Origin of the sequence: Tenacibaculum crassostreae, assembly GCF_964512405.1 — a bacterium.
Lineage (GTDB): Bacteria > Bacteroidota > Bacteroidia > Flavobacteriales > Flavobacteriaceae > Polaribacter > Polaribacter crassostreae.
This window is the reverse complement of the sequence record NZ_CAZELE010000007.1, coordinates 230,686-288,356: the sequence shown is the minus strand read 5'-3', so window position 1 is coordinate 288,356 and position 57,671 is coordinate 230,686. Positions and strand designations below refer to the sequence as shown.

General features: G+C 31.8%; 60 protein-coding genes (2 of these 60 only partly in view). 21 read left to right on the top strand and 39 right to left on the bottom strand.

Going from position 1 to position 57,671, the window contains the following annotated elements:
* The 3 genes from ACKTST_RS11595 to ACKTST_RS11585 all read right to left on the bottom strand — a co-directional run.
* Positions 1-57, bottom strand: partial view of a mechanosensitive ion channel family protein gene (locus ACKTST_RS11595; protein ID WP_408047910.1) — the 5' end (the start) only. 750 nt of this gene lie to the left of the window's left edge; the window shows 57 of its 807 coding nt (coding positions 1-57); it begins with the start codon at positions 55-57; its stop codon lies beyond the left edge, outside the window.
* Positions 58-108: 51 nt separating this feature from the next.
* The gene (locus ACKTST_RS11590) at positions 109-462 is read right to left on the bottom strand and encodes a DUF1304 domain-containing protein (protein ID WP_408047909.1); all 354 of its coding nucleotides are present in this window, start codon (positions 460-462) and stop codon (positions 109-111) included.
* 70 nt (positions 463-532) lie between these two features.
* Positions 533-733, bottom strand: coding sequence for a dodecin family protein (locus ACKTST_RS11585; protein ID WP_408047908.1), 201 nt, complete (start codon positions 731-733; stop codon positions 533-535).
* A gap of 172 nt (positions 734-905) precedes the next feature.
* Here ACKTST_RS11585 and ACKTST_RS11580 point away from each other — a divergent pair, with 172 nt between their 5' ends.
* Positions 906-1,253, top strand: coding sequence for a toxin-antitoxin system YwqK family antitoxin (locus ACKTST_RS11580; protein ID WP_408047907.1), 348 nt, complete (start codon positions 906-908; stop codon positions 1,251-1,253).
* Between the two features lie 55 nt (positions 1,254-1,308).
* Here ACKTST_RS11580 and ACKTST_RS11575 read toward each other — a convergent pair whose 3' ends face one another.
* Together ACKTST_RS11575 and purN are read right to left on the bottom strand one after the other, a co-directional pair.
* Positions 1,309-1,947 carry a ribonuclease H1 domain-containing protein gene (locus ACKTST_RS11575; protein WP_408047906.1) on the bottom strand — a complete coding sequence of 213 codons (639 nt, stop codon included), beginning with the start codon at positions 1,945-1,947 and terminating at the stop codon, positions 1,309-1,311.
* A complete protein-coding gene (gene purN, locus ACKTST_RS11570) occupies positions 1,940-2,509 on the bottom strand; it encodes a phosphoribosylglycinamide formyltransferase (protein ID WP_408047905.1) in 570 nt (189 codons plus the stop codon). Before purN ends, ACKTST_RS11575 begins: the two co-directional genes overlap by 8 nt.
* A 180-nt stretch (positions 2,510-2,689) precedes the next feature.
* Between purN and ACKTST_RS11565 the strand changes: the two genes are divergently transcribed.
* The 5 genes from ACKTST_RS11565 to pyk all read left to right on the top strand — a co-directional run bounded on the left by ACKTST_RS11565 (position 2,690) and on the right by pyk (position 6,914).
* On the top strand, positions 2,690-2,926 hold the full coding sequence (locus tag ACKTST_RS11565) for an acyl carrier protein (RefSeq protein ID WP_028891431.1): 237 nt from the start codon (positions 2,690-2,692) through the stop codon (positions 2,924-2,926).
* Positions 2,927-2,932: 6 nt separating this feature from the next.
* Positions 2,933-4,183, top strand: coding sequence for a beta-ketoacyl-ACP synthase II (gene fabF / locus ACKTST_RS11560; RefSeq protein WP_408047904.1), 1,251 nt, complete (start codon positions 2,933-2,935; stop codon positions 4,181-4,183).
* A 6-nt stretch (positions 4,184-4,189) separates the two neighbouring features.
* A complete protein-coding gene (gene rnc, locus ACKTST_RS11555; protein WP_408047903.1) occupies positions 4,190-4,927 on the top strand; it encodes a ribonuclease III in 738 nt (245 codons plus the stop codon).
* 84 nt (positions 4,928-5,011) lie between these two features.
* The gene (locus ACKTST_RS11550) at positions 5,012-5,482 is read left to right on the top strand and encodes an IPExxxVDY family protein (protein WP_408047902.1); all 471 of its coding nucleotides are present in this window, start codon (positions 5,012-5,014) and stop codon (positions 5,480-5,482) included.
* A gap of 4 nt (positions 5,483-5,486) precedes the next feature.
* The gene (gene pyk / locus ACKTST_RS11545; protein WP_408047901.1) at positions 5,487-6,914 is read left to right on the top strand and encodes a pyruvate kinase; all 1,428 of its coding nucleotides are present in this window, start codon (positions 5,487-5,489) and stop codon (positions 6,912-6,914) included.
* A gap of 50 nt (positions 6,915-6,964) precedes the next feature.
* On the opposite strand, the gene ACKTST_RS11540 is transcribed toward pyk, so the two are convergent.
* Positions 6,965-9,265 carry a M28 family peptidase gene (locus ACKTST_RS11540; protein ID WP_408047900.1) on the bottom strand — a complete coding sequence of 767 codons (2,301 nt, stop codon included), beginning with the start codon at positions 9,263-9,265 and terminating at the stop codon, positions 6,965-6,967.
* Between the two features lie 103 nt (positions 9,266-9,368).
* Here ACKTST_RS11540 and ACKTST_RS11535 point away from each other — a divergent pair, with 103 nt between their 5' ends.
* Positions 9,369-9,836, top strand: coding sequence for a CBS domain-containing protein (locus tag ACKTST_RS11535; protein WP_408047899.1), 468 nt, complete (start codon positions 9,369-9,371; stop codon positions 9,834-9,836).
* Here ACKTST_RS11535 and ACKTST_RS11530 read toward each other — a convergent pair whose 3' ends face one another.
* A complete protein-coding gene (locus tag ACKTST_RS11530) occupies positions 9,837-10,187 on the bottom strand; it encodes a hypothetical protein (RefSeq protein WP_408047898.1) in 351 nt (116 codons plus the stop codon).
* Positions 10,188-10,352: 165 nt separating this feature from the next.
* On the opposite strand from ACKTST_RS11530, the gene ACKTST_RS11525 reads away from it, so the two are divergent.
* On the top strand, positions 10,353-10,688 hold the full coding sequence (locus ACKTST_RS11525) for a single-stranded DNA-binding protein (protein ID WP_408047897.1): 336 nt from the start codon (positions 10,353-10,355) through the stop codon (positions 10,686-10,688).
* A gap of 76 nt (positions 10,689-10,764) precedes the next feature.
* Here ACKTST_RS11525 and ACKTST_RS11520 read toward each other — a convergent pair whose 3' ends face one another.
* From ACKTST_RS11520 to ACKTST_RS11510, 3 genes are read right to left on the bottom strand one after another with little or no spacing between them, the layout of a single operon-like run.
* A complete protein-coding gene (locus ACKTST_RS11520) occupies positions 10,765-13,260 on the bottom strand; it encodes a TonB-dependent receptor (RefSeq protein WP_408047896.1) in 2,496 nt (831 codons plus the stop codon).
* A complete protein-coding gene (locus ACKTST_RS11515; protein WP_408047895.1) occupies positions 13,247-14,149 on the bottom strand; it encodes a FecR family protein in 903 nt (300 codons plus the stop codon). Before ACKTST_RS11515 ends, ACKTST_RS11520 begins: the two co-directional genes overlap by 14 nt.
* A gap of 43 nt (positions 14,150-14,192) precedes the next feature.
* Positions 14,193-14,717: an RNA polymerase sigma factor gene (locus ACKTST_RS11510; RefSeq protein WP_408047894.1), complete on the bottom strand. Its 525-nt coding sequence runs from the start codon at positions 14,715-14,717 to the stop codon at positions 14,193-14,195.
* A gap of 110 nt (positions 14,718-14,827) precedes the next feature.
* Between ACKTST_RS11510 and ACKTST_RS11505 the strand changes: the two genes are divergently transcribed.
* Entirely contained in the window at positions 14,828-16,255 is a 1,428-nt protein-coding gene (locus ACKTST_RS11505) for a hypothetical protein (RefSeq protein ID WP_408047893.1), read from the top strand.
* Positions 16,256-16,324: 69 nt separating this feature from the next.
* Here the strand turns inward: ACKTST_RS11505 and ACKTST_RS11500 are convergent, their stop codons facing one another.
* Positions 16,325-18,439 (bottom strand): Tex family protein, encoded by a 2,115-nt coding sequence (locus ACKTST_RS11500; RefSeq protein WP_408047892.1) that lies wholly within the window; start codon positions 18,437-18,439, stop codon positions 16,325-16,327.
* A 71-nt stretch (positions 18,440-18,510) separates the two neighbouring features.
* On the bottom strand, positions 18,511-20,565 hold the full coding sequence (gene metG / locus ACKTST_RS11495) for a methionine--tRNA ligase (RefSeq protein ID WP_408047891.1): 2,055 nt from the start codon (positions 20,563-20,565) through the stop codon (positions 18,511-18,513).
* Positions 20,566-20,755: 190 nt separating this feature from the next.
* Between metG and ACKTST_RS11490 the strand changes: the two genes are divergently transcribed.
* Complete coding sequence (locus tag ACKTST_RS11490) at positions 20,756-21,673, top strand: S66 peptidase family protein (protein ID WP_408047890.1); 918 nt, start codon at positions 20,756-20,758, stop codon at positions 21,671-21,673.
* Between the two features lies 1 nt (position 21,674).
* Here ACKTST_RS11490 and ACKTST_RS11485 read toward each other — a convergent pair whose 3' ends face one another.
* A complete protein-coding gene (locus tag ACKTST_RS11485) occupies positions 21,675-21,881 on the bottom strand; it encodes a YgaP family membrane protein (RefSeq protein ID WP_408047889.1) in 207 nt (68 codons plus the stop codon).
* A 52-nt stretch (positions 21,882-21,933) separates the two neighbouring features.
* Between ACKTST_RS11485 and ACKTST_RS11480 the strand changes: the two genes are divergently transcribed.
* Together ACKTST_RS11480 and ACKTST_RS11475 are read left to right on the top strand one after the other, a co-directional pair.
* Positions 21,934-22,578, top strand: coding sequence for a HEAT repeat domain-containing protein (locus ACKTST_RS11480; RefSeq protein WP_408047888.1), 645 nt, complete (start codon positions 21,934-21,936; stop codon positions 22,576-22,578).
* Positions 22,579-22,695: 117 nt separating this feature from the next.
* Positions 22,696-23,055: a YraN family protein gene (locus ACKTST_RS11475; protein WP_408047887.1), complete on the top strand. Its 360-nt coding sequence runs from the start codon at positions 22,696-22,698 to the stop codon at positions 23,053-23,055.
* Between the two features lie 54 nt (positions 23,056-23,109).
* Here the strand turns inward: ACKTST_RS11475 and ACKTST_RS11470 are convergent, their stop codons facing one another.
* A complete protein-coding gene (locus ACKTST_RS11470) occupies positions 23,110-24,501 on the bottom strand; it encodes a redoxin family protein (protein ID WP_408047886.1) in 1,392 nt (463 codons plus the stop codon).
* Positions 24,502-24,626: 125 nt separating this feature from the next.
* Here ACKTST_RS11470 and ACKTST_RS11465 point away from each other — a divergent pair, with 125 nt between their 5' ends.
* A complete protein-coding gene (locus tag ACKTST_RS11465) occupies positions 24,627-25,421 on the top strand; it encodes an SDR family oxidoreductase (RefSeq protein WP_408047885.1) in 795 nt (264 codons plus the stop codon).
* Here the strand turns inward: ACKTST_RS11465 and ACKTST_RS11460 are convergent.
* The gene (locus tag ACKTST_RS11460) at positions 25,418-25,774 is read right to left on the bottom strand and encodes a hypothetical protein (protein WP_408047884.1); all 357 of its coding nucleotides are present in this window, start codon (positions 25,772-25,774) and stop codon (positions 25,418-25,420) included. The genes ACKTST_RS11465 and ACKTST_RS11460 overlap by 4 nt on opposite strands.
* Before the next feature lie 69 nt (positions 25,775-25,843).
* On the opposite strand from ACKTST_RS11460, the gene ACKTST_RS11455 reads away from it, so the two are divergent.
* Positions 25,844-26,365, top strand: a complete 522-nt coding sequence (locus ACKTST_RS11455; RefSeq protein ID WP_408047883.1) for a CvpA family protein — start codon at positions 25,844-25,846, stop codon at positions 26,363-26,365.
* Positions 26,366-26,417: 52 nt separating this feature from the next.
* Here ACKTST_RS11455 and ACKTST_RS11450 read toward each other — a convergent pair whose 3' ends face one another.
* From ACKTST_RS11450 to ACKTST_RS11390, 13 genes are all read right to left on the bottom strand, one after another.
* The gene (locus ACKTST_RS11450) at positions 26,418-27,047 is read right to left on the bottom strand and encodes a carbonic anhydrase family protein (RefSeq protein ID WP_408047882.1); all 630 of its coding nucleotides are present in this window, start codon (positions 27,045-27,047) and stop codon (positions 26,418-26,420) included.
* Positions 27,048-27,071: 24 nt separating this feature from the next.
* Entirely contained in the window at positions 27,072-28,940 is a 1,869-nt protein-coding gene (locus tag ACKTST_RS11445; RefSeq protein ID WP_408047881.1) for a SulP family inorganic anion transporter, read from the bottom strand.
* Between the two features lie 104 nt (positions 28,941-29,044).
* Positions 29,045-29,734, bottom strand: a complete 690-nt coding sequence (locus tag ACKTST_RS11440) for a universal stress protein (protein ID WP_408047880.1) — start codon at positions 29,732-29,734, stop codon at positions 29,045-29,047.
* 2 nt (positions 29,735-29,736) lie between these two features.
* Positions 29,737-31,317, bottom strand: coding sequence for a SulP family inorganic anion transporter (locus ACKTST_RS11435; protein ID WP_408047879.1), 1,581 nt, complete (start codon positions 31,315-31,317; stop codon positions 29,737-29,739).
* Between the two features lie 124 nt (positions 31,318-31,441).
* On the bottom strand, positions 31,442-31,675 hold the full coding sequence (locus tag ACKTST_RS11430) for a hypothetical protein (protein WP_408047878.1): 234 nt from the start codon (positions 31,673-31,675) through the stop codon (positions 31,442-31,444).
* A 134-nt stretch (positions 31,676-31,809) separates the two neighbouring features.
* Complete coding sequence (locus ACKTST_RS11425; RefSeq protein ID WP_408047877.1) at positions 31,810-32,562, bottom strand: SH3 domain-containing protein; 753 nt, start codon at positions 32,560-32,562, stop codon at positions 31,810-31,812.
* Positions 32,562-34,325: a BatD family protein gene (locus ACKTST_RS11420; RefSeq protein ID WP_408047876.1), complete on the bottom strand. Its 1,764-nt coding sequence runs from the start codon at positions 34,323-34,325 to the stop codon at positions 32,562-32,564. Before ACKTST_RS11420 ends, ACKTST_RS11425 begins: the two co-directional genes overlap by 1 nt.
* A gap of 52 nt (positions 34,326-34,377) precedes the next feature.
* Positions 34,378-35,202 (bottom strand): tetratricopeptide repeat protein, encoded by an 825-nt coding sequence (locus tag ACKTST_RS11415; RefSeq protein ID WP_408047875.1) that lies wholly within the window; start codon positions 35,200-35,202, stop codon positions 34,378-34,380.
* Between the two features lie 23 nt (positions 35,203-35,225).
* On the bottom strand, positions 35,226-36,263 hold the full coding sequence (locus ACKTST_RS11410) for a VWA domain-containing protein (RefSeq protein ID WP_408047874.1): 1,038 nt from the start codon (positions 36,261-36,263) through the stop codon (positions 35,226-35,228).
* Between the two features lie 5 nt (positions 36,264-36,268).
* A complete protein-coding gene (locus ACKTST_RS11405) occupies positions 36,269-37,273 on the bottom strand; it encodes a vWA domain-containing protein (protein WP_408047873.1) in 1,005 nt (334 codons plus the stop codon).
* Complete coding sequence (locus ACKTST_RS11400) at positions 37,263-38,879, bottom strand: hypothetical protein (protein WP_408047872.1); 1,617 nt, start codon at positions 38,877-38,879, stop codon at positions 37,263-37,265. Before ACKTST_RS11400 ends, ACKTST_RS11405 begins: the two co-directional genes overlap by 11 nt.
* A gap of 2 nt (positions 38,880-38,881) precedes the next feature.
* Positions 38,882-39,748, bottom strand: coding sequence for a DUF58 domain-containing protein (locus tag ACKTST_RS11395; protein WP_408047871.1), 867 nt, complete (start codon positions 39,746-39,748; stop codon positions 38,882-38,884).
* Between the two features lie 68 nt (positions 39,749-39,816).
* Entirely contained in the window at positions 39,817-40,806 is a 990-nt protein-coding gene (locus tag ACKTST_RS11390) for an AAA family ATPase (protein ID WP_408047870.1), read from the bottom strand.
* A 226-nt stretch (positions 40,807-41,032) separates the two neighbouring features.
* Between ACKTST_RS11390 and ACKTST_RS11385 the strand changes: the two genes are divergently transcribed.
* Complete coding sequence (locus ACKTST_RS11385; protein ID WP_408047869.1) at positions 41,033-43,810, top strand: TonB-dependent receptor; 2,778 nt, start codon at positions 41,033-41,035, stop codon at positions 43,808-43,810.
* A gap of 54 nt (positions 43,811-43,864) precedes the next feature.
* Here ACKTST_RS11385 and ACKTST_RS11380 read toward each other — a convergent pair whose 3' ends face one another.
* A complete protein-coding gene (locus ACKTST_RS11380; RefSeq protein ID WP_408048090.1) occupies positions 43,865-44,626 on the bottom strand; it encodes a UDP-2,3-diacylglucosamine diphosphatase in 762 nt (253 codons plus the stop codon).
* A 61-nt stretch (positions 44,627-44,687) separates the two neighbouring features.
* On the opposite strand from ACKTST_RS11380, the gene ACKTST_RS11375 reads away from it, so the two are divergent.
* Positions 44,688-45,242, top strand: coding sequence for an MOSC domain-containing protein (locus ACKTST_RS11375; RefSeq protein WP_408047868.1), 555 nt, complete (start codon positions 44,688-44,690; stop codon positions 45,240-45,242).
* A complete protein-coding gene (locus ACKTST_RS11370) occupies positions 45,239-45,688 on the top strand; it encodes a nucleoside deaminase (protein WP_408047867.1) in 450 nt (149 codons plus the stop codon). The genes ACKTST_RS11375 and ACKTST_RS11370 overlap by 4 nt, the downstream gene beginning before the upstream one ends.
* A 52-nt stretch (positions 45,689-45,740) precedes the next feature.
* On the opposite strand, the gene ACKTST_RS11365 is transcribed toward ACKTST_RS11370, so the two are convergent.
* Both ACKTST_RS11365 and ACKTST_RS11360 read right to left on the bottom strand, forming a co-directional pair.
* The gene (locus ACKTST_RS11365; RefSeq protein ID WP_408047866.1) at positions 45,741-46,226 is read right to left on the bottom strand and encodes a methylated-DNA--[protein]-cysteine S-methyltransferase; all 486 of its coding nucleotides are present in this window, start codon (positions 46,224-46,226) and stop codon (positions 45,741-45,743) included.
* Between the two features lies 1 nt (position 46,227).
* Positions 46,228-46,992: a TatD family hydrolase gene (locus ACKTST_RS11360; RefSeq protein ID WP_408047865.1), complete on the bottom strand. Its 765-nt coding sequence runs from the start codon at positions 46,990-46,992 to the stop codon at positions 46,228-46,230.
* A 105-nt stretch (positions 46,993-47,097) separates the two neighbouring features.
* On the opposite strand from ACKTST_RS11360, the gene ACKTST_RS11355 reads away from it, so the two are divergent.
* The gene (locus ACKTST_RS11355) at positions 47,098-47,577 is read left to right on the top strand and encodes a retropepsin-like aspartic protease (protein ID WP_408047864.1); all 480 of its coding nucleotides are present in this window, start codon (positions 47,098-47,100) and stop codon (positions 47,575-47,577) included.
* 118 nt (positions 47,578-47,695) lie between these two features.
* On the opposite strand, the gene ACKTST_RS11350 is transcribed toward ACKTST_RS11355, so the two are convergent.
* Entirely contained in the window at positions 47,696-48,883 is a 1,188-nt protein-coding gene (locus ACKTST_RS11350; protein ID WP_408047863.1) for a pyridoxal phosphate-dependent aminotransferase, read from the bottom strand.
* Positions 48,884-48,908: 25 nt separating this feature from the next.
* The gene (locus tag ACKTST_RS11345; protein ID WP_408047862.1) at positions 48,909-50,000 is read right to left on the bottom strand and encodes a fatty acid desaturase family protein; all 1,092 of its coding nucleotides are present in this window, start codon (positions 49,998-50,000) and stop codon (positions 48,909-48,911) included.
* A gap of 145 nt (positions 50,001-50,145) precedes the next feature.
* On the opposite strand from ACKTST_RS11345, the gene rsmG reads away from it, so the two are divergent.
* A complete protein-coding gene (gene rsmG, locus ACKTST_RS11340; protein WP_408047861.1) occupies positions 50,146-50,775 on the top strand; it encodes a 16S rRNA (guanine(527)-N(7))-methyltransferase RsmG in 630 nt (209 codons plus the stop codon).
* Position 50,776: 1 nt separating this feature from the next.
* Here rsmG and ACKTST_RS11335 read toward each other — a convergent pair whose 3' ends face one another.
* The 4 genes from ACKTST_RS11335 to ACKTST_RS11320 all read right to left on the bottom strand — a co-directional run bounded on the left by ACKTST_RS11335 (position 50,777) and on the right by ACKTST_RS11320 (position 53,425).
* Positions 50,777-51,253, bottom strand: coding sequence for a DUF6428 family protein (locus tag ACKTST_RS11335; RefSeq protein ID WP_408047860.1), 477 nt, complete (start codon positions 51,251-51,253; stop codon positions 50,777-50,779).
* A 46-nt stretch (positions 51,254-51,299) separates the two neighbouring features.
* Positions 51,300-51,629 (bottom strand): ArsR/SmtB family transcription factor, encoded by a 330-nt coding sequence (locus ACKTST_RS11330; protein ID WP_408047859.1) that lies wholly within the window; start codon positions 51,627-51,629, stop codon positions 51,300-51,302.
* Between the two features lie 73 nt (positions 51,630-51,702).
* Positions 51,703-52,935, bottom strand: a complete 1,233-nt coding sequence (locus ACKTST_RS11325; RefSeq protein WP_408047858.1) for a DEAD/DEAH box helicase — start codon at positions 52,933-52,935, stop codon at positions 51,703-51,705.
* Positions 52,936-52,975: 40 nt separating this feature from the next.
* Positions 52,976-53,425 (bottom strand): YybH family protein, encoded by a 450-nt coding sequence (locus tag ACKTST_RS11320; RefSeq protein ID WP_408047857.1) that lies wholly within the window; start codon positions 53,423-53,425, stop codon positions 52,976-52,978.
* Positions 53,426-53,550: 125 nt separating this feature from the next.
* Between ACKTST_RS11320 and ACKTST_RS11315 the strand changes: the two genes are divergently transcribed.
* The gene (locus tag ACKTST_RS11315; protein ID WP_408047856.1) at positions 53,551-54,183 is read left to right on the top strand and encodes a YceI family protein; all 633 of its coding nucleotides are present in this window, start codon (positions 53,551-53,553) and stop codon (positions 54,181-54,183) included.
* 72 nt (positions 54,184-54,255) lie between these two features.
* Here ACKTST_RS11315 and ACKTST_RS11310 read toward each other — a convergent pair whose 3' ends face one another.
* Both ACKTST_RS11310 and pruA read right to left on the bottom strand, forming a co-directional pair.
* Positions 54,256-55,086, bottom strand: a complete 831-nt coding sequence (locus tag ACKTST_RS11310; RefSeq protein WP_408047855.1) for an alpha/beta hydrolase — start codon at positions 55,084-55,086, stop codon at positions 54,256-54,258.
* 204 nt (positions 55,087-55,290) lie between these two features.
* Complete coding sequence (pruA, locus tag ACKTST_RS11305; protein ID WP_408047854.1) at positions 55,291-56,916, bottom strand: L-glutamate gamma-semialdehyde dehydrogenase; 1,626 nt, start codon at positions 56,914-56,916, stop codon at positions 55,291-55,293.
* Between the two features lie 139 nt (positions 56,917-57,055).
* Between pruA and ACKTST_RS11300 the strand changes: the two genes are divergently transcribed.
* On the top strand, positions 57,056-57,671 hold the 5' portion of the coding sequence (locus ACKTST_RS11300) for an NRDE family protein (RefSeq protein WP_408047853.1). The gene runs 62 nt beyond the window's last position; the window shows 616 of its 678 coding nt (coding positions 1-616); it begins with the start codon at positions 57,056-57,058; its stop codon lies beyond the right edge, outside the window.

Genomic DNA, 57,671 nt, shown 5'->3' with positions numbered 1-57,671 from the left:
AGCCTTTGGAGCATAAGTTACAAGTAAGTCTTGAAATTTCTCTAAGTACTTTTCCATGTGTAATGGTAAATTTTTAAGTATTAATAAATGGTATGTTAGTAGTAGTTCTTAGAATAGTAAATTTATTAATCCTAATAAAGCCGGTATAGACTGGATGACAAAAATACGAGGTTTTTTTGTAGAATACGAACCGTAAACTCCAGCAATAAATACACAAGCTAAAAAAAAGATAGCAACATCAGTTTTTTGAGTTATAATCGACCAGATTAAACCTGCGGCAAGAAAACCATTGTATAAACCTTGGTTAGCTGCTAGTACTTTAGTTTCTTCAGCAAATTCTTTAGATTTTAAACCGAATGTTTTTATTCCTTTAGGTTTTGTCCATAAAACCATTTCTAATAGTAGAATGTAAATGTGAATAAAAGCAACAATCCCGATGATGGCATATTGAAGATTAGTCATAAAATAAAATTTTAAAAAATATGCGGTTTTGATTCATCAAAACCGCATATAGTAGTTAGTTTATATAAGTTTACTTAACTTCAAAAGTTACTTTTAAGTTTACTCTAAACTCAGTAACCTCGTCATCATTTACAACCACACTTTGTGATTGTACGAATGCTGATTTAATTCCTTTTACAGACTTTGAAGCTTGTTTCACAGCTTTTTTTGTCGCATCCTCCCAGCTACTTTCAGAATTAGCTAAGATTTCAATAACTTTCATTACCGCCATAATAATTTTTTTTAAGGTTAATACAACGTAAATATACGATTTTTAAAAGTTTAATCGAAAATTGATTGCTAGTTGAATTTTTTTAATGTTAAATTAATGTTATGTAAATGTTTCAAATATGTAAAATATTTGTATATTTGTGTAGAACCTAGTTAATTAAATAATAAAAATCATGAAAAAATTTGTAATAGCTGCTTGTATTTTATCAGTATCTTTTTTACAAGCTCAAGATATAGAACCAAAGTTTGAAAAAGCTGGTGATTTAGTTAAAGCCACTTATTTTTATGAAGATGGTACTATTAAAGAGCAAGGTTTTTTCAAAGATAAAAAGTTAACTGGTACGTGGACGTCTTTTGATATGAAAGGAAATAAAACTACAATCGCTCATTATGAAGCAGGAAAGAAAGTTGGTAAATGGTTTATGTGGAAAGAAGACGGTTTAAAAGAAATCGATTATAAAGATAACACCATTGCTAGTGTACAAACTTGGAAAGAAGAAACAAAATTGGCTGTGAAATAAGTCAGTTGTGTAAAAATTAAAAAATAAAAAACCGAGCAATTTTTTGCTCGGTTTTTTATTTTCTTCCAAAATCAGCAGGAATTTCACCCCACGCTTTGGTTTCCCATTTTAATATGGGGTTTTTGTACGAGTTTTCTTGTAGCCATTTTTCTGCACGTCGTATTAAATCTAAAACTTCTTTGTTAGAGCTGTCAAAGGCAATATTTGTTCTACATTGTTTTTTTTGTACCCAACCCATTGCAATTTTAGAATCTGAATAAATAGGGTAAGAGTCCATTTTTTTACTCTTTAGTAAAGCAATTCCGTGAACCAAGGCTAAAAATTCTCCAATATTGTTAGTCCCGTTTTTAAACGGACCCATCTTAAAAATTTCTTTTTTTGTATGTGTAAGTACACCTCTATACTCCATTAATCCAGGGTTACCAGCACAAGCGGCATCAACTGAAATGCTTTCTAAAATAGGAGTTCCGTATTTGGCTTTTTCTGTAGCAGTTAAAGTAGTTTTTTTGGTGTCTTTACCCTTATATTCATTGTAGCTTTTACTAAGAGCAAGTTCAGCTTCTTTTTTATCTGCGAAAGCTTTGTATTGAGCGCCAGTAAAACCATCAATCTGTTTCTTACAAGCATCCCACGATGAAAAAACACCTGTTTTTTTACCTTTCCAAACGACGTAATATTTTTTCTTTTTACTCATTTTGTAAAATAACTTCTTCAATTACTTTTGGAAAATGTTCATATTCTAATTCATGAACTTTTTGCGCAATAGTCTCAGGCGTATCATCAGAAGAAATAGGTGTTTTTGCTTGAAAAATAATAGCGCCTTCATCATAATTTTCATTCACATAATGAATGGTAATTCCTGTTTCTGACTCATTGTTTTCTTTTACAGCTTTGTGTACATGCATTCCGTACATACCTTTCCCTCCAAATTTCGGGAGCAAAGCAGGATGAATATTGATGATTTTATTTGGGAATGCTTCTACAATTTTGGATGGAATACGCCATAAGAAACCTGCAAGTACGATAATGTCAGCTTCAACTTGTAAAAAATTAAGCACTGTGTCATCTTTTGTAAAGCTCTCTTTATCAAAGAGTGAGGTGTCAATATTGAGTCTTTCGCAACGATCAAAAACTTTGGCATGCTCGTTGTTAGAGAGGACATGAGTAACAATCGCAGTTTTATTTGACTGGAAATATTTAATGATGTTTTCGGCATTGGTACCAGAACCCGAAGCAAAAATAACGATGCGTTTCATGTTAAAATTCAGTTGTTTTGTTACTACAAAAAAAAGAATAAATATTAACAATGGTGGTGTTTGTAGTAAAATATTCAGGTATTTTTTTTATTTTAGACATCACATTTTTCGGCAAAAGTTAGAATTAATAACTAAGATTTGTATTTTTGCCACGATTTTAAATTTTAAAACAAACAAATTATGTCAGACATTGCATCAAGAGTAAAAGCAATTATCGTAGACAAATTAGGAGTAGACGATAACGAAGTAACTAACGAAGCAAGCTTCACAAACGATTTAGGAGCAGATTCTTTAGATACAGTTGAGTTAATCATGGAATTCGAAAAAGAATTCGATATTCAAATTCCAGATGATCAAGCAGAAAACATTGGTACTGTAGGTCAAGCGATTAGCTATATTGAAGACGCAAAAAAATAAGATTATATGCAATTAAAACGAGTTGTAGTAACTGGACTTGGCGCATTAACGCCGATAGGAAACAATAAAGAAGAATATTGGAATAGCTTGGTTAACGGAGTTAGCGGAGCGGCACCTATAACGTATTTTGATGCTGCCAAGTTCAAAACTCGTTTCGCATGTGAACTTAAAAACTTTGACGCGACCGAATTTATTAATAGAAAAGAGGCGCGTAAAATGGATAGATTTACGCAGTATGCAATGGTTGCTTCTGATGAGGCAATTGCTGACGCTAAATTAAATCTAGATGAAGTCAACAAATTAAGAGTTGGCGTTATTTGGGGAGCAGGTATTGGAGGATTAGAAACTTTTCAGAATGAAGTGTTAAGCTACGCTGAAGGAGATGGTTCGCCTCGTTTTAACCCGTTCTTCATTCCAAAAATGATTGCAGATATTGCTCCTGGAAACATTTCGATTAAAAATGGATTTATGGGACCAAATTATACTACAGTATCTGCTTGTGCATCATCTGCAAATGCAATGATTGATGCTTTAAATTACATTAGACTTGGTCATTGTGATGTGGTTGTAACGGGTGGTAGTGAAGCTGCTGTTACAATTGCAGGTATGGGCGGTTTTAATGCAATGCACGCTTTATCAACAAGAAATGAAAGCCCAGAAACAGCTTCAAGACCTTTTGATGCTGAACGTGATGGATTTGTTTTAGGTGAAGGAGCAGGAGCAATTGTATTAGAAGAATACGAACATGCTAAAGCTCGTGGAGCTAAAATTTATGCAGAAGTTATTGGTGGAGGTTTATCTTCGGATGCTTACCATATGACTGCACCACATCCTGATGGAATTGGTGTAATCGCTGTAATGAAAAACTGTCTTGAAAATGCTGGAATAAAACCAGAAGACGTAGATCATATCAACACTCACGGTACTTCAACCCCGCTGGGAGATGTTGCAGAGTTAAAAGCAATCTCTGAAGTTTTTGGAGATCACGCTAAAAACATTAATATCAACTCAACAAAGTCTATGACAGGGCATTTGTTAGGTGCTGCAGGTGCGGTAGAAGCGATTGCTGCTTTACTAGCGATGGAGCATGGTGTTGTTCCCCCAACAATTAATCATGAAAATGTTGATGAAAACATCAACTCAGAGTTAAATTTAACATTAAACAAAGCTCAAAAAAGAGAGATTAAAGTTGCAATGAGCAATACATTTGGTTTTGGTGGTCATAATGCATGTGTAGCCTTTAGAAAACTAGATTAATCTTTTATGAATTTTCTTCGTAGAATTGTCAAACCCCAAAACAAGGAAGACGAAAACTTCTACTACGAATTAAAAGAACTGCTTAATTTTAAACCAATTAAGTTATCTTTCTATAAGAAAGCGTTTACCCATAGATCTTTAAAGTTGGTAGATAGTAGTGGTAACCCTATTAATTACGAACGCTTAGAGTTTTTAGGTGATGCTATTTTAGGTACGGTAATAGCTTCCTATTTATTTAAAAAGGTACCTGAAGGTGATGAGGGCTACCTTACTCAAATGCGTTCTAAAGTTGTAAGTAGAGAGCATTTAAACGATTTAGGTAAGGATCTCGAATTAATCAAGTTTGTAAAAAGTAATATTTCTAAAGAACATATTAGCAATAATATACACGGAAATATTTTTGAAGCTTTAATCGGTGCTATTTATTTAGATAGAGGATACAATTATTGTCATCAATTTATCTATGAGCAAGTCATAATGCCATATGTAGATATTGAAAGATTAGAAGGAAAAATTTCAAGCTATAAAGGTTTTGTAATTGAGTGGTGCCAGAAGAAAAAAAAGAAGTACAAATTTGAATCTTATGAAGATTCTGGAAATCAGAATAAGAAACATTTTAGTGTACGAGTTAGTATAGACGGTAATATTATTGCGAAGGGTAGAGCAACTTCAAAGAAGAAAGCAGAAGAAATAGCAGCAAAAAGAGTGTATTATGCGATGCAAAATCAAATGCTAACTTCTTAACGTGTAAACACAAAACGTTTTCATAAAATTTACATAGTATTTTAGATACATTCATTAATTTAGCAAAACCAAATAGTTGTTTATATGCCAACATATGAGGTAAGTATTAATGAATTTTCTGGCGATGATTATATCCTAATAGGTGTTCATACTACTTTGAATGACTATAGGTTAGCGTATCTGTTAAATCAGCACTTACAAGTTAAATTTAGTAGAGCTAATTACGATTTAGATTTTCTTCAAAAAAATAGAGAATCTTCTTACACAGTATACGAATATGCCAACAAGAAATTATATCAAGAATGGTTTTTAATAGCTAACGTATTTAAATCCACACTTGAGTCAGAATCAATAAGTCTTTTTAATCAAAGTGAGTCAAATTCATATTTGATTCCAGAGAAAAAGAAAGTTGATTTTTTTTTAAAGATAGAAGGAGAGTTTGATTATGAGTTTATCGTAAAACTGATAGAAAGAATAAATCAAATTCCACAAATAATAACCTCGTATCATATAGAGGTTAACTCATTAAAGTCGAAAGACTTTTTAATTTTTTAAATATATGCCACACAACAAGAAAACAAAAATTGTAGCAACATTAGGTCCTGCAACCGGTACTAAAGAAATTTTAGCTGATATGGCTGCAGCAGGTGTTAATGTTTTTAGAATTAATTTTTCACATGCCGATTATGAAGTAGTAAAAGAGCGTATCCGTCAAATACGTGAAATTAATGAAGAAAGAGGTTATAATGTAGCAATTTTAGCCGATTTACAAGGACCAAAGCTAAGAGTTGGTGTGATGCAAGAAGGAGTAGAATTAAAAGCTGGAGATACTTTTATATTTACTACCGAAAAATGTGAGGGAACACAAGAAAAGGCTTTTATGACTTATCAAAACTTCCCTAAAGATGTAAAAGCTGGTGAGAAAATTTTAGTTGATGATGGTAAACTACTTTTTGAAGTTATTTCTACCGATAGAAATACTGAAGTAGTAACTAAAGTTATTATAGGAGGCGCATTAAAATCCAAGAAAGGAGTAAACTTACCTAATACAAAAATCTCGTTACCTGCATTAACAGAAAAAGATAAAAAAGATGTTGTTTTTGCTTTAGAGCAAGAAGTAGACTGGGTTGCTTTATCGTTTGTTAGAACACCAGAAGACCTTCGTATTTTACGTGATTTGATAAAGCAAAAATCACGTTACAGAGTGCCTGTAATAGCAAAAATTGAAAAACCAGAAGCTGTTGAAAATATTGACGCGTTAATTCCGTATTGTGATGGATTAATGGTTGCTCGTGGTGATTTAGGAGTTGAAGTACCAATGCAAGATGTACCTTTAATTCAAAAAAGTTTAGTTCTTAGAGCTAAACAAGCTAGAATTCCTGTAATTATTGCTACTCAAATGATGGAAACAATGATTGAGAATTCAGTGCCTACTAGAGCAGAGGTAAACGATGTTGCTAACTCAATTATGGATGGTGCTGATGCGGTAATGTTATCAGGAGAAACTTCTGTAGGAAAACACCCAGTTAGAGTCATTCAAAAAATGACTGAAATTATTGGAAGTGTTGAGTTTTCAGATTTAATTAAAGTTCCGCAAGAGCCACCTCACATTCGTACGAATAGATTTGTTACAAAAGCAGTTTGTCATCACGCAGCTCAAATGGCAGATGATATTAATGCAGCAGCAATATCAACATTAACCAATAGTGGTTATACGGCTTTTCAAATCTCAGCGTGGAGACCAAAATCACACGTTTTAGCGTTTTCTTCAGAAAAAAGAATCTTAGGGAAATTGAACCTATTATGGGGTGTTAGAGCTTATTTTTATGATAGAGAATTAAGTACTGATGATACCATTGAAGATATTAACGAAATAGCTAAAGAAAAAGGCTTTGTTAAAAATGGAGATTTTATTATCAACCTTTCATCAATGCCTGTAGAAGCAAAAGGTATGGTAAACACTTTACGTGTTTCACACATAGATTAAGATATGTTTATATAAAGAAAAGCTCAACTTTTAGTTGAGCTTTTTTTGTTTTATAACTCAATTTTTCGAGTACAAATAATAGCATCATTTACCACAAAAGGTAACGGCATCATTATTTCACTTCTTGGTTTTATAGTAAATTTTTCATGCGATAATAAATCGTAAGAAATCTCATTTACACTAATGTTTGGTTGTGAGTTTACATCAACAGAAAAAGAAATAGTTAAGTTTTTATCAGTATTTGACATTTGATAAATAAGTAAGGTTCCTTCATCAGCAATAAATTCTTTACCAGAATCAAATAAAACTCCATTTACTGTTAAATTACTCATTTTTATTGAAGTGTTATTGAAAAATTCATACTTGCTTATGTTCCGATTCGGAGTAATTGTGAAAGAAATATGTCGCTTTTGATTTGTAATAGTATCTTGATTGATTACAATTTTTGATAGAGGAATATCTTTATTATCAGCTTTTTCGTAATAATTAAAAGAAGTTCCATATTTACTTTTTCCAGCTAATAAATCGTTATTTCTATGTTGAGAATCTTGGTTAATAAGCTGTTTGGTATAGCCGTCTAAAGTTTTATTGTGGCTAGCCCAATACGAAGTATTTGTGATTGAGTTTTGAATAAAAACCAAGCTATTAGGTTTCTTTTTTTCTGTTGAAAACCCGCTATTAAAAGTAGCGATGGCAAAAAACACAAGAGACGTAAATCCAACTAAAGTTTGCCAACCAATTTTCTTTTTTTCTTTATGAAAAACAGGAAGCATGAATCCGAAAAGTAAGATTAAAAGAATACCAGATATAAATAGCACTTTTAACCCTAAAGCAACCGGAAATAACTTTAGCATTGGTGCAACCATATATATTGATGGTATTGAAAGTATGGTATATAAAGTGCTTTTAGAAGTTGATTTTATATTCATAAACAATTGGATTGCTAAAATTAGCAAAGCAATAATAACAGGAATTATAAAGAATCCAGCACTAGGTAAATTGGCATAGATAAGGTAATTTATAAGTAAACCGAAAGTAATTGGAGCAATAAAAGCATCCGTAGTTTTTAAGCTTTTAAAGGAATTATATACTTTGAAAATCATCCACAGATTTAAAAATACAAATGCAACGATATATTGATATCCGTTGTAGGTAAATCCGTGTAAAATATCTGTGTATTGAGGGTGGATGATTAATAATAATTGCCATAAACCATAGGATATTCCTATACAAAGCACTAAAGAAATTATATAAGGAATGAATCCTTTTAAGACTTCTCTAATAGTTAATTTATTTTTTAAAAACCCAAAGACTAGTAATGTGATAAATAAAATTAAAGAAGCTATCAACATTGGTAAAAACCAAGAAGATGGATAAGTTAATAATTTTGTAAAAGGAAAGTTTACATAGATATAATCAGTGTCACTATTAAGGTTTGTTAAGTCAGCATCAGCAAAATAATTTAATGACGAAGTAAAATAATCTGCTTGATGAAGTAGTGTTTCTCTGTCTAATCTTTCGTAAGAATCTTGTTCGGTATGATAATCAAAATGATCACCAATAAATGCAAAATTGAATCCGTTAATATCTCCTTTTTCTCTAAAAACAGTTAAATCAGTGTCATTCGGTAATTTTTTATACACTCCATACATCAATGAATTTGCTGCTGGATATTTAGGGTTTGCCTTTAAAAACTCGGTTAATAATGTTTTGTTTTTACCGTTAGTTTCCATCAGCATATAACTTGGTCCGCCGCTACCTCTTGCTTCAAAATTTAAAACCAATCCTACGTTTTTTGCCCATGGATGATGTTCAACAAAAGCTTGAGCACCTAATAACCCTAACTCTTCAGCATCAGAAAACAATATGATAATATCGTTTTTAGGTGTTTTGTTTGAAGCTAAATATGCGCGGGCTCCTTCTAAAATAGTTATAACTCCTGACCCTGCATCACTAGCCCCTAAAGAAGAATGAGGGTTTGAATCGTAATGTGTAAGTAAAAGTAGGGCTTTACCATTGCCAGATCCTTTAATTTTAGCAACAATGTTTTCTGTAGTAGTAGCAGCTCTCCATTTTTTATTGATAGCTGTTTGATATTGAATTTCTGGTTCTAAGTTTAGTTTTTTTAATTCTTGAACAAGATATTCTTGTACTTTTTTATGTTCGTTTGAACCAGAATGATGCGGTTTTTTTGAAATGTTCTTTAAATGATACAGTGCATTATCGATAGAAAAATCAGTTGATTTCGTTGCTGTTTTAGTAGAAGTAATACTTGGCTTCATATCACTAAAACTCCAATAAACTGCTGCAATAATGATAATTATTGAAAGGTAATTTCTTGATGATTTCATAGTTGGACTTTAACAATTATAAATGTAAGTATTTTATTTTTAGTTTGTTAAATTGTAATTAGCTAAAAATCAGTATATTTAACTCTAACTAAAACTAAAAGTCATGGCAATAAAAAGTTTTCAAGGTAAAAGAACCACAGAACCAGAAAAAAAGAATGAACCAATTTTAGTGTCAGATCATATGACTAAAAACTTAATTACATTTAGAGAAGAACAACCTATTGAAGATGCGATAGATATGTTGATAAAAAATAAAATTTCTGGAGGCCCTGTAGTAAATGATAAAAATGAACTTGTTGGAATTATTTCTGAAGGAGATTGTATGAAGCAAATTTCTGAAAGTAGGTACTATAATTTACCTATTGATAAAAATAATACAGTAGGTAAAGCCATGATAAAAGAAGTTGAAACAATTGATGGCAACATGAATATTTTTGATGCAGCCAATAAGTTTCTAGACTCTAAGAGAAGACGTTTTCCTATTGTTGAAAACGGTAAATTGGTTGGGCAAATAAGCCAAAAAGATGTGTTAAAGGCAGCTATAAAGTTAAATGGAAATACGTGGAAGTAGTTAATCTTGCTTAACCAATAAATATAGTTCATTTTCCAACTCTAAATACCCTTGATCATAAACATAAAAATAGATGTTTCCTGTTTTTGTGGTATAAATAGAGGTGATGAATTTAAAATCAAAGCCTTTATCAAATAATTTTCGTCTGCTTACTTTTGTTTTACCTGATGCGTTTAAATCTGAAAGAATCTTGTAGTTTTTTCTTAAACGATTATTGGTATTACGTATCAGGTTTTTACTTTCTTTATTAACTTTATTATTGAAAGCATTTCTACAATAATCAGAACAAAACTTTTTGTCAATTCTTCCTATAACTTTATCACCACATTCTAAACATTTTTTTGATTCCATTTTTTTTGTTTTGAGCTAAATATGCAAAAATATAAACGATTACATTCAATTACAAACGAAAACAAATGTTTTACAACCGATTTTAATTTGCGAGTTGATTCATCTTTACAGTGTCAATTCATTTGAATGACAATGTTTTAACTGTTTAACAAAAAAAATAATATTATGAATGCACTAAAAAACAGAGTACAGTTAATTGGAAACTTAGGTAATAATCCAGAAATTATCACTTTAGAAAGTGGAAAGAAATTAGCAAAATTTGCTCTTGCAACAAACGAAAAGTATAAAAATGCTCATGGAGAAAAAATTACGGATACACAATGGCACAGTATAGTTGCTTGGAATAAAACGGCTGATATCATTGAAAAATATTTAGAAAAAGGCAAAGAAGTTATGATAGAAGGTAAATTAGCCTCTCGTTCTTTTGAAGATAAAGAAGGGAACAAGCGTTACGTAACTGAAGTAGTTTGTAATGAATTATTAATGTTAGGTAATAAGTAAGTGGGAAATTTGCTATAAAATCTTAGAAAAAGAAAATAAAAGAATCTAGAAGTAACTTTCTAGGTTCTTTTGTTTTTTAAAAATTTAGCTTTAATAAAAAGTTTGGAGTCGTGCCTAAAGAATAGCGCGAATATTTATTTACATTATCATTCGATATTCTGTAGTAATTATTAATTGTGTTTTTATTATTAAAAATATTCCAAACCGAAATTCCAATATCTACACTAGTTCTGTCAGTTATTTGTTTTTTATACATGGCAGAAGCATCTGCTCTTAAGTAGTCTTTTTGCCTGATGTTATTAGCTGTGTCAAAATTTACTTTATTGTCGTTAATTTCATTACCTATAACTGGTTGAGATGTTGGTTTACCAGTAGCATAATTCAATCCTAAAGAAAAAATAACAAACTTACTTGTATAAGTACTTCCGAAGGTAAAAGAATGAGTAATATCAAAATTACTTGGGAATTGTTTTTCAACTAAATCATCAAACGAGTAGGTGTTATTAATAAAGGAATAACTTAACCAAGTATTTAAATTTTTAAAGTTTTTACGTACTAAAAAATCAACACCCAAAGCATCGTAGCTTCCTTTGTTTTTATTGAATTCGTACTTGGTTGTAAAACCCTGACTTTGTGTAGTAATACCATCAACTAATTTATAATATCCAACAGCGTCAATTAACCATTGCTTCTTTTTATAAGTAAAACCAATTGAGGCCTGTTTACTTTTTAGAATAGGAATACTATCATTGCTAGAAAGCTGCCATCTACGTTTTTCAATTCCTAAAAAATCATTTTGAAAATTGATTATTTGTGAAGTGCTTTGATGCTTAAATTCTCCTAAAATTTCCACAGAAAATTCTTCATTTATTTTTTTATGAATGCTGAGACGTGGTTCGATAATTGTTTTGTTAAATTTCTCAATATAGTTTATACGAACACCAGGTTTTATGGTTAAATTTTCATCAATATTGTGATATTCAACTTGACTAAAAATAGCATGTTCTCGAATTACATTTGAAAAAAGACGTAAAAATCTCGGATTATCAACATCGTTAAGATTGGTGATTTTTGTTTCAACAAAATTATATCCGTTACTATATTTCCAGTTGTTTTTAGAGTAAATTCCTTCTAGCTTAAATCCAGTTTCAGAAATGACATTCTCTTGTAAAAACCGTTGATTGTTTAGAATGTTAGCGTTAAAAGCCTTCAAAGTATAATCGGTTTCGTACATATTTAATGATGTGCTAAATTTAGCATTCCATTTTCTAAGGTAATTAATTCCACCAGCAATGCTATGTTGTGACAAGCTACTTTGTTTGGTTTCGGTAGCGTTATTTACAATTGCTGTTTCGTCAAAGGTTAGATTGTTATCAATTAAAATAAAATTTATACGGATAAAATCTTTGTCGGTAGGATTGTATAACCAACGTACTGAAGTATCGTAAAAATTAAATTCTTGATTAGAGTTGGTAACGTCTTTATCGTTGTTTTCAATTTCGGTACTTTGGGTAACACGTTTAAAATAATTGTGATAGGTTGGAGTTTTAATCCAATCGTCAATAGATCTTCTGGCCGCTAGTTGAAGTGATGATTTTTTTCCTAAAGGAACATCAATAAAAGCATTCACGTTGATAAAATTCAAACTTAAACTTCCTTTAAATTCAGTTTGTATCTTATTATCAGTTTTCATGTGAATGGTTCCTGAAACTCCATCTGAAAAAGAAGCATTGGTTCCGTTATTTATAACTTGAGCAGTTTGTGTAATTTCTGGATTAAAGCTAGAAATAAGTCCGAAAAAATGACCAGTTTGATACATCTTAATATCGTCCCAAAGAATTAAATTTTGATCGTTTGAACCACCTCTAATGCTAATGTTCGATACAGTTTCATCTACACTTCGAATACCAGGTAAAGCTTGAACTGTTTGTAGTACATCACTTTCAATTAAACCAGGAAGTAAGGTGAATTTTGAAAAATCGATATCAGTGCTTCCACTAATTGTTTTATCAATTCCTTTTACTAAATACCCGTTAATAGTAATGTTAGAAATTGTTTCTGATTTTTCACGTAAAAAAATCGTTTTACAATTTTCAGAAGTTAAATCAAAAGCTTGTTCTTGAATTGTTTGGTAGCCGATAAATTGAATAATCACTTTTTCAGAAGTGTTTTTTACTCTCAGCTCAAAAAATCCTTCATCATTGCTAACAGTATAATCTGTATTTGTTTTTACAGTTGCTCCTGATAAAGGTGCTTTTGTTGAAAAATCGTTTACATATCCACAAATGATTGTAGAGGATGAAATCCCAATTATTTGGGTATCTATATGGGTAAAAATAAAGTCGGTTTGTTTTTCAATAGCAATAAGTTTCTCTTTAAAAGAAAGTTCTTTCTGTATAGGATATACTTCTACATTTTCAACTAAATCACTATTGTAATTAAATTGAATTTTATGCTGAGTAGTAATTTCATTGAGTACATTTTTTAATGGAATTTTACTTTGAGCATTAACAACAAAAATTCCTAAAAAAGATATCAAAAAAATGAGATAATTGGTTTTAGTTTGGTTCATCAGAAATTATAATTTCTGTATTATTCTTTATTTCGTATGATAAATTAAGAGGTTGAGTAATTGCTTTTAAAGCACTTTCTATATTGTTGTTGGTAAAAGCACCTGTAAAATTTGTTTGTTTATTTTTAATACTAAGTTCTACTGTAACGTTGTATTGTGATTCCAGTTCTTTAATAACATCAACTAAAGGAATATTATCAAAAACACTCATGTTTTTTAACCATTTAGGTTCAGCTAAAGCAGTATTTGTATTTTGTTCAATACCATTAACAAGTGTGAATTCTTTTCCTGCTGGTAGTTTTATCATTTTATTTTGATAACTAACTTGTACCAAACCTTCATAACACGAAACTTTAAAAATACTATCTCTATCCAACACGTTAAATTCTGTACCCAAAACACTAACGGTTCCTTTAGCAGTATTTACGTCGAATCGCATTCCTTTTTCCACATCAAAAAAAGCTTCACCTTTTAATTGTAGGGTTCTGTTATTCTTCCAGTTTTTTGCTTGGTACGTAAGATTAGAAAGTTCATTTAACTCAACAATTGAATTGTCAGGAAGTGTAATCGTTTTGTTTTCTGAATATTTAGTATTGTAAGTTATGTTTTTCGGATTGTTTATAAAATAAAAAAGACCAAAACTGATAAGTAATACAGCAGCAATTCGTGGAATTATTTGAATCCAACGAGTTTTCTTTTTATCAGCTAAACGCTTTTCAAGCGTTTTAAAATCAGTAGTTTTTGAGTGTTTTTCGGCACTAAAACGTTTTCCTTCTTCAATAATTTCTTTTAAAAAAGGAGCGTCATCCAACGTATCAAAAGCATTTTGCTCTTCATATGTTAGCTCATTGTTTAGCCATTTTTGTATTAACTCATTTTTGTCCATCATTATGCTGTATATATATAGAACAACTTAACAGTAAATTATCCCGTTATTTTTTATTTAATTCTTCTAATTGATCTTTTAACTTGTTAAAAGCAGCATAAATTTTATGCTCTGCTACTTTTTTTGTTACTCCTAAAAGCTCAGCTACTTCTTTGTGCGTTTTACCATCAATCTTATTTAGCATAAAAGCAGTTCTTTCGTCTTCTTTTAAACTAGCTAATGCTTTTTCATAACGTTTTAAAAACTCTTTTTTTCGAAGTACAAACTCAGGAGATTCGTTTGTATAATCTTTAGGTTTTACTTCTTGATATTTAAAAACTACTTTTTGATGTTTTACTGCATTTAACATTAAATTATTGGCAACAGTATATAAAAAAGACTTTGCTTTTTCAGGAGTTACTTTAGCACAGTTTTCCCAAAGTTTAATAAAAGCATCTTGTGCTTTATCTGAAGGATTTAAAGCATTTCCATATTTATAATACAAGAAGTTATTGAGTTCTTGTGCATACTTTTCATAAACTAATGAAAAGCGTTTTTTATCACATATATTTTTAAATAGAGACTTTGACAAAGTATCGGGAATTAAAAAAACATTAGAAAGATAGAAATTTTTTTGGGACATTTAAAAACGAAGTTGTTTTAAGTATATAGATGACATTCATAAAACTTAAAAATAAAATTATGAAAACTTTAAAATTCACCCTGTTATTACTAAGTACTCTTTTAATTCTTTCTTCATGTAGAACAGAAGAGTTTCAAATTATTAATCCTCCTACAGAAAACGCACTAAAAGCAGATTCTCCTGTCGCAAAATTAATGACGAGAACAGTATTAAAAGACGGTTCACACGATAATATAGTTGATAAAGCTAGTTGTTTAAGTATTAAACTTCCTGTAACAGTTATTGTAAATTCTAAAGAAATAACAATAAAAGATGATGATGGATTCGAAGAAATTGAAGATATTTTTAACTTGTTTGATGACGATGTAGATAAAATAGAAATTGTATATCCAGTTACAGTAATTTTAAGCGATTATTCTACTATTACTGTTAATTCTGATAGTGAATTAGAAGGATTGATGTTAGATTGTAAAGGAGAAAACGAAGAAGACGATGATATAGAGTGTTTAGATTTTGAGTACCCATTTACAGCATCGGTTTTTAATGAAAACAACGATTTAATTTTAACGATTACTTTAGAAAATGATGAACAGTTGTATAAATTAATTCACGATTTAAAAGACTATGCAGCAGTAACCATCAATTTCCCGATTAAAGTAAAATTAGCAAGCGGTTCAGTTGTAACTATCAATAATTTAGAAGAGTTAAAAGACGCTATTGAAGCAGTAGCAAACACTTGTGATGAAGATGATGACAACGATTATGACGATGACGATTGTGAATCGTGTACAACAAACCAATTAAAAGAAATTTTTGCTCATTGTGAAGTTTGGAGAGTTGACAAACTAGAAATTTCTGATGTTGATTATACTGATAATTATACAGGAGCATCTTTTTACTTTAGAGATAATAACACGGTAAAAATCATTAAAAGTAGTGGTGATGTTTTTGAAGGAACTTGGGAAGCAAGCGGAGAAGGAACAGAGTTAAAAGTTACAATTGATGTTGATGGTTTTGACAAGTTTAACAAAACATGGACATTACATGAAATTAGTGATTATCAAGGAGAAGTAAAAGTAGATTTACGCTTAGGTGACGATCGCCTTCGTTTTGAAAGCTTTTGTAATAACGGAAACACAAGTGGAGATGATTTAAGCGATGCGCTTACAGAAGAAAATAGCGTTTGGGTAGTAGAAAAATACCTTGATAATGATGTAGATGAAACCTCAGATTTTGCAGGGTATGAGTTTTACTTTTTTACTTCAGGACAAGTAAAAGCAAAAACTACCACTACTGTTGATGAAGGAATGTGGAAATCTTTAAATGAAGCAACAAAATTCTTTTTAGAGTTTACTACAAACGATGTGTTACAAGAACTTAATGATGATGATTGGAAAGTAGTTTCAATTTCAGCAACACAAATAAAGTTAGAAGCGTCAAGTAATAGCGGAACAGAAACCGATACGCTCATATTTACAAAACAATAAATCATGTTGTGTCATATGATTGCCCCTTAATTTTAAAACCAGCTGTTGTGTCATCAGCTGGTTTTTTCATTAAACTAATTGTAATTGAATACGTTTTCTCGAAGTATCAACTTCCAATACTTTTACTTGTACATGCTGATGCAAACTTACATGCTCATTCACATCTTGAACAAAAGAATTGGATAAATTAGAGATGTGAATTAAACCACTTTCTTTAATTCCAATATCTACAAAACAACCAAAATTGGTAATGTTATTAACGATTCCAGGAAGTATCATACCTGTTTTTACATCATCAATAGTTTTTATATGTTCATTAAAACTAAAAGTTTTGGCTTTTTCTCTTGGATCCAGTCCAGGTTTTTCCAACTCTTTTATAATATCTTGTAGCGTAGGTAATCCGTAAGAATCCGTTACATATTGTTGTAGTTTGATTTGTTTTAAAATGGAAGAATTCCCTATTAAATCATCAACTTTTTTACCTACATCTTTAGCTATTTGTTTTACTAAAGTATAGCGTTCTGGGTGCACAGCCGAATCATCTAAAGGATTGTCTCCATTTTTAATTCGCAAAAATCCAGCAGATTGTTCAAAAGCTTTTCCACCTAAACGAGGAACTTTTTTAATTTCACCTCTAGAAGTAAATGCTCCATTTTCATTTCTATAACTCACAATATTTTCAGCTAATTTAGGCCCAATACCAGAAACATAACTCAACAACGAAGCACTGGCAGTATTTATATTAACACCAACTTTATTTACACAGTGTTCCACCACAGTATCTAACGATTTTTTTAGTTGTGTTTGGTCTACATCGTGTTGATATTGCCCAACTCCGATAGATTTTGCTTCAATCTTTACCAATTCAGCTAACGGGTCAGCTAATCGACGTCCGATAGAAACCGCTCCACGAACCGTAACATCGTAATTCGGAAATTCATCGCGTGCAATTTTTGATGCAGAATAAATAGAAGCTCCAGCTTCACTTACTACAAATACTTCTACAGGATTTTTAAAATATACTCGCTTTACTAATTGCTCTGTTTCTCTTGAAGCTGTCCCGTTTCCTATTGCTATCGCTTCAATTTTATAGGCATCAGCTAACGAGTTAAGTTTGTTCATCGTTTCTTTAGATTGATGTTGTGGTGCGTGTGGAAAAATAGTTTCGTTATGCAACAAATCTCCTTGTTCGTTTAAACAAACTACTTTACAACCTGTTCTAAATCCTGGGTCGATGGCTAAAATTCTTTTTTCACCTAATGGAGAACCTAATAATAATTGTTGCAGATTTTTAGCAAATACGTTAATGGCGCTTTCGTCTGCTTTTTCTTTGGCTATTGAAAGCGCTTCGTTTGAAAGTGCAGGATAAAGCAAACGTTTGTAAGCATCAGAAATAGCCAATTCAATTTGTTGCGCGCATTCGTTATGCGAACGAATAATTCTGTCTTCAATTTTTTGAAGCGCACGTTCATCATTGATACTGATTTTTACGCGAATAAAACCTTCTTTTTCTGCACGTAAAATAGCCAACAATCGATGAGAAGGAATGCGACTTAGGTTTTCTTCCCAATCAAAATAATCTTTAAATTTTTGTGCAGCTTCCTCTTTGGTTTTAACCACTTTAGTTTCAATGGTAGCAAAGCGTTCTAGCTGATAACGAATATTATTACGAACATCGGTTCGTTCGTTAATCCATTCTGCAATAATATGACGAGCACCTTCTAAAGCATCATCAATTTGTTCTACTTCGTTTGAAAGGTATTTTGAAGCGGTAAATTCCAAATCGTTTACTCGCTGACTCATAATCATTTTTGCTAGCGGCTCCAATCCGTTTTTTCGAGCTGTTTCGGCCTTGGTTTTTCGTTTCTTTTTATACGGAAGATAAATGTCTTCTAAAGTAGTTAAATCCTCAGTTTTTTCAATTTTAACTTTTAGTTCATCGGTCAAGGTATCTTGTTCTTCAATTGCTTTTAAAATTGCTGCCTTTCGTTTTTCTAAAGCTTCAAACTGTTCTTTAAATTGTACAATTTGTCCGATTTCAACTTCGTCTAAATTTCCTGTTTTTTCTTTTCGGTAACGAGCAATAAAAGGAATGGTGCAATCTTCATTTAATAGTTCAATAGTATTTTGAATTGATTTTTGTAAGATTTGTGTACGAGAGGTTATATAGGATAAGAGTTGCATAAAATAGTTTTGAAAAGAAAAACCCCACATAAAAGTGAGGTTTCAAATATAAATAAAATTACATTTTAAATTTATGCTATAAACTCTCCGTTTTTCACCTTTTCAGAAGGCTGAACAAACGCTAATTTACCATCAGGAGTATCCGTCATTAAAATCATTCCTTGGCTTTCTACACCACGAATTTTTCTTGGAGCTAAGTTGCATAAAACAGTTACTTGTTGTCCGATGATATCTTCTGGTTTAAAGCTTTCAGCAATACCAGAAACTATGGTGCGAACATCCATACCTACATCAACTTTTAGCTTTAATAATTTTTTAGCTTTCGCTACTTTTTCAGCTTCTAAAATGGTTCCAACACGCATATCCATTTTAGTAAAATCATCAAACTCAATGGTGTCTTTTTGAGGTTCTACTATCTTGTTTTCTGCTTCATTAGCTTTTTTAGTTGCTTCTAATTTATCTAATTGAGCTTGAATCGTAGTGTCTTCTATTTTAGAAAATAACAATTCCGCTTTGTTTACTTGATGATTTTCTGCTAATAAAACATCTTTTTCAGCAACATCGTTCCACGCTAAAGAGTTATCAATATTTAAAATTGATTTTAACTTTGTTGAAGTAAATGGTAAAAAAGGTTCAGACAATACCGCTAGAGCAGCTGCGATTTGTAAAGCAACATTCATAATCGTTTTTGTACGCGCTTCGTCCTCTTTAATTACTTTCCAAGGCTCCTCATCAGCTAAGTATTTATTTCCTAAACGAGCTAAATTCATCATTTCTTGAGAAGCTTCTCTAAAACGATAACGCTCGATAGATTTAGCGATAACATCTGGGAATTGTTTTAACTGTTCTAAAGCATTTTCATCCTCTTCTGATAACTCACCAGCAGCAGGTACTAGTCCGTTATAGTATTTGTTTGTTAATACGACTACACGGTTAATGAAGTTTCCGAAGATAGCTACTAACTCATTGTTGTTTTTTGCTTGAAAATCTTTCCAAGTAAAATCGTTGTCTTTATTTTCAGGTGCGTTGGCGGTTAAGGTATAACGCAATACATCTTGTTGATTAGGGAAGTCTTCTAAATACTCATGCAACCAAACTGCCCAGTTTTTAGAAGTAGATAATTTATTTCCTTCTAAATTTAAAAACTCGTTAGCTGGCACATTTTCAGGTAAAATATAATCTCCATGCGCTTTTAACATTGCAGGGAAAATGATACAGTGAAACACAATGTTATCTTTTCCGATAAAGTGAACTAATTTAGTATCGTCTTTTTTCCAATAATCTTCCCAGTTTTTGCCTTCACGTTCTGCCCATTCTTTGGTAGAAGAAATATATCCGATTGGTGCATCAAACCAAACATACAACACTTTTCCGTCAGCATTTTCTACAGGAACAGGAATACCCCAATCTAAATCACGAGTTACCGCACGAGGACGCAATCCGTCATCAATCCACGATTTTACTTGTCCTAATACATTTGGTTTCCAATCGTTTTTATGACCTTCTAAAATCCATTCACGTAAAAAAGCTTCGTGCTTATCTAAAGGTAAAAACCAGTGCTTGGTTTCTTTTAAAGTAGGTACATTTCCTGTAATTGCCGATTTAGGATTGATTAAATCGGTAGCGTTATGACTTGTTCCACATTTTTCACATTGATCACCGTAACTTTCTTCATTTCCACATTTTGGACAGGTACCAATTACAAAACGATCTGCTAAAAACTGATTTGCTTCTTCGTCATATAATTGTTGAGTAACTTCTTCAATAAATTCTCCGTCATTGTATAATTTAGTAAAGAAATCTGATGCTGTTTTATGATGAATTTCCGCTGAGGTACGTGAGTAATTATCAAAAGAAATTCCGAAATCTTCAAACGATTGCTTAATAATTCCGTTGTATTTATCAATAATAGTTTGCGGAGTAACACCTTCTTTTTTAGCACGCATAGGTATAGCAACCCCATGTTCGTCTGAACCACAAATGTATGTTACATCTTTTCCTCTTTGACGTAAATAACGTGCATAAATATCTCCAGGAACGTACACACCTGCCAAATGACCAATATGAATAGGTCCGTTAGTATAAGGTAGTGCTGCTGTAATTGTATATCTTTTAGGTGTACTCATGTTTTCTACTAGAATTAAAGCGCAAAAGTACGAAAAAGCAATTTTTTAAACTGCGTTAAATTGGGTACATTTACTGTTAATAGATTTTTAAATAAATAGAATCAAGAAGTAAGACTTGACTATGATAAAAAGAATAGTAATACCGATTTTTTTAATGGTGATTTCAACGATGTTTTCACAAAGCGATACTATGAGGTTAACAGCACCACCCTATTTACAAAAAGGAGATACTATAGCAATAGTTGCTCCTGCAGGAATTTTAAAGAATAGAAAAGAAGCTATTGATATGGCTAAAGAATTAGCTGAAAGCTGGGGGTTAAAAGTGGTGTATGGAAAACATTTATTTAACCAAAATAATCATTTTGCTGGTACAGATGCAGAACGCTGTCAAGATTTTCAAGATGCGTTAGACAATCCGAACATTAAAGCTATTTGGGCGGCTCGTGGAGGTTATGGTTCGGTACGAATTTTAGATAAGTTAGATTTCACGAAGTTTAAACAACATCCAAAATGGGTAATAGGCTATTCTGATATTACAGCGTTTCACAACCATATTCATAATTTAGGGGTAGAAACGTTGCATGCGATGATGGGGACTAGTATGGAAGAAAATTCTGAAGAATTAGTTGAAACCATTGCGACCTTTAAAAAAGCGTTGTTTGGAGAAAAGTTAACGTATACCATTCCTTCATCAAAAAAGAATAGAAATGGAGAAGTGTCAGGAAAATTGGTTGGAGGTAATATTGCTATTTTGGCTTCAATGTTAGGATCTGATAGTCAAATTTCAACTGATGGTAAAGTTTTGTTTATTGAAGAAATAGGTGAGTATAAATATTCGATTGATAGAATGTTACAGAGCTTAAAACGAGCAGGATATTTTACGAATGTTAAAGCTGTTATTGTGGGGGATATGACTAAAATTAAGAAAAATACGACTCCTTGGGGAAGTTCGATTGAAGATTTAATTTTAGCAATTGTTCCAAAAAATGTACCTGTACTATTTAATTTTCCCGCAGGTCACGAAGCGGATAACAGAGCTTTGATAATGAGTAGAGAAGTTTCTTTAAGTATTCATCAAAAAGAAACTTCAGCTGTATTATTTAAGTAAATTATTCTTCGTTTTTACGCGTATTCATACCAAATAAAGTATAAAGCGGACAAAAGTTTATAAAACTGGTTACCAAAAGTACAATGGCTAATACAAGTAAAACATTACCAAGAATACCAGTTATAATGTCAAAATAAGACAATGCAGCGATAACAAAAGCAATTAAAGTTCTTACTGCTTTATCGGTTTTTCCCATGTTTTTTTTCATGACTAAAAGTTTAAAGGTTACTCAAATATAAGGCTTATTAATAATTTTTTCAATGGCATATTATGATTTATCTAAGCAAGAAAGAGTTGATCTTGTTAAGAAAATGACTTCAGATATCAGATTAGATTTAGAAAATACTACAAAGTATAATATTGTTAAATATTTTTCTGATGAAGACACTTACATAAGAAAGAACGGTTATTTAATTATAGGAAAATTATTTTGTAATAAAGAATTTGACAAGAGCGTTATTGTTAACTGTCTATCTGAATTACATTCAAATGAGAATGAAAAAATTAGACAAACAGTTGTGAATACTTTTGGAGAAATTGGAAAGACAGATTTTTTATTGATTGAAAAATATATGGATGTAAGTCTGTTTGATGAACACCATAGTGTTAGAAATGCTGTTATAGGATCAATCAAAAAAATGGGACAAAAGAACCCTTTACCAGTATTACTATGGGCAAAAAAATATTTAAATCACCCAGATAAAGAAGTAAGAAGAGAAGTTTGTCATGGAATAGAGCTTAGAGGTAGAACTCATCCTCAAGATATTTTACCGCTTTTAAAAGAGTTAGAATTTGATAAAACTAAACGAGTAACATCCACTTTAGTGCATGTTTTAGGACAAATAGCATATAAAAAAAGGATGTTTAGAAACGGTAATAAACGATTTAAACAACTGGAAAAATAAAGATTTGGTTTTTAAAGCGATTGAAGAAATAATTGATGTACATAATAGGTATAAAAACTTTTCATTTTACAGTCAAGAAGAAGCGATAAACTATATTGAGAAAAATTTCAAGAATTAATGGCACAACATAATGAACTTGGTAAAAAAGGAGAGGAGTTAGCAATAGATTATTTGCTTAACAATGGCTATTCAATAGTTGAAAAAAATTACCGATTTAAAAAAGCTGAGGTTGATATAATTGCTAAAAAAGGAGGTGTATTAATAGCTGTTGAGGTCAAGACTCGATCGTCTATTTATTATGGAAATCCGCAAGAGTTTGTAAATCCAAAAAAAATACAGTTACTAGTTCTAGCTATTGATAATTATGTTAATGAGAATGATTTAGATGTAGAAATTAGGTTTGACATCATTGCAGTTATAAAAGAACAAAACTCATTTAAAATAGAACATATTGAAGATGCCTTCTTGTATTTTTAAGAAATAAAAAAGCTCAACAATTTGTTGAGCTTTTTTATTTATATAAGGTGTTTGTTAGTGACTTCCACCAAAATATTTTTCTACATCTTCAGCGTGCTCAGGCATTGCTATAATTCTTTTGTTTCTGTCTAAAACAAAATAAGAAGGCGTTCCTAATAAATTATATTTTTTAACAGTTTCGTTATCAAACTTATACTCAGGGTGAGTACCCATTGCGTTATGCCACTCTGGTAAATCTTTAATAAACTCATTCCATGTAGGAATAGCATCTTCGTTTTCAATACCAAAAGAAATTACAGAAACATCTTTATGATTTAACATGAATTTATAAAGTTCTGGTACTTCTTTTGTACAGTGAGGACAACCTGTACTCCAAAAAACTAATAAGTATTTTTTACCATCATCTAATCGAGATAATTTAACTTCTTGACCAGCTTCATCCCATGAAAAATCAGGAGCAATTCTACCAACAGTAGCTTGTAAAATATCTAATTTTTCTTTTTTGAATTCAGCATCTTGGCTAGCTTGAGGTAATTTATCGTAATATTCAGAAAACATCCAATCTACTGCAGGTCCGTTACGCTTATCAGTAAGTGTACTAATTAAATAATTAACAACCGCAGTTTTTAATTTATCTGAAGGTAATTGATCCATTACTTTAATAACAGACTGTCTAATTAATTTTTGTTGTAATTGCTTGTCTTCAGAGAAGTTTAAATAAAATACAAAATCGTTGATTTTATCAATTAAAAAAGAAGAATTGTAAAGTGTTTCACTTTTAAAATCTACAAACTCAAAGAAATTATCAACGGTTTCAGATAAATATTCTTGAAGATTATCGTGAGGATTACTAGCGTTGTGTCTTTGAGAAGCTTTGATAAAGCTATGTACTAACATTCCTTCAGACTTTGTTTCATACGATTCTTGTACGTCTTCAAGTTCTTTTAAATGTTTTTTATAAGACTTTTTAGCTTCCTTGTCTTCACCTTGAGACTCTAGGAAGGTAGCTTGTGCAGCATCTATCTTCTTTTGAACATTGTTATATGCTTGTAAATATTGGCTATATAATTTGTTTTCTCTTGAACTAGTAAAAACTACAGCAGATTGATCAGGGAATTTTGGGTTGAAAACAAATTCAACATTTTCCTTGTTAAAAAAGAAATCAACAAAACCAGCGCCAGTGTTTCTATAAGTAGCTCGGTAAGCTCCTGGTTTGGTAGTGTTAGGAAGTTCAAAACTAAATTTACCCAATGCTTGTTTTTCTCCACTAATAATTACAGTGTCAATTTGAATATTGGTATTAGCAACAAACTTTTGTTTAGCGCCTTCAATTTTATATAAAATTACCCAATCACCTTTGTCTGGAGGAGTCATTGTTCCTTTAATGGTATATTGAGCATTAACAATTGTTGTAGCAAATATTAATAGAGCCAGTAATTTTTTCATCATAATATTTTAAAGGGTTATTAATAAGGTTTTAAAACTAGTCATTTACAAACTTCTATCCAAGAAGTGTACCACTTTTATTTTTTCTTATGTATTTTAGAAACGATTTTTAAATAATTGATAACATGAGTCTTGCTGGAGTAACGTTTTGGATAACAGGCGCATCATCAGGAATTGGTAAATCCTTAGCTATTGAGTTAGCCAATAATGAAGCAAATTTAATTATATCTTCAAGAAATAAAAGCGCTTTAGAAGAAGTAAAGAATCAATGTAAATCTCCTGGTAAAGTACATGTTTTACCATTAGATTTAGAAGACTATTCAAATTTTGAAGGTAAAGTAGCAGAAGCAATTTCTTTTTTTGGAAAAGTTGATGTTTTGGTAAATAATGGAGGAATTAGTCAACGTTCGTTAGTAAAAGACACAAGTATTGAGGTTGATAAAAGGTTAATGGATGTAAATTATTTAGGAACTGTAGCATTAACAAAAGCACTATTGCCACATTTTATTGAAAATAAATCAGGACATTTTGTAGTAACTACTAGTATTGTTGGTAAAATAGGAACTCCGTTACGATCAACCTATGCAGCTACTAAACACGCTTTGCATGGTTTTTTTGATAGTTTACGCGCTGAACATTATAAAGATAATATTGCTGTAACGTTGGTGTGTCCTGGTTTTGTAACTACTAATGTGTCTAAAAATGCGTTAACTGGCGATGGTAGTCCGCAGAATACGATGGATGTTGCTACAGCTAATGGAATTCACCCAGACCGTTTTGCTAAATTGATGCTGAAAGCAATAAAAAACAAAAAGGAAGAAGTTTATATTGCTGGAGCTAAAGAAAAATTAGGAGTGTATGCAAAGCGTTTTTATCCGAAGTTATTATCAAAAATGATTCGAAAACTAAGTGTAACTTAATCAAAGAAGTTAATGGCTTCAAAATAGTTGATAATAGCTTCTTTCATTAATACGGTTTGTTCTCCTGGTTTTAAGTTAGGCAATTCTGTTAATGTTGTGTAATGAGGCCAACCATCATCATCAAAAAAGTTGAATTCATAATACCCGTAAGGTTCAAGTAACTTGCAAATAGCAATATGCATTAAGTTTACTTTTTCGTCTTTTTTAAACTTTCGTTGCCCTTGTCCTAATTCTTGAACACCGATTAAATAGATTATTGCATCAATGGTTAACTCGTCTCCATCGGCAAATTGTTGTGATAATTTTTTAATTACCGCTTCCCATTTTTCTTTTAAATTACTTTCTTTCTGCATATATCAAAATTGAAAAAGCAAAGATATAAAGGAGTTGTGTATATTTACATTGAAAATATTTAAAAGACTATGAATACATTTGATATCATAATTGCCGCATTATTACTTTTTGGTTTTGTTCGCGGATTAATGAAAGGATTGTTTGTTGAAGTAGCATCTTTAGTTGCATTAATAGCTGGAGTGTACGGAGCGATTCATTTTTCATATTTTATTGGAGATTGGTTAAAAGATAGTGTAGATTGGGATGAAAAATACATTTCGTTAGCTGCTTTTGCAGGAACTTTTGTAGTAATTATAGTAATAATTGCTTTATTGGGAAAAATCTTAACAAAAATTGCTGATTTTGCATCACTTGGAATTTTAAACAAGATTTTAGGAGGCGTTTTTGGAGCCTTAAAAATCGGTTTAATTTTAAGTGTGATTTTTATTTTCTTCGGAAAGATGAATGATACCATTCCGTTTGTATCTCAAGATAGTTTAGATGAATCCATCTTATATAAACCTGTAAAGAAAATTGCACCCACTATTTTTCCATCAATTATAAAAGATGGAGAAGAAGATGAACAAAAAGAAACAAATACAGAAGCATAAAAAAATCCGAAGTTTTTACTTCGGATTTTTTATTTTATAAAAGAGATTTCTCTTATAACATAGTTACTTTACCTGTAGATAACGAGTAAACACCTCCAACAATTTTAATTTCACCATTGTCTTCCATCTCTTGTAAGATTTTACTTCTTTCACGGATTCTTTCAATAGTCATTTTCACATTGTTTTCAATAGTTTTGTCAACAAATGCTTTGTTAGATGAGTTTGCTTCTCCGTCTACTTCTTCAGAAGCAGCTTTTGCAGCAGGAGTAATATTAGCTAACATTTCAGTAATGTTTCCTAATTCAACACCGTCGCAAGCAGCTTTTACAGCTCCACAACTTTCGTGTCCCATTACAAATACTAACTTACTTCCCGCAACAGCGCAAGAGTATTCCATACTTCCTAAAATATCAACGTTTTCAAAGTTTCCTGCTACACGAGCAACGAAAACATCACCAATTGTTTGATCGAAAACCATTTCTACTGGTACACGAGAATCAATACACGATAAAATTACCGCTTTTGGAAATTGACCACCAGTTGTTTGTTGTACTAAATCGGTAACATTAGAAGCTGTTAAGTTGTTACTAACATAACGTTGGTTACCGTTTAATAAATCTTGTAATACAGAATCAGCAGTAAAACCTGATTGAACTTCTTTTGTTATTGCTGTATTTCTCATAATTTTTTAATGTTTTTTAATTTTTTAAAATGTGTCTTTAATATTTTGTTTTACCCATTTAAGGCAATCTTCAAATGTTTCAAAAATGTGTTCTTCTGGAATAAAATCTGGAATGATATCAATACGTTCCATCATATAACGCGGTTGTTTTAACAATCCAACAAATAATACTTCTACATGAGTTCCGTTAGATTTTAAATCTTGAATCATATCTTCCATTGCATATAAACCAGACTGATCCATATACTGCATTCTGTCTAAACGCATAATTACCGTACTAGCGGTTTTAGGAATTTGTTTCGCTAATGCTTGAAAATCGCTTGTAGAACCGAAGAATAAAGGTCCTTTAATGTGTTTAATAAACACTTCTTCTTTTAAGTTTACAGGGAAACCTCCTTCGTCTTCCCAAGCTTCTTCTTTTAAAGATTTTACATCAGAACGTTCAGCGGTTAAATCCCCAATTTTTTTCATAAACATTAACGAAGCGATTACTAAACCAATACCTACGGCATATACTAAGTTCCAGAAAGTAGATAAGATTAATACCACTAGCATGATAATTACTTCAGAACTTATTTTGAAAGGACCAATTTTAGCATCTTTTGGTAAAGCAGGAATTGCTTTTAAACCTTTATAATCCATCACACCGATACCTACAGTAATTAAAATACCGGCTAAAACAGCTGCAGGAATTTTAGAAGCTAACGGAGCAATAGCTAGCAAGATGATAAATAACAAAACACCAGCGATCATACCCGATAGTTTTGTTTTTCCTCCAGAATTAATGTTTACAACAGTTCTAATAGTTGCACCAGCACCTGGTATACCACCAAATAATGAAGCAATACTATTACCAATTCCTTGACCGACTAATTCTTTATTAGGATTGTGTTTGGTCTTCGTCATATTATCTGCTACTACCGATGTTAACAATGAATCGATAGCTCCTAACAACGCTAAGGTTAAGGCAGTAAAAATGTAAGGAGTTAAACTTCCTAAATTAAAATTGGTGAAAATTCCGCTTTGAAAAACTGGAAGTCCTTCAGGAATTTCTGGTATAGGGCGATAATCTAATTTACCAAGTATGGCAATTGCTGACATAACTACCAGCGCTACTAAAGTGCTTGGTATTTTTGTTGTTATACGTTTAAAACCGTAGATGATAAAAATGGTTCCTAAAGCTAATACCAATTCTAGCCAATTTATATTTTTTAAAGCTCTTGGTAGTACTTTAAAAGCACCCAATACTCCTGATGCTTCTTTGCCGGCTAAGGTTTTACTTTCTTTTAAAATATCCGCTTGTGTGGTTGCTTCTGCTCTTTTAATAGTTTCTTTAAAATCTTCAAGAACCAAAATACCTTCACCAGCTTCTTCTTTTAAAATGTTTTCTAAAATAATTTCTTCAGCTTGTGGTTTAAATTGATCTACAAACTCAGTGTCTTCTTTAGCGTAATAACCAATTGAAGGTAAGATTTGTGTTACTAAAATAATAACCCCAATAGCAGTCATAAAACCAGAAACAACAGGATAAGGAATATAACGGATGTATTTACCTAGTCCTAAAACTCCTAAACCTATTTGCATTAAACCTGCTAATAAAAATACGGTTAAAATAATAGGCAATGCTTTGTTTAAATCTCCGTCGTTAGCAGCCAATATACTTGCTATAACTACCATACTAACAGCGGTCATAGGAGCTGTTGGTCCTGAAATTTGTGTGTTAGTTCCTCCAAAAAGCGCTGCAAAAAAGGCTATAAAAATTGCACCATATAATCCAGCACTTGGACCTAAACCAGAAGAAACACCAAAAGCTAATGCTAAAGGTAATGCTACGATTCCAGCTGTAATACCTCCAAAGAGATCTCCCTTAAGATTCGAAAATAATTGTTTCATATTTTTTTGAGTTGAATAGGAATAAATATACTAAAAAAACTATAACTTATAAATATTCGAGCTCAGGTTAGGTTATTAATTTAAAATGCTTAGAATTATTATTTTTAATTAGCTACTACAAGTGAAACATCTACCTTGTTAAGCAATTTATTAAATGATTTTGTAGATTTTGGTTTTACAGTTTCTCTATTTACCAATAATAAATCAACATCTTTTTTGCTTGAATCTAATGTTTGAAAGTTTTTTAATGGTCTGTCGATAGTATCAATAAACTCACTTATAAACTCATTGTTACTTTTCGGTTCAGATTCATTGTAAACTCCTAATGAAATTTCACTCTCAGGATTAAGATTGTTTTCAGAAGAAGCAATGATAATTGTTTTGCCTTTTTTCTTTAAAACATGTTTACTAATCTTATCACCCAAAGTAGCTATACCTTTACTTTTACGTTTTCCAATTACAATAATATTTGGATTTTCGTTTTCTATAAAAGTGTCAATTTCATTTTTAACATTTCCAAAAGCGAATGAAGAAGTTATATCGGTATCATACTTTTTCGAAAATTCTGAAACTAGTTCATTAATTTCTTTATTAGTTTGAACAAACTTAGAGTTGATAACTCTTTTTGCAGATAATTGATTATCAGTGTTTATAATTTCTGTTGGCTTTTTTACATGAAAAAAATGTACACTAGCATTGGTTTTTTTTGCTAAACTAATAGCTGTTTCCAATAGTGAAGCCGTACTATCTTTTAAATCAGATAGTACGACAATTTTATGTTTAGTTGTATTCATTTTTAAGCAGCTTTAGGTCTTAACTTAAAAAACTCAATAAAACTAGGTGGATTTTCAACGATTCCTCTTTCAGAAATTAATTTGATGTTTATATTTCTTTCTTTAGCTTTAAAAGCAAAATCTTGAAGAATTTCTATGATATCATGATCCAAGAAACGAGTTTTTCTCACATCTAATTCTAGATATGAATTTTCCTCTAAATTATCTAGTTCTTTTAAAATAGCCCCTTTGTTAAAGAAAGTTACCTCTTCTGCTAAAGTCATTTTAATTTTATGTACCCCATTGCTTTTATCTTCAATGTGTAAAAAGTGAGAATTTTGGTAGCTTTTTATTAAAATAACTACAACCCCAACTGCTAATCCTAACGAAATACCAGTTAATAAATCGGTAAATACAATACCAGAAACTGTTACCATAAATGGCACAAATTGTTTCCATCCTAAAGCATACATTTGCTTGAATAATGATGGTTTAGCTAACTTATAACCTACTACTAATAAAATAGCTGCTAATACAGATAATGGTATTTTGTTTAATAAAGTAGGAATTAAAATTACCGAGATTAATAAGAAGAAACCATGAATAATGGTAGACATTTTTGATCTACCTCCTGATTGAATATTAGCAGAACTACGAACAATTACTTGTGTAATTGGTAAACCACCAATTAAACCCGATAAAATATTTCCTGTTCCTTGTGCAACTAATTCTCTATTAGTTGGAGTTACATTTTTATGAGGGTCTAATTTATCAGTAGCTTCAACACAAAGTAACGTTTCTAAACTAGCAACTAAAGCAATTGTAAAAGCTGTTACCCATACTTCGTAGTTTGTAATAGCACTGAAATTAGGAAAAGTAAATTGCGCTAAAAAAGAATCTACACTTTCAGGAATTGGAACACTTACTAAATGTGAAGCTTGAATACCTAAAGTTTCATTACCTTGAGTAACAACGTAAAAGATAATTCCAACTACAACAGCTACTAAAGGTCCTTGAATTAACTGGAATATTTTTCCTTTTTTACTTAAAACTTTATCCCAAAGAATTAAAATAGCTAATCCTATAAAACCAATAATCATCGATCCTGTTGTGATATTGTCTACAATACTAAAAATAGCAGAAAAAGTATTTTCTCCTGAAGGCTCAACAAAGCTAACAGCTCCTTCTGGTTCAGCATCGTATCCGAAGAAATGAGGAATTTGTTTTAAAATAATGATAATACCAATACCGGTTAACATTCCTTTAATTACTGATGAAGGGAAGTAATACCCAATAACACCAGCTTTTAACATTCCGAAAACTATTTGAATAATTCCTCCTAAAACAACAGCAACTAAAAAGTTTTCATAACCTCCTAAAGAAGCAATTGCGGTTAATACAATGGCAGCTAATCCTGCTGCTGGTCCGCTTACCCCAATTTTAGAGCCACTTAAAGCTCCCACAATAATTCCTCCTACAATTCCTGCAATTACACCTGAAAAAAGAGGAGCTCCACTTGCTAAAGCGATACCTAAACATAATGGTAACGCAACAAAAAACACGACAATACTAGCTGGTAAGTCGCTTTTAATAGTTTTAAACATATATAAATATTTTCTTTAGCTAATAATTTTATTAGCTGATATACTTTTTAAATTAATGATTGTTTTTTCCTATATAAGTATTAATTCTAAACACCTATTTTAAATTGGAAAAGGGCAAGTATGTTTAAGAAAATTCTGGTGGAGGACACTCTAAACTATGATAAATAGTTTGGTATGTTTCTGATTTTGAAATAGATATTTTTTCTTTTGAAGTGTATTGATAAATGCTTCCAAAAGAAACAGTAATTCCAATAATTTTTAATTCTTTTACTTCTTCTGATTTTTCATTAGACTCAGTGTCTTCTTCTATATCGAGAATTAAAGAAGTTTCACAAATATCATAATCACTTAAGCTCATAATGGTTGGAGCCGTTATGGTAAATAACAGAATTAGTGTTAGCGCAAAAGTGAATATTTTTTTAAGCATTTAAAAAATAAAAGCACAAATATAATTAAGAGGAGTCTTGAAAATTGTTAAAGAAGGTTAAAAATTTATAATTCCTTTAAATTTTCAGATTCAATCCATCCTATTTTTCCATCAATAAGTTTAATTTTTTTCCAGTTATCAACTGTGTCAAGTATGTTTACTTTTGTGCCTTCATGCAGTGTGAAAACTTCATCTGAACCTGAAGTTGGTTCGTTGTTTACTGAGATTTCTTCTGCAAAAATGATAGCTTGAACAGTGTTTTTTGATTGATTGTACTGAGTGTAAGTAATGGTTATTGATACTATTAAAAGTAAGAATGATACTATACTTGTTGTAAAGTAAATACGCTTTTTTGTTGGTGTGTACGCAAAATAGAAAAGTAAAAATAAGATGGATGCTATAAACGATAAAACTACTGTAATTATAGCCCAAGTATTGTAAGTGAATTTCTGTAAATAGTTTTCATTAAACTTCTGTAAAACAGTTTTTGGCAAAGTTTCAATTCTATCTAAAGTCAATCTTTTTGCAATGATTAGGTTGTTTTGAGCATCTTCGTTTAAAGGATCAATTTTAAGTGCCCTTTCTAAATTGTATATTGTTGGTGCTACTTTGTTTAGTTTGTAATAACAATTACCTAAATTGTAATATAATTCAGAAGAAACTAAATTTTCACTTTCAATTTGTTCGTATAATTTTATAGCTTCATCGTACTTGCCTTCTTTATACAAAGAATTAGCATTGTTAAATAAGTCGTTGGAACTTTGTGCTAACGAAATTGTTGACACAAATAAGAGTACTATGATGATTAAATTTCTCATTATAACTGTCGGTCTAATTGCGTTATTACTTGTTTTGCTTTTTCGTACTCCTCTTTCATTTGTACATTGGTAATAGGAGTATATCGAGCGAAATCACAATCGTTTAATACTTCAATAAAGTTTGAAATTGAATTTGAATCAACATTTTTTTCTTGTAATAATTCTGTGATTTTTTCTCGACTGATATCAGACGTTTCAACTCCTAACTTAGCTTTTAAATAATTATGTAAAGCTCTTTCTAAAGCTTCATAAAAAGCTTCTTTGTTTCCTAATTGCTTTTGTGCTTCTGATAAATATTTTTTAGCAAGCTTGTCCGCTTTTCTTAATTTGTTACCAACAACATCACCATCACGTTCTTCTTTTTTCTTCTGGATAAATATACCTGCAGGAATAGCTAAAATTGGAAGTATTAACAACACGTAAAACAAGGCAGATTTAAAGAAATCGTTGGTTTGTTTTGGTTGAAATTCAGTTGATGTTTGAATATATCTAAAATCACTACCCGTAACTTTTACATCTTGTTTTGCAACTGTATTGGCATCAGAATTTGTTGGAATTTCTTTTCCTTCTAATACCTCTACATACAAATCATCAGTAGTTATTGTTTGGTATGCTTCCTCTTTTGGGTTAAAATATGAAAAACTAGCTTTTGGTATTTTATATTTTCCTTTAAACTCAGGAACAACTGTATAACTATCGGTAACAGATCCTTTTAATCCGTTAGATAAAATAGTTACATTTTCTTTTCTTTCAGGTTGGTATACTTCTAATTCTTTAGGAGTTTCAATCTTAGGAAGCTCGAACAATTTTAAATTTCCTTCACCATTTACAGCAACTTTAATTTGAGAAGATTCATTTGCTTTTAAGGTATTTTTACTCAAGGAAACATCAAATGAAAACTGACCAACTGCACCTGTAAAATCATCAGGTTTATTTTCAAGAGGTAACGCTTTCGCGTTGATTATTTTTTTAGCCGATGCAAACTCTTTACGAACTTGACGCTCAATTCTATTTCCGAAGAAATCAACTCTACCTGTTGGAACCGCTACGATAATATCCATTTTCATAGGGTCGATAGTAAGCTTACCAGAAGTAGTCGGAATTAGCAATGCTTTGTGTAAAACAGCATAACGATAGCGCTCGCCATTATAATTTCCGTATTTAACAGGAGTTCCGTTGCGTTTAATTTCCTGATTCCAAAATCCGCTATATTGAGGCGCTTCTGTAATTCCACTGTCATAAATCCCAATATCTTCACTAAAATACAAGCGATATTCTACATAAATACCTTCACCAACGTAAGGCTTCGATTTAGAAACTTCGGCAACTAAATGTATTTTTTGTTCAGCGATATAATTTGGATCATTCGGGTTTTTTGGAATATCAACTGCATCTAAAACTAGTACTTTAATAGGATTAGAAGAAAGTGTTTTTCCGCTTATTTCAATACTTGCAGATGGAATCGTAAATTCACCTTTACGCATAGGTTGAAGTATGTAACTATACGATTGATTGAAAGATGCTTTACCGTTTATATAAGATTGTTGGATGGATTGACTTGGGCCCGCAACCACTTTAAAGTTTGTAAACTTAGGTGGGGTAAAATTATCACCACCTTGTTTGTTAATTGAAAAATCAATGCGTAATCGTTGGTTTACCCCCAGTTTATTTTTACTAACTGTAGCTGTTAGTGCAGCATCTTGCGCATTGATAGCAATAGTTATAAAACTAATTAATAGCGATATGTATACTTTCAACTTCATATTCATTTTCAAAAAAGTCTAAAAATAAGTAAGATTTTAAAAACTGAGAACATTACCAGTCTTTTTCTTGTTTTACTTTTCGCCCCTTCGCTTTTTTCGCATTCATTTTCTTTTGCGTTTTGTTTTCTTCGTTGTTTAAACTTTCTAACAACTGTTTCATTTGATCAGGGGTTAATTTACCTTGTTGAGGTTGAGGCTGCTGATTTTGTTTGTCTTTTTGGTCTTGATTAGGCTTTTGTTGATTGTTTTGATCGTCATTTTTCTGATCTTGCTTATCATCTTTTTTATCCTTATCGTCGCCTTCTTGGTCTTTGTTTTTATCGTTTTGCTTGTCCTTTTGGTCTTTGTCTTGTTGCTCTTTTTTGTCCTGATCTTTCTGATCTTTATTTTTATCCTTATTATTTTTTTGATTTTGTTGCTCCTTTTTCACCTCTTTTTGAGCAACTGCCAAATTATAACGTGTTTCATCGTCATTAGGATTTCTACGCAATGCATTTTTATAAGCATCAACAGCTTGTTGATATTGCTTTTGCTCCATCATTGCATTACCAATATTGTGGTAGGCTTCAGCCTGCGCAATTTTATCTTTTGAAGTTTTGGTAGTTACTTCAAATTGTTCAACTGCCTCTTTGTATTTTTTGTCTTGATACAAGGTGTTACCGAAGTTATAGCTTGCCTTTTCATACTTACTATCTTTGCCTAAGGCTTTACGGTAAGCTATAGCTGCATCGCTATATTTTTGTTTGTTGTACAGTTTATTTCCTTCTCGTAACAACGCACGGGCTTCACGTTGTAACTTTAACGTGTCTTGTTGTGCATTTGCTGTAACCGATACAGCGAAAACAAGAATTAATAGTATGTTTTGTAAATTTTTCATTCTATCAAACTTCTTAATGAATTTTAAGATTCCTCATTAAATAAATCTACTTTCTTTAACCATTTGGTTTTTTTCTCGAATAAAAACATATCGAGAATTAAAAACAACAATCCGATACCAACAAACCATTGAAATTGGTCTTTATAATCTGAAAATTGTTTGGTTTCAAATTCACTTTTTTGCGCATTACCAATAATTTTTTCGATGGCATCAACTGGGTTTTCAGTTTTATTTCCGTCAAAATATTGTCCGTTAGCAGCATCAGCAACTCCTTGTAAAACATCGGGTTTTCGTTGGGTAATTACTGTTTCTCCCATTCTGTCTTTTTTGTAACCAATAAGCGCGCCATTTAATTTAATAGGAATCGGACCTCCTTTTTCAGTACCTATCCCTACGGTGTAAACTTTTACGCCTTCGTTAGCTATATTTTGAGCTACTTGTTTGGTTTCTTCTTGATGATCTTCACCATCGGAAATAATAATTAAAAAACGATTGGTTTGTTCGTCGTTATCGTAATAGGTGTTTGCTAAATTCAGAGCTTCGTTAATAGCAGTACCTTGACTTGAAACCATATCTGGACTTGCATTTTGCAAAAACATTTTTGCTGCTGCATGATCGGTAGTAATTGGTAGTAGCGGATAAGCGTTACCTGCATAAATAATAATACCTACACGATCGCTACCCAACTTGTCAATAGTTTTTGAAATAATTTGTTTAGCTTTTTCTAATCGGTTAGGAGCGATGTCTTCTGCCAACATACTTTTAGAAACATCCAAAGCAAATACTACATCTACACCTTCTCTTTTTACAGTTTTTAGTTTGGTTCCCATCTTAGGATTTACCAATGACAGTATTAAAAATGATAAGCCAATCAAGAAGAAAACAAGCTTTAATACCGATTTAAAGGTTGATGTATTGGGTGCTATTTTTGATAAAAGAACTGGATTAGCAAACTTTTTTTGCGTTCGTTTTTTCCACCATAAAACGAATAGGAAAACCACAACTATTACAGGAATAATTGCAAAAAGATAAAAATATATTGGTTCTTCTAGTTTGTACATCTTGCTTAAATAAAACTTTTAAATAGTGTGTTTTTTAAAGTGAACTCTAAGAGTAAAAAGATACCAGCTAAGAACACTAAAAAGCGATATTTTTCTGAGTAATTATAATATTTAAACTCTTCTATTTTGGTTTTTTCCAACTTGTCAATTTCGTCATAAATCTCTTTTAACTTTGTGTTATTGGTGGCTCTAAAATACTTTCCGCTAGTTTCTTTAGCGATATGTTTTAGTAAGTTTTCATCAATTTCAACAGTTTGGTTTTGAAAAGTAATTTGTCCAGTTCTTGGGTCTTTTCTCCAAGGGAAAGGAGCTGTCCCATTAGTTCCAATCCCGATAGTATATACTTTTATTCCGTTTCCTTTTGCAAGTTCAGTAGCAGTTTTAGGATCAACAAAACCAGCGTTGTTTACTCCATCTGTCAACAAAATAATTACTTTACTCTTTGCTTTACTTTCTTTTAATCTGTTTACTGCCGAACCTAAGCCCATTCCAATAGCAGTACCACCTTCTAACTGCCCCCATTTAATTTCAGAAATGGTTCTTTTAACTATAGATTTATCGCTAGTAATAGGGGTTTGTGTAAAACTTTCTCCTGCATATACCACGATACCAATACGGTCATTCGGACGACGATTTACAAAGTCGGTAGCCACTCTTTTTAAGGCTTCTAATCGGTTTGGTTTTAAATCTTTTGCTAGCATACTTGCTGAAACATCAATAGCCATTACGATATCGATACCACGATTCGTTTTTGTTTTTTTACTTACTTCTACATTTCTTGGGCGAGCTAAAGCAATTATTAAACAAGTTAAAGCTAACAAACGAAATAAGTATAAAAGTGGTTTTAATTTAGGTAAAATAGAACCTTGTATTTTAAAACCTTTAGTGCTTGGCATTCTAAGTTGAGCACCATCTTTTTTTCGAGTATAAAAACTCCAAAAAGCTAATAGAGGAATTAATACTAGCAACCACAAAAACTCTGGACTATGAAACTCAAAATTATTCCACATTTTCTATATCTATTTTAATTGAGTTAGTGATTCTTTCTAATATTTGTTGTCCATAATTATCGTCTGCTTTGTGAGAAATAATCAAAAGATACATTTTGTTTTGATGTGTAAACACACAAGCTTCAAATTTTTTAGAAATCCCATTTTCTGTATAACTACCTATAATTTTAGAACCATCGACATTGTTGTAGTTGTAAGCTTCAACATTGTACTTTAAGTCACTTGAGTTGGGTAGTTGTTGCATTTGCGCAATAGCACCATTTATTGCTCCCGTTAAATCTGCTGTTATTTCAGGAACATACTCATTAAACATTACAATAACTTGTAGATTATTAATAATGCTCTTATAACCTAATACTTCAATTGATTTTATATATGGCTTAACCTCTTCAGGAAGCTCTGGTGTTTCTTCTGTTTTAAGAACTACAGGTGATTTTATTGAAAAAACAGGGTTTCCTAAAGAATATGTTTTCCAATCGTTGTTTAAAATACTTTCTGTAGTAGAAGTATCTGTGTATTTTGAAACTTGATTTGCTATTTTCTTGCCAAATGTAATCCCGAAATAACCAAACACACCAAAAGCAATTATAAAAGCAATAAGAAATCCTATTTTTTTTGCATTGTTCTTTTTTGAAACTTCTTCAATCTTTACATTCGTATGAATATCATCTACAATTTCTCCTTGCTCTAAAGCTTTAGCTTTTTTGTATTCTTTTATCTTAGGCTGAACTTCAGAGATAATTTTTTCAGCAACTTTACGATCAAAACTTATTTCTTCAGAGAGTGGTTTCGATTTTGCAAATTTTACTAAATCAGCATTTTTTAATAACCTATCTAAGGTTGAAATAGTTTCAGAGTTAATATCAAGATCTTTTGTTTCATTCTGAATTGTAACTAATTCTATAATTTGACTTGAAGTTATCTCTTGTGTTGGTATTTCTATATCTCTACCTAGGTAGTTTCTTAAAATTTCTGTTAACTCACTATAGTATTGTTTTACCTGATTGTTTTGCCACAGTAATTTTTTATCTAACTCCGCTAATTTTTCCATAGCTTCTTCATAAGGAGCTAGCAATGGAACGGTTACGACTTCTTTTAGTTCTTTCTTCTTTTTGAAAACAAAGAAATAAAGTAATAAAGCAATGAGTAGAATGGCAAATACTGCCCACCAGATATAATGTTTAAAGTCATTAAATTGATAGGGTTCTCCTTTAATTCCTTTGATTGGAAATTTTTTAACCTTGGTAGTATCGATAGGAACAGTTGCTACATTTACTAATAAACTATCGGTTAAATATGCCTGATTTCTAATAAATATTTGTTGTCTCGGAATATAAAAAGCGCCACTATCAAAACCCGTTAAAATATATTTTTGAACAAGTTTATTTTCAATAGTGTCAATTTTTAAGGTATCGATAACCTCTAAACCTTTTAAGTTTTCAAGCTTAGGAATAATGACATTTTCGGTAACATTAACCGAAATTTTATATTGAAATTGTTCTCCAATTCTAATGTTTGTGGTGTCAATTTCTGCTTTTACCTGAGGTTGTTGTGCAAAGGTAAAAGAAGCTAAAAACAAGCATATATAAAGTAGTTTGTATTTCATTCTTATCCTTTTCTTTTAAAATACCCTAATAATTTGCGAACGTAACTTTCATCAACTCTTGTGCTAATAGTTCCTGCGCCACTTTTGGTAAAAGTGTTTTCAAAATAATCAGCCAAACGTAAAGCATTGGCTTTGTATTGCGTTCTAACAGTTTTTGAGCTTGTGTTTACTAAATGTGTTTTACCAGTTTCGGCATCTAACATTTGAACCATTCCTAAATTCGGAATTTCTTCATCGTGTTTGTCATACACACGAATACCAGTTACATCGTGTTTGTTACCAACAATTTTTAGGGTGCGTTCGTAATCATCGTCCATAAAATCAGAAAGCATAAAAACAATGGCTTTCTTTTTCATGATGTTTGATAAAAACTTTAACGCTTCGCTAATATTAGTTTGTTTGCTTTTTGGTTGAAATTCGATAAGCTCACGGATGATTCGTAACACGTGACTTTTTCCTTTTTTAGGAGGAATGTATAATTCAACTTGATCAGAAAATAAAATCAATCCAACTTTATCGTTATTTTGAATTGCAGAAAACGCCAACGTTGCAGCAATTTCTGTAACCGTATCTTTTTTAAATTGTTCGGTAGTACCAAAAAACTCAGAACCAGAAATATCAACCGCCAACATCATGGTAAGTTCTCGTTCTTCTTCAAAAACTTTTACATAAGGTTCGTTGTAGCGTGCGGTAACATTCCAGTCAATAGCTCTAATATCGTCTCCGTATTGATATTGACGCACTTCAGAAAAAGTCATACCACGACCTTTAAAAGTAGAGTGATATTCTCCACCAAAAATATGATTAGACAACCTACGTGTCTTAATTTCTATTTTCCGAACTTTTTTTAGTAACTCTTTTGTATCCATTTTTTCAATTCTCAGTTAACAGTTATCAATAATCAGGTTTTGTTTGATTATTGCGTATTGATAATTGATTACGGTACCTGTACTTCGTTGATAATAGAGTTGATAATGTCTATTGAAGTGATATTTTCAGCTTCTGCTTCATACGTAATTCCGATTCTGTGACGTAATACATCGTTTACCACAGCTCTAACATCTTCAGGAATAACATAACCTCTTCGCTTGATAAAAGCATAACATTTAGCTGCTTTTGCTAAAGCAATACTACCACGAGGAGAAGACCCGAAACTAATTAAAGGTTGTAACTTTTCTAAATTGTATTTTTCAGGATAACGAGTTGCGAAAATAATATCTAAGATATACTTTTCGATTTTCTCATCCATATACACTTCGTTAACTACGTTGCGAGCTTTAATGATTTGTTCTATAGAAATAACCGGATTAATTTTTTGAAAACTTCCGTTTAAGTTTTGACGCATGATAAGCTGCTCGTCTTGTAATTTTGGATAGTCAATTACAGTTTTCAACATAAAACGGTCAACTTGCGCCTCTGGTAAAGGGTAGGTTCCTTCTTGTTCAACAGGGTTTTGAGTTGCCATTACCAAAAAGGGTTCGTCTAATTTAAAGGTTTCATCACCAATGGTAATTTGACGTTCTTGCATAGCTTCTAATAAAGCAGATTGCACTTTTGCTGGTGCACGGTTAATCTCATCTGCTAAAACAAAGTTGGCAAAAATTGGTCCTTTTTTTATAGAAAAATCATTTTCTTTTACATTGTATATCATAGTACCAACCACATCGGCAGGTAATAAATCTGGAGTAAATTGAATACGACTAAAACTTCCATCTACGGCTTTAGAAAGTGTGTTAATTGCTAGTGTTTTTGCTAAACCAGGAACACCTTCTAGTAATATATGTCCGTTTCCTAAAAGTCCGATAAGTAATCGTTCAATCATGTGCTTTTGACCCACAATTACTTTATTCATTTCTGTAGTTAATAAATCTACAAAGGCACTCTCTCTTTCTATTTTTTCATTGATGGCTCTTACATCTATATCCATAGTAATTGAAATAAATTAGATTTTTATGAAACAAAGCTACAATAATAGTGTTTTTTTAATTGTTAAAGCTTGGTTAAACATTGTGTTTGTAAGTGAAAAAGTCGGTGTTTTTGAAGTGAAATTTATATTGTAAAAGTGTACTTTACTGAAAATAAGTTGGTTGTAATTTGTTTTTATGGATAAAATGAATGAAATTTAGCTCATACTAACACAAAACTTATATTTTATGAAGAGAATAACTTTTAGTAAACTATTACTGTTAAATGTATTTGTTTTTCTTTTTTCCGGATTTATTTATGGGCAAGCAATTAAAGGTAAAGTAACTGATGAAAGTGGATTACCTATGCCTTTTGTTAATGTTTTAGAAAAAGATACTGCTAATGGAGTAAGTACAGATGAGCAGGGTGAATTTGTTCTTAATGTAAAAAAGATGCCAGCTACGTTGGTGTTTTCTTCAGTAGGTTTTTCTACATTAGAAAAAACATTGTATAACGTTTCGTATGTAACGGTTGTTTTAAAAGAAGACAATGTTTTAGATGAAGTTGTATTAACAGGAAACCGTTCTAAACCAAGAACAATATTAGATTCTGCGGTACCTATTGATAATGTAAGTGTTCAAGAACTACAAGCAACTGGTCAAACAAATATTGATCAAATGTTAACATACACAGTCCCTTCGTACAACTCAAGTAATCAAACTATTTCTGATGCAACTGCGCACTTCGATCCAGCAGATTTACGTGGATTAGGACCAAGTAGAACATTGGTTTTAGTTAATGGGAAACGTAAAAACCAAAGTGCTTTGGTTTATGTAAATGATACACCTGGTAAAGGAGAGGTAGGTACTGATATGAAAAGTATTCCAACTGCTGCGATAGAAAGGGTAGAAGTTTTACGTGACGGTGCTTCAGCACAATATGGTTCAGATGCAATTGCAGGTGTAGTAAATATCATTCTTAAAAAAAATATAGATCACACCGAGGTTAATATCAATGGAGGAGTTACTAAAGAAGGAGATGGGGTTAATTATGGTGCAGATGTTAATCACACATTCACTTTTGGAGAAGGAGGTTTTATTAATGCAACTTTAAGTGGTTATCATCAAGATTACACGAACAGACCTGGTTCACCAGGTGGTGATGGTTTGTTTGGTTTTTTATATGATGTAGGTGCGATTCCTATAGGAGCAGGAGATGGGTTTTTATCTTCGAATGGAAATGTAGCTTCTGGAGCAGATATTTTGGCTGGAAATACTGATTGGCAGAGGGAAAACCCTACATTAGGAATGATAATAGGACAACCACAAATGACAAAAGGAGATCTTTTTGTTAATGGAGAGTTGCCTTTAAGTGAAACAACAAAATTATATGCTTTTGGAGGTGCTAATTTAAGAAAAGGAAAGAGTTTTGCGCTGTATAGAGTTCCGTGGTGGCCAGGGATTCCTGGACAAAATTCTCCACAAGATAATCCTTTATATGATGGAAACGGAGATTATCAGGGTTTTCAACCAACCTTTGAAACTGATATTAGAGATTTCTTGTTAACTGTTGGAAGTAGGTTTAAATTAGGTGACTTTGATGCTGATTTAAGTGCTAATTATGGAGGTAATTTTGTAGATTATACTGTAAAGAACTCAATTAACCCAAGTTTAGGAGGAAATAGCCCTACAACTTTTGATACTGGTGGATATGGATTTAGTAATATTGTTGGTAATTTTGATGTGAGTCGTTCTTTTGGAAAAGTAAGTATAGGTTTAGGGATAGAGGCTAGAAGAGAACAATTTGATGTTATTGCAGGAGAAGAAGCTTCGTATGTAGGTGGAGGTGTTTCTTCGTTTCCTGGATTACAACCTTCTAATGCACTAAGTGAATCTAGAACAAATGTTGGAGCTTATGGATCAATAGATTTTGATATTTCAGATGATTTTTTAATAAGTGGTGCTGGTAGATATGAGAATTACTCTGATTTTGGAGATAATTTTTCATGGAAAATTAGTTCAAGATATAAAATAGGAGAAGCAGGAGTTTTGAGAGCTTCATATAGTACAGGGTTTAGAGCACCATCATTGCATCAATTATATTTGAGTAATATTCAAACATTATTATCAGGAGGAACAATTTCAGAACAAGGAACTATTAGTAACGTTGATGAAAGATTAAGAAGCTTAGGTGTTCCTGAGTTATTTGCTGAAACTTCTAAGAATATATCAGCAGGTTTAACCGTAAAAGCCAATAAGGATTTTACGATATCATTAGATTACTATAATGTACGTGTTGACGATAGAGTGTTATTTACTGGAGAAATAGGTTTTGATGATGTAGGACAAGAAATTGGTGATGCATTACCAGGAGGAGGGGAAGTAAATATAGATAATATTATTACTACTAACCCAGTAGAGGAGATTTTAAAGCCTCTTAAACTTACGAGTATTAAGTTTTTTATCAATGCTATTGACACAAAAACAGAAGGTATAGATTACACAATGCGATACAAAAATATTGAGTTTGCTGGGGGTAAGCTAGCGTTGAATGTTGCTTTAAACCTAAATAGAACTAAGATAGAAGGAAAAGCAAATACTCCTGGTTTGTTGTCAACACCATATTACAGTAATGCCTTTTTTAACAGAAAAGAACAATCAAGAGTTATAAGTGCAAGACCAAATACAAAATTTTTATTTGGAGGTGCCTACGAAATAGGGAAGTTTACTGCTGGTTTAAATAATACTTATTTTGGAGAAGTAACATGGCAACATGCCTCTGACCCATCGAAAGACCAAACTTTTACTGGTAAAACACTTACAGATATATCTTTAGGATATAGGTTTTCTGATATGATATCATTTAATGCAGTTGTAAATAATGTGTTTGATGTATATCCTGATGAAATCGATGCTAAAGGAGATATTGAAACAAGTTTAGGAGGTCGTTTTAAGTACCCTTGGGAAGTAAACCAATTTGGGTTTAACGGAATGACTTTTAAAGCAGGATTAACCTTTAAGTTTTAAACTTAATTATTTGATAATGAAAAAGCACCTTTTAAAAGGTGCTTTTTTTATGTTTTAATATTCTTTCAAAATCAATTTGTCTTTTTCAAAAACACTATAGGTAAAAAACTTTACCCAATCTCCTGTGTTAATATAAGTGCTGTTTTCTTTTAAATTGATTTCCAAAGGAAGATGTCTATGACCAAAAACAAAATAATCGTAATGCTTTGTTTCTAACTTACGTTTGCAATATTGAACCAACCATTCGTTTTCTTCTCCTAAAAAGGTTGCATCTTCATCACCAGAAATCAATTTGTTTTTTACCGACATGTATTGCCCTAGTTTAACACCTAAATCAGGGTGTAACCAGCGAAACATCCATTGAAAAGGTTTGAATGTAAATACTTTTTTCATTCGTTTGTACCCTTTATCATGTGGGCCCAAACCATCACCATGACCTATCAAACATACCTTTCCGTTAATGGAAAACTCTTGAGGAGTGTGATATACAGGAATATTTAATTCTTTTTCAAAATAATCGCTCATCCATAAATCATGATTGCCTACAAAAAAATAAATAGGAATTCCGCTATCTTTAATTTCCGCTAATTTTCCTAAAACTCTAACAAATCCTTTAGGTACAACCGTTTTGTATTCAAACCAAAAATCAAATAAATCACCTAATAAAAAAATAGCCTCAGCGTCTTTTTTTACTTCATCTAACCATTGTACAAACTTTTGTTCACGAGGAAAACTAGCTTTAGGTGTAGGAGCACCCAAATGTTGGTCGGAAGCAAAATATACTTTTTTATTGGTTTGTGTTGTAATTGAAATCAAATCTGAAAATTTTATCAAAAATAGCTATTTTATTTATCTAACTTTGTGAAAAACGATTTATATGAAGATTGTATCGGTAAATTTAGGAGAAAGAAAAGAAATAGACTGGAAAGGGAAAAAAGTAACTACGGGGATTTTTAAATATTCGGTTGATATACCTATTTTTCTAGATGAAGAAGAGGTGAGAGGCGATGCAATTTGCAATAGAGAACATCACGGAGGTATAGATCAAGCGGTGTATGCATATTCTGTAAAACATTACGACTATTTTAAAGAGTTGTACCCTGATTTAAATTGGGAAATGGGTATGTTTGGAGAGAATTTAACGCTTTCTGACCTTGAGGAAACAGCAATTCATGTAGGAGATACTTTTAAAGTAGGCGACGTTATTTTAGAAGTAACCAAATCTCGTCAACCTTGTATGAAGTTGGGAGTTCGATTTAACGATATGAGCATTGTAAAACAGTTTTGGAATACTACCATGTGCGGTGTGTATTTTAAAGTTTTACAAACGGGTTTTGTTAAAAAAGATGATGTGTTTGAGCTGCTAAAATCAGATAAAACCAAACCAACTATTGCTGAAATTTACACGCAAAAAAGAGCACAAAAAGCATGATAAATCCGTTTGATGATACTTATTTTATGAAGAGAGCTTTACAAGAAGCTCAAATAGCTTTTGATAAAGGAGAAGTTCCTGTAGGTGCTGTAATTACTCATAAGAATCAAATTATTGCTAGAGCACATAACTTGACTGAATTGTTAAATGATGTTACGGCACATGCAGAAATGCAAGCGTTTACTGCTGCTGCAGATTTTTTAGGTGGAAAATATTTAAAAGATTGTACGTTATACGTTACGTTAGAACCCTGTCAGATGTGTGCAGGAGCAAGTTATTGGGCACAAATAGGAAAGATTGTATACGGAGCAAGCGAACCAAAGTTGGGTTATAGCGTACTACAAACTAAATTACACCCGAAAACTAAAGTGGTTTCTGGAGTTTTGGAAGAAGAGTGTAGTTTTTTATTGAAGAAATTTTTTATTGAGAAACGTAATTTGAATTAATTGTTGTCACCATTACCATGATGTGAAGCTGAAATGAGTTAAGCTTGAAGAATTAGAATAAAGTTTGTTGCTTAGCACCACTTTCATGTTCTAACAACCACTTTTTACGCCAAACACCACCTGCATATCCAGTTAAGGAGCCGTCAGAACCAATAACTCTATGACATGGAATTACAATCCAGATTGGATTTTTACCATTGGCAGAAGCGACTGCTCTAATTGCTTTTACATCACCCAATTGCTTAGTTTGTTCTAAATAGGTTCTTGTGCTTCCGAAAGGAATGTTTACTAATTCATTCCAAACCGATTGTTGAAATGCTGTTCCTTTAGGGTTTAACTTTAAATTGAATTCTTTTCTATTTCCGTTAAAATATTCATCTAGTTGAGTAACACATTTTTGTAAACAAGTAGGGATTTCTTCAGTAGAGTTTATTATTGTGGAAGTGTTTTCGTCCAACACAGAAATAGATTGAATTCCGTTTTCATCACCTTCAATTTTAGCGATTCCAATTGGAGTTTTATAATATGTGGTTTGCAAATTAAACACCAAAAACGTCTTTAGAATTCTGCGTAGTAATTTCTGAAATTTCTTGGAAAGTTAATCCGTAAATATCTACTAACTTGTCCACAACTTGAGTAATATAGCTGCTTTCGTTTCGCTTACCACGATACGGGGTGGGAGCAAGGTATGGTGAATCTGTTTCTAAAACGATATGTTTGATGTCTATTTGGTTTAGAAATTGATCGATTTTTCCGTTTTTGAACGTTGCTACTCCACCAATTCCTAGTTTCATATTGTAAGAAATTGCTTTTTGAGCTTGCTCAAACGTTCCTGTAAAACAATGAAAAATTCCGAATAAATCATCACTTTTTTCTGATTCTAAAACTTCAAAAATTTCATCAAAAGCATCGCGACAATGAATAACTATTGGTAGTTTTTTCTCTTTTGCCCATTGAATTTGTGTGCGAAAAGCTTCTTGTTGTTGCGGTAAAAAACTTTTGTCCCAATACAAATCGATACCGATTTCACCTATTGCAAAAAAATCACGTTTGTCTAACCACTTTTTTACATGTGCTAATTCTTCTTGATAATTTTCTTTTACAGAAGTAGGGTGTAACCCCATCATTAAAAAAACATCATTCGGATAGTTTTTTTCTAGATCGAACATACGTTCTGTGTAAGAACTATCAATCGCAGGAATAAAAAAACGAGAAACACCGGCATCTTTTGCGCGTTGTATCATTTCGTTTCTGTCTTCATCAAATTGTTCTGAATATAAGTGCGTGTGTGTATCAGTAATCATTATTAATCGTTTGTCATTGCGAGGAACGAAGTAATCTCAATGTAAAGATTACGTCACTTCGTTAGTAATGACGTATTTTTGTATTTGTGAACAAAAGTACAAGAAATGACAAGTTTGAAAAAAGTATTACGAAAAAAGAAATACATTAAAATAAAGCTAAAAAAAATGGTGACGAATCATTTAGAGTTAGCTGCTGAAATTAATGGAGTAAAAGGTACTTTTATTTTAGATACAGGAGCGTCTAATTCGTGTGTTGGGTTGGATTTAATTGAGCGTTTTAAACTTATTTCTGAAGAAAGTGACGTAAAAGCAGCAGGAGCGGGTGCAACGGATATGGAAACTCAAAAATCTGAAAATAATACTTTAAAGATTGGAAAATGGAAGAACGATGCTTGTGATTTGGTTTTGTTTGATTTAATGCACGTAAACACAGCATTGAAACAACACGATGCTCAAGAAGTAGACGGAATTATTGGAGCTGACGTTTTAGAGGCTGGAAAAGCTTTCATAGACTATAATAAAAAAGTATTGTACCTAAAAAAGCCTAAAAAGAAAAAGGTAAAAAAATTAAAAGTTCCATTTTAGAAGGAAAAAGGTATAAAAAAACTGTCATTGCGAGGAAGAAATGACGAAGTAATATTTTTTATGAGATTCCTTCACTTCGTTCGGAATGACAGTTTTTATTTATAATTTTAAAGTTATTCTAACTTAAAACAGTTTTTATTCTTTTAATTGCTTCACGCAATTGCAATTCAGAAGCGGCATATGACAAACGAATACAGTTTGGTGCACCAAAAGCTTCCCCAGTAACCGTAGCTACATTTGCTTTCTCTAATAATAACATAGAAAAATCGTTTGCATTATTGATAGTTTTTCCTTGAATAGTTTTTCCAAAGAAATCAGAAATATCTGGGAAAATGTAAAAAGCACCTTCAGGTACGTTTAATTTGAACCCGTCAATTTCACCTAATAATTGTAATACTAAATCTCTACGGTTTTTAAATTCATCAACCATGTATTGTACTTTTTCAGGAGATGCTTTTACCGCAGTAATTGCAGCGCGTTGTGCTATACAATTAGTTCCTGAAGTAATTTGCCCTTGCATTTTTGTACATGCTTTTGCTATCCATTCAGGAGCGCCGATATAACCAATTCTCCATCCAGTCATCGCAAATGCTTTTGCTAATCCGTTAACAGTGATGGTACGATCGTACATGCTTTCAATAGCAGCAAAACTAAATGGTTTTGTTCCGTAGTTAATGTGTTCGTAAATCTCGTCTGATAAGATATATGTATTTGGATGCTTTTCTAATACTTTAGCTAATGCTCTGTATTCTTCTTCACTGTAAATAGAACCACTAGGGTTGGTTGGTGAGTTGAAGAAAATCATCTTTGTTTTAGGGGTGATTGCTGCTTCTAATTGTGCTGGAGTGATTTTAAAATCAGTATCAATAGAAGAAGGAATCTCTTTATATGTTGCTTCGCATAAAGTAGCTATTGCAGAATAGCTTACCCAGTATGGTGCTGGTAATAATACTTCATCACCAGGATTTAATAATACTTGCGCTACATTAGCGATAGATTGTTTAGCTCCTGTTGAAACCACAATTTGATTTGGGCTGTATGTTAAATTGTTATCACGTTGAAATTTTTCACAAATAGCTTCTTTTAACTCTACATAACCATCAACTGGAGTATAAGCATTGTAGTTTTGATTGATGGCTTCAATAGCTGCATCTTTAATAAAATCAGGAGTGTTAAAATCAGGTTCTCCTAAACTTAAGCTAATAATGTCTTTACCTTCTGTTTTTAATTCTCTTGCTTTAGCAGCCATTGCTAAAGTTTCCGATACAGGTAAACTTTTAATTCTGTTTGATAATGCGTTTGACATTGTTGTAATATGTTGTGTGTGTTGTTTACGCTAGTTGAGGTTTTTTTCCTAATTCAGCTAAATGCTTAAAATGCTCGATAACTGCTTTACGAGTTGTTTTGTATTCGTTGTAAGGAAGGTTAAATTCCTTTGCAGTTTCTTTTACAATCTTAGCTAATTTATCATAATGAATATGAGAAATATGTGGAAAAATATGATGTTCTACTTGATGGTTTAATCCACCAGTATAAAAGTTAATGAACCAATTTTTAGGAGCAAAATTTGCAGTAGTGTATAATTGGTGAATAGCCCAAGTGTTTTTCATATTACCGTCTTCATCTGGCAAAGGCATTTCGGTTTTAGGAACAATATGTGCTAATTGAAAAACAACACTTAAAATAATTCCTGCGGTGTAGTGCATTACGAAAAATCCGATTAATACCTTCCACCAAGCAATGTTCATAACTGCTATTGGTAACACAATCCAAAGAACGTAATAGATAACTTTTGAGATTACTAATTTTGTCCATTCTTTTGCTGGATTTGGAAATTCACCATACGATAACTTACGTTTTAAGTAACTGTGCATTTGCTTAAAGTCTGTAGTAATTGCCCAGTTAATAGTTAACAATCCGTATAAAAAAATTGAGTAATACTTTTGGAACTTATGAATCCATAACCATTGTGCATGTTTAGAAAAACGGATAATTCTACCAGCATCCATATCTTCATCATGATCTTGAATGTTTGTGTAGGTGTGGTGTAAAACGTTATGTTGTACTTTCCAGTTGTAAACGTTTCCTGCTAAAATATAAATACTGCTTCCAAAAAGTTTATTCACCCATTTTTTACTAGAAAATGATTCGTGGTTGGCATCGTGCATCACATTCATACCAACACCAGCCATTCCTACACCCATTAAAACGGTAAGTGCTAATTTTATCCATTGCGACATGTCAACAGTTAAAATTAAAATGAACGGAACTATAAAAGTTGCTAACATGATGATAGCTTTTGAGTATAATTTCCAGTTACCAGTACGTTTGATATTGTTTTCTTTGAAGTAATTGTTAACTCTTTTGTTTAGAGTTCTAAAAAACTTCGTTTTGTCTATTCTTGAGAAGTTTACTGTCTTCATTTGTTGTTTGTTTGTGTCGCAAAAATAAACGTTTTTGCTTCACGGTTATTGCTTTTAAGATACTTTTTAACGAATTGAATATCTTTTGTTGAAAAGTAAATGATACTAATTTGTTTTTTACTTTTGCATCGAAATTAATAGCATCATGGAAATCATTAAAAAATACTTTCCGAATCTTACGGAACAACAAGTTGAACACTTTTCTAAATTACAAGAGTTATATAAAGATTGGAATTTAAAAATTAACGTAGTTTCTCGTAAAGATATTGATGAGTTGTACTTGCGTCACGTATTACATTCGTTGGGAATTGCAAAGATTATGGAGTTTCAACCGAAGGCGAAAGTAATGGATGTTGGCACAGGTGGTGGTTTTCCAGGAATTCCTTTGGCTATATTATTTCCTGAAACGCAATTTCATTTAGTAGATTCTATCGGAAAAAAGATAAAAGTAGTAAATGAAGTAGTAGAAGGGTTGGGGTTAGAAAACGTAAAAACTACTCATGGACGTGTTGAGGAAGTTAAAGACACGTACGATTTTATTGTAAGTAGAGCAGTTGCTCAAATGGAAACTTTTCACCGTTGGATTAAAGATAAGGTGCAAAAGAAACAAAATCACGAGTTAAAAAACGGAATTTTGTATTTAAAAGGAGGTGACCTTACTGAAGAACTTGCGAACTTCCCTAAAGCCACCATTTATGATTTACCAGACTTTTTTGAAGAAGATTTTTTCGAAACCAAAAAAGTCGTACATGTACCTATTAAGTTTAAAGGCTAGTTTAACAGCATCCTGAATTTGGTGCGCAACAACTTTCTGTTTGTTTTTGTAAATCAGATAAGCGAACTCTTGGTTTTTCTGTTGGAATTCCGCAGTTGTCTTTAGCTAAACAATCGGTTTGTTTTGTAGTTAATAAGAAATTAGTACCGTCAAAATCCAGTCCGTATTTGCCAATTGTACTTCCTTGGTATTCTACTTCAATTTCTAAATTAGAAGGAATGTTTAATACTTTTTCAGATAACTCAATAATGTGGATTAATTTCTCAGGATGTAACCTATGGTCATAGTCATTTGCATTCCATAACTGAAAGTTTACCACTTCTTCATTTCTAATTGTTCCACCACAATCGATAAAACTCTTGGTGATTTTACCTACTTCAGTTACATGAAAATGATTGGGCACTAAACTACCATCAGGTAATTGAAACGCTATTGTTTTTAATGTGCTTAAATGCTGTTTTATTTCTGATAATTTCATGATGTTATTTTTATTGTAATATTACGATTAATAGTTTTAAATTTTTTTAGCAACAACTCTGGTTGTTCATGTCAAGGTTTAAAAAAGAAGAAAGCAACGTTTTAATTTCTTTCCATTTTATTGGATTTATACAATAACAAACACTAGTTCCTTCAATTGTTCCTTTAATAATTTCGAGCTTTTTTAATTCTTTTAAATGTTGTGAAATTGTTGGTTGAGCCAAACCAATTTCGTCAACTAAATCACCACAAACGCAAGAATTCAATTTGAATAGATGCTGTAAAATAGCAATACGAGCTGGGTGACCTAACACTTTTGCAATATTGGCTAACTCGTTTTGTTCTTTTGTAAATATTTCGGATTTAGTTATTCCCATTATTTAATTTATATATTGCAATATTACGATTAATAATTGAAAGATAATCTGTTTTTAAATATTTTTTAGAATTTTAATACCAACGCCTTTTCTTTTTTTTAGAGTTGGTAGATTTTCTACTTTTAGAATTGTTACTTGTTGTATTGGGTTGCTTCTTAGGTTTTGGTTTTGCTAAAGGAAAAGGATGATCCTCAATTATCGTAAGAGGTCTTTGTAGTATTTGTTGAATAGCTTTTATATATGAAGTTTCATCAGCGCTACATAATGAAAAAGCAATTCCTGATTTTCCTGCTCTACCTGTTCTACCAATTCTGTGTACATAGGTTTCAGGAATGTTAGGTAAATCAAAATTTATAACAGCATCTACTTTACTAATATCAATACCACGAGCAGCAACATCGGTAGCAATTAAAATACTTGCTTTGTTGGTTTTTAAATCTTCAATAGCTTTATTGCGTAGGTTTTGTGATTTATCTCCGTGTAAACTTGCAACGCTGCATCCGTTTTTAATCAGAGTTTGCTCTAGTTTATCAACACCTAATTTGGTACGTCTAAAAATAATGATTTTACCATTGATTTCTTTTCGTAATAAGTGCAAACACAAGTCGGTTTTATTTCTTTTAGGAACATAATACAATAACTGACCAATGTTTTTGGATGTGCTTCCAGAAGGATTGATGGTTATTTTTTCTGGTTGAAGCAACATCGATTTTGCCAATTGGCTAATGGTTTCAGGCATTGTTGCAGAAAAAAGTAAGGTTTGTTTTTTACGAGGACATGACTCTTCAATTTTCTGAACATCTTCAATAAACCCCATGTCTAGCATTAAATCAGCTTCATCAATAACCAATGTTTTTAGCTGACGCAAATCAATACTTCCTTGTTTGTGTAAATCGATAAAACGACCAGGTGTAGCTATTAAAATATCAACGCCTTTTGCTAGAATGTCTTTTTGAGGTTGTAATGAAATTCCGCCAAAAACAGCAGTACTTCTCAAATTTGTGTATTTAGCATAGGTGCTAAAACTTTCTTGAATTTGAATAGCCAACTCCCGAGTAGGGCTAACTACCAATGCTTTTATTTTTTTACCACTTTTTTCTGAATCTTGTACTTTTAATAAACTCTGAATAATTGGCAATGCAAAAGCAGCAGTTTTACCTGTACCGGTTTGTGAAGTTACCACTACATCTTTTTTTTCTAATACAACAGGAATTACTTCTTGTTGAACAGGAGTAGGAGTGTGGTATTTGTTTTCGGTAAGTGCTTTAAGGATGTTAGCCTCTAATGATAAATCAGAAAATTGCATCGAATTGATTTTTTTGCAAAGGTAGCTGAAAAGGAAGAGTTTATTTGATGTTATTCCATATATCTAAATAGATTTTCCAATTATTATCTATCTTTTTCCAAACAATTACATATTTCCCTTTCCATGATAGTGAGCTTCCATCTGATTTTTGTGTAGTTCCTTCATAAACACCATAATCGTATGCTTCATTACCATTGATTTTTATTTCATGCGGAGTAACTTTATGATGAGTTATTTTTGCTCCATTTCTCGGTGTCCAATAGGTAATGATTGCTTTTCTGCCCTCAATGATTTTCGTATTGTTTGGAAAGATTTTAGCATCTTCAGTATAAGAATTTCCAATACTTTTAGCATCGCCATTCATAACGTGATTAGAAAATTCAGCAACATTGTTGAGTATGGTTTTAATGTCTTTAGCATCTCCAATATAATTCTGTGAAAAACTTAAAGTAGAAGTTAGCAAAGTGATGATGAGAAGTAACTTTTTCATTGTTAAGTTGTTTTGTGTAGTGTAAATTTAATAAAAATTGAATTTTGACACTTTTTTTACATTCGATTTGCATTTTTTAGGCGTGTTCAAAATAATTTTGAGGAAAACTTTAAAAACAAATAATTATGAATGTATTAAAAAAAGGAATGTTACTAGGAGTAGGTTTGTTAACTGTTGTTTTGGTTAGCGGATATGCTAAAAGTTCATCAAAAAAAATAACAACCGAAGAAAAGAAGGTTGAAGCTACTACAAATAAAACAATAAACATGTTTGTAACACACGGACATTGTAGTACGCCTTTTGGCGGTGTTGTAACTAAATTAAATGTAGATGTTCCTGTTCGCTTAGATGCTGGTAACCCTCTTGAAAACATGAATATTTCATTTGAAGTAGATCCGAATTCATTTAGAGCTTGTAGAGGCGATGAGGCAGATTTAACAGCTAGAATTAAAACACCAGGTGTTTTTATTAATGAAGCTAATGAAAGCATCACTTTTAAAACAACAAATGTGTATGTTATGGGAGTAGATTGGTATCAAGTAAATGGAAAAATGTCGATTAAAGGTGTAGAACGTGAAGTGAAGTTCTTTGCAACTGGAATTAGAAATGTAGACGAAAGCATGTCTAAGTCGTTAGTGTTACAAGGACAAGTAAACTTACTTGATTGGGGGATTGATTATGATAAGTTGGTGAACGGGCAATCATCAGATGTACCAACAAAATGGTTGTATTTAAATATGAAAATTGAGTTGAGTTAATAATATTTAATTTAAATAGCCAAAATAGTAGATCAACACTATTTTGGCTATTTGTATAGTAAAATACAATTGTTAGTTACTTTTCACATTACTGAATATTTTTTCAAAGGCATTATACACTGCTAAATGTAAAGTATCTCCATGATTTTGCTTTTCAAAAAAATCAAAAAACAATTTTGTGTTTTCTTGTTTCTTAATTGATAGTTTTTCATGTAGTTTTCGAGCAATTTTTTCCATTATTTCCCCTTCTTTTCCAACAGCGATATAAATTGATTTGTTAGAAGTGTAAACTGACGGTTTGTAGTTGAGTAATGATTCGTCATCCCACCATAAGCTAGGGCTTACTATAATATAGTTGTCAAATAAACTGGGTTTTTTAAACAAAATTTCAGTAGCTAAAAGTCCACCAAGTGATTGTCCTATTAAAGTTTTAATTGAGCTTGTTTGATAGTTTTTATCAATAAAAGGTTGTAGTTCTTTTTCAATAAAATGGATAAATTTTTCTGATTCTCCAGTAGTTGGAAAATCTTCTTTGTCTTTTTTATTGCTTGTAGGAAAAGTAAAATCTTTTTTTCTGTCAATATTTGAAATTCCAACTACAATTGATTCTGGTATCATGTTAATCCAAGAAAAAGAACCAAACTGTACAAGACCGACAATATGAATAAAGTCTTCATCAATAGAGCCGTCTAATAAATAGATAACAGGATATTTTTTTAAAGAATCTTTAGAGTATCCATGCGGTAAGTAAATGTTTAATTGTCTATCCTCATTAAGAATTTTTGATCGAAACTGTATTTTATCTCCAATAGATAGTTGAGTTGTAGTATTTTGGTTATTGTTTTGTGAAAAAGTGTAGCTACAAAAAATAAAAAATATAATGGTTAAAAATAAGTTTTTCATTGTTAATGTGTTTTGATATAGGTAGTTATGGATTTAGTTTTTTAAATGATTAGTTTTAAAAATAAATCATCTATACAGGGTAGAAAACATTTTAAAAGATAATAATAATTGAAAAACGAAATTAGATGATTTCAAATTCAAAACAAATAAAAAAGTCAATCTCCTTTAAGATTGACTTTTTTATTTATTGTAAAAAATAATTTTCTATCCTAAGAACGGGTAACGATAATCTGTTGGAGAAACGAATGTTTCTTTGATTAATCGAGGAGATAACCAACGTAATAAATTTTGAGCAGATCCTGCTTTATCGTTTGTACCTGATGCTCTTGCACCACCGAATGGTTGTTGCCCTACAACAGCACCTGTTGGTTTATCGTTAATATAAAAGTTACCAGCACAATTTACTAATGCTTCGGTTGCTTCTGTAATAGCATAACGATCTGTTGAGAATACAGCACCTGTTAAGGCGTATTCAGACGTTCCGTCAACTAATTTTAAAGTATTAGCCCAATCAGCATCTTCATATATATAAACCGTTACTACAGGTCCGAATAATTCGGTTTCCATAGTAGTATACTTTGGGTTTGTGGTTAAGATAACTGTTGGTTCAATAAAGTATCCTTTTGATTTATCGTAATTACCACCCGCAATAATTTCAGCATCCGAATCTGCTTTTGCTTGGTCGATATACTTTGCTAACTTATCAAAAGAACCCTCGTGAATTACCGCAGTAATAAAGTTACTCATATCTTCTGGCGACCCCATTTTAAAAGAAGCGATATCTTCTTTTACATAATTCAAAGTCTCTTCAGCGATAGATTTTGGCAAATATACTCTTGAAGCTGCAGAACATTTTTGTCCTTGGAATTCAAAAGCACCACGAGAAATACCGGTAGCTACTTGCTTTGGGTTTGCAGATGGATGCGCAACGATAAAATCTTTACCACCAGTTTCACCTACAATTCTTGGGTATGTTTTATAAGTGTGGATGTTTTCTCCAATCTTTTTCCATAATTCCTTGAATACGTAAGTTGAACCAGTAAAGTGGATTCCAGCAAAGTCAGGAGAAGCTAAAACAGCATCAGTAATTTCAACAGGATCACCCATAATCATGTTAATTACACCATTTGGTAAACCTGCTTCTTTGAAAACTTGCATAATTACTTCCGCAGAAAAAATTTGACTATCCGAAGGTTTCCAAACAACAGTATTCCCCATCATCGCTGCAGATGCTGGTAAGTTAGCAGCGATTGCAGTAAAGTTAAACGGAGTAATTGCATATACAAATCCTTCTAACGGACGGTACTCAACACGGTTCCAAATTCCGTCATCAGAGTTTGGTTGTTCGTTGTAAATTTCAGACATGTATTCTACGTTAAAACGTAAAAAGTCAATCAATTCACAAGCAGCATCAATCTCAGCTTGGTGCACAGTTTTAGATTGTGCAATCATAGTTGCCGCATTGATCTTTGCGCGATAAGGACCAGCGATTAATTCCGCAGCACGTAAAAAGATAGCAGCACGTTGTTCCCAAGGCATTTGTGCCCATTCGTTACGAGCTTCTAAAGCAGCTGCGATAGCGTTTTTAGCATGCGTTCTTCCTCCAATATGATAAGTTCCTACAACGTGTTTGTGGTCGTGAGGTGGTGTCATAGTACGAGTGTCTCCTGTTTTAACTTCTTCGTTACCGATGTACATTGGTACGTCTATGTTTCCGTTAAAATAAGCTTTGTATTGGTTTGCTACTGCTTCTCTTTCTGATGAACCTGGAGCATATCCTTTTACGGGTTCGTTAATGGCTGTTGGTACGTGAAAAAATCCTTTTCCCATTTGTATGTTGTTTGTTGAATTAAATTTAATTTCTTTGTTACAGATAAGTCTGTATAATTTTTCTTGACGTACAAAGTTACGGTTATTTTAGAAATATAGAAACGGACAAAAGGCTAAAACTTTATAAAAGAAAAACAAGATGTGTACGGTAACTTATTTACCTTTAGGGAATAACGATTTTATATTAACTTCTAATCGAGATGAAGATCCGAAGAGAAAAACAATTCCACCAAAAGAATATCTTGAAGACGGTGTAAAATTAACCTATCCTAAAGATGAATTAGCGGGAGGCACTTGGATTGGGTTAAGCGAGAAAAGTCGTTTGATTTGCTTATTAAACGGAGGTTTTACAAAGCACTCAAGAGAAGAGTCGTATCGAATGAGCAGGGGAGTTATTGTTAAAGAACTGCTGAAGGTTGATGACCCTGTTGAGGTAATTATTCATTTTGATTTTAAAGGAATTGAGCCTTTTACCATTGTGTTAGTAGATTGGAAAGTTGGTTTACAAGCTTATGAATTGGTTTGGGATGGAAAACAAAAACATTTTCAAGAGTTGGGGAATGAACCAAAAATATGGTCGTCTTCTACCTTATATAACGAAGAAATGAAACAATTACGTAAAGAATGGTTTGTAGAATGGGTTGCTCAAAACCTTGAGTTTACACAAGAAAAGATTCTTGAATTTCATCAAGATGAAACCAAAGGAAATCAAGAAGTTTCTCTAAAAATGAAACGCTCTTACGTTGAAACGGTTA

Bases quoted from the DNA above. Each gene is read 5' to 3' on its own strand.
- ACKTST_RS11575 (WP_408047906.1), bottom strand. From the start codon at position 1,947: ATGAGTAAAAAGAAAAAATATTACGTCGTTTGGAAAGGTAAAAAAACA.
- ACKTST_RS11440 (WP_408047880.1), bottom strand. From the start codon at position 29,734: ATGAATACAACTAAACATAAAATTGTCGTACTATCTGATTTAAAAGAT.
- ACKTST_RS11375 (WP_408047868.1), top strand. From the start codon at position 44,688: ATGAAGATTGTATCGGTAAATTTAGGAGAAAGAAAAGAAATAGACTGG.
- ACKTST_RS11335 (WP_408047860.1), bottom strand. From the start codon at position 51,253: ATGAAATTATCAGAAATAAAACAGCATTTAAGCACATTAAAAACAATA.
- ACKTST_RS11540 (WP_408047900.1), bottom strand. From the start codon at position 9,265: ATGAAATCATCAAGAAATTACCTTTCAATAATTATCATTATTGCAGCA.
- ACKTST_RS11360 (WP_408047865.1), bottom strand. From the start codon at position 46,992: ATGATTACTGATACACACACGCACTTATATTCAGAACAATTTGATGAA.
- ACKTST_RS11455 (WP_408047883.1), top strand. From the start codon at position 25,844: ATGAATACATTTGATATCATAATTGCCGCATTATTACTTTTTGGTTTT.
- ACKTST_RS11415 (WP_408047875.1), bottom strand. From the start codon at position 35,202: ATGAAAAATTTACAAAACATACTATTAATTCTTGTTTTCGCTGTATCG.
- ACKTST_RS11585 (WP_408047908.1), bottom strand. From the start codon at position 733: ATGGCGGTAATGAAAGTTATTGAAATCTTAGCTAATTCTGAAAGTAGC.
- rsmG (WP_408047861.1), top strand. From the start codon at position 50,146: ATGGAAATCATTAAAAAATACTTTCCGAATCTTACGGAACAACAAGTT.
- ACKTST_RS11470 (WP_408047886.1), bottom strand. From the start codon at position 24,501: ATGAAAAAATTACTGGCTCTATTAATATTTGCTACAACAATTGTTAAT.
- ACKTST_RS11460 (WP_408047884.1), bottom strand. From the start codon at position 25,774: ATGCAGAAAGAAAGTAATTTAAAAGAAAAATGGGAAGCGGTAATTAAA.
- ACKTST_RS11390 (WP_408047870.1), bottom strand. From the start codon at position 40,806: ATGGATATAGATGTAAGAGCCATCAATGAAAAAATAGAAAGAGAGAGT.
- ACKTST_RS11590 (WP_408047909.1), bottom strand. From the start codon at position 462: ATGACTAATCTTCAATATGCCATCATCGGGATTGTTGCTTTTATTCAC.
- ACKTST_RS11350 (WP_408047863.1), bottom strand. From the start codon at position 48,883: ATGTCAAACGCATTATCAAACAGAATTAAAAGTTTACCTGTATCGGAA.
- pyk (WP_408047901.1), top strand. From the start codon at position 5,487: ATGCCACACAACAAGAAAACAAAAATTGTAGCAACATTAGGTCCTGCA.
- ACKTST_RS11525 (WP_408047897.1), top strand. From the start codon at position 10,353: ATGAATGCACTAAAAAACAGAGTACAGTTAATTGGAAACTTAGGTAAT.
- metG (WP_408047891.1), bottom strand. From the start codon at position 20,565: ATGAGTACACCTAAAAGATATACAATTACAGCAGCACTACCTTATACT.
- ACKTST_RS11485 (WP_408047889.1), bottom strand. From the start codon at position 21,881: ATGAAAAAAAACATGGGAAAAACCGATAAAGCAGTAAGAACTTTAATT.
- ACKTST_RS11515 (WP_408047895.1), bottom strand. From the start codon at position 14,149: ATGATGGACAAAAATGAGTTAATACAAAAATGGCTAAACAATGAGCTA.
- ACKTST_RS11310 (WP_408047855.1), bottom strand. From the start codon at position 55,086: ATGAAAAACTTATTTTTAACCATTATATTTTTTATTTTTTGTAGCTAC.
- ACKTST_RS11490 (WP_408047890.1), top strand. From the start codon at position 20,756: ATGAGGTTAACAGCACCACCCTATTTACAAAAAGGAGATACTATAGCA.
- ACKTST_RS11400 (WP_408047872.1), bottom strand. From the start codon at position 38,879: ATGAAATACAAACTACTTTATATATGCTTGTTTTTAGCTTCTTTTACC.
- ACKTST_RS11425 (WP_408047877.1), bottom strand. From the start codon at position 32,562: ATGAGAAATTTAATCATCATAGTACTCTTATTTGTGTCAACAATTTCG.
- ACKTST_RS11330 (WP_408047859.1), bottom strand. From the start codon at position 51,629: ATGGGAATAACTAAATCCGAAATATTTACAAAAGAACAAAACGAGTTA.
- ACKTST_RS11320 (WP_408047857.1), bottom strand. From the start codon at position 53,425: ATGAAAAAGTTACTTCTCATCATCACTTTGCTAACTTCTACTTTAAGT.
- ACKTST_RS11395 (WP_408047871.1), bottom strand. From the start codon at position 39,748: ATGGATACAAAAGAGTTACTAAAAAAAGTTCGGAAAATAGAAATTAAG.
- rnc (WP_408047903.1), top strand. From the start codon at position 4,190: ATGAATTTTCTTCGTAGAATTGTCAAACCCCAAAACAAGGAAGACGAA.
- ACKTST_RS11475 (WP_408047887.1), top strand. From the start codon at position 22,696: ATGGCACAACATAATGAACTTGGTAAAAAAGGAGAGGAGTTAGCAATA.
- ACKTST_RS11410 (WP_408047874.1), bottom strand. From the start codon at position 36,263: ATGTACAAACTAGAAGAACCAATATATTTTTATCTTTTTGCAATTATT.
- ACKTST_RS11355 (WP_408047864.1), top strand. From the start codon at position 47,098: ATGACAAGTTTGAAAAAAGTATTACGAAAAAAGAAATACATTAAAATA.
- ACKTST_RS11430 (WP_408047878.1), bottom strand. From the start codon at position 31,675: ATGAGCTTAAGTGATTATGATATTTGTGAAACTTCTTTAATTCTCGAT.
- ACKTST_RS11435 (WP_408047879.1), bottom strand. From the start codon at position 31,317: ATGTTTAAAACTATTAAAAGCGACTTACCAGCTAGTATTGTCGTGTTT.
- ACKTST_RS11450 (WP_408047882.1), bottom strand. From the start codon at position 27,047: ATGAGAAATACAGCAATAACAAAAGAAGTTCAATCAGGTTTTACTGCT.
- ACKTST_RS11480 (WP_408047888.1), top strand. From the start codon at position 21,934: ATGGCATATTATGATTTATCTAAGCAAGAAAGAGTTGATCTTGTTAAG.
- ACKTST_RS11565 (WP_028891431.1), top strand. From the start codon at position 2,690: ATGTCAGACATTGCATCAAGAGTAAAAGCAATTATCGTAGACAAATTA.
- ACKTST_RS11465 (WP_408047885.1), top strand. From the start codon at position 24,627: ATGAGTCTTGCTGGAGTAACGTTTTGGATAACAGGCGCATCATCAGGA.
- ACKTST_RS11530 (WP_408047898.1), bottom strand. From the start codon at position 10,187: ATGGAATCAAAAAAATGTTTAGAATGTGGTGATAAAGTTATAGGAAGA.
- ACKTST_RS11445 (WP_408047881.1), bottom strand. From the start codon at position 28,940: ATGAAACAATTATTTTCGAATCTTAAGGGAGATCTCTTTGGAGGTATT.
- ACKTST_RS11325 (WP_408047858.1), bottom strand. From the start codon at position 52,935: ATGCAATTTTCTGATTTATCATTAGAGGCTAACATCCTTAAAGCACTT.
- ACKTST_RS11345 (WP_408047862.1), bottom strand. From the start codon at position 50,000: ATGAAGACAGTAAACTTCTCAAGAATAGACAAAACGAAGTTTTTTAGA.
- ACKTST_RS11550 (WP_408047902.1), top strand. From the start codon at position 5,012: ATGCCAACATATGAGGTAAGTATTAATGAATTTTCTGGCGATGATTAT.
- pruA (WP_408047854.1), bottom strand. From the start codon at position 56,916: ATGGGAAAAGGATTTTTTCACGTACCAACAGCCATTAACGAACCCGTA.
- ACKTST_RS11420 (WP_408047876.1), bottom strand. From the start codon at position 34,325: ATGAAGTTGAAAGTATACATATCGCTATTAATTAGTTTTATAACTATT.
- ACKTST_RS11370 (WP_408047867.1), top strand. From the start codon at position 45,239: ATGATAAATCCGTTTGATGATACTTATTTTATGAAGAGAGCTTTACAA.
- fabF (WP_408047904.1), top strand. From the start codon at position 2,933: ATGCAATTAAAACGAGTTGTAGTAACTGGACTTGGCGCATTAACGCCG.
- ACKTST_RS11580 (WP_408047907.1), top strand. From the start codon at position 906: ATGAAAAAATTTGTAATAGCTGCTTGTATTTTATCAGTATCTTTTTTA.
- ACKTST_RS11505 (WP_408047893.1), top strand. From the start codon at position 14,828: ATGAAAACTTTAAAATTCACCCTGTTATTACTAAGTACTCTTTTAATT.
- ACKTST_RS11520 (WP_408047896.1), bottom strand. From the start codon at position 13,260: ATGAACCAAACTAAAACCAATTATCTCATTTTTTTGATATCTTTTTTA.
- purN (WP_408047905.1), bottom strand. From the start codon at position 2,509: ATGAAACGCATCGTTATTTTTGCTTCGGGTTCTGGTACCAATGCCGAA.
- ACKTST_RS11405 (WP_408047873.1), bottom strand. From the start codon at position 37,273: ATGTGGAATAATTTTGAGTTTCATAGTCCAGAGTTTTTGTGGTTGCTA.
- ACKTST_RS11500 (WP_408047892.1), bottom strand. From the start codon at position 18,439: ATGCAACTCTTATCCTATATAACCTCTCGTACACAAATCTTACAAAAA.
- ACKTST_RS11535 (WP_408047899.1), top strand. From the start codon at position 9,369: ATGGCAATAAAAAGTTTTCAAGGTAAAAGAACCACAGAACCAGAAAAA.
- ACKTST_RS11315 (WP_408047856.1), top strand. From the start codon at position 53,551: ATGAATGTATTAAAAAAAGGAATGTTACTAGGAGTAGGTTTGTTAACT.
- ACKTST_RS11385 (WP_408047869.1), top strand. From the start codon at position 41,033: ATGAAGAGAATAACTTTTAGTAAACTATTACTGTTAAATGTATTTGTT.